The following is a 49101-nucleotide window of genomic DNA, read 5'->3' as shown; positions in this document are numbered from 1 at the left end:
CTTCTTGATGAACCTTCGATGGGTCTTGCTCCGCTTTTAGTCCGAGAAATTTTCTCGATTGTGAAAGATATTAATGCCAGTGGCACAACGGTCTTACTGGTTGAACAAAATGCTCATATGGCTTTGTCCATTGCTCATCGTGCTTATGTACTGGAAACAGGACGCATTACCTTAGCTGGTGATGCGAAGGAACTAGCAGCGAGTGAGGAAATTCGAAAAGCATATTTGGGTGGCTAATGGAATAAATAAGGCTTGGCAAAAACCGAGTCTTATTTAGGTATATAATGAAAATGGAGATGATAAACATGTTTGTAGAACAACGAATGACATCAAATCCTATCACAATTACCTCGACGGCGACCATAGCCGACGCTTCAGAACTCATGCGTTCCAATCAGTTCCGTCGTCTGCCAGTTGTGGATAATGGTAAACTAGTCGGCCTTATTACTGATCGTGATCTTCGAGCTGTATCACCATCTCCGGCAACAACTTTATCTATTTTTGAACTGAATTATCTATTAGCAAAGATGCAAATCAAAGATATTATGCAAAAAAAAGTGATTACGATTCATTCAGATGCGACTGTTGAAGAAGCGGCTCTTTTGCTGTATAACCATCGGATTGGCGGCCTAGTCGTTGTTGATACTCAAGGTGCAGTCGTAGGTGTCATTACAGAAACAGATATCTTTAAGTGTTTTGTTGATGTAATGGGACTCGTAGAGGGAAAAACACGTCTGACGATTGATGTCACGGATAAAATTGGCATACTCAATGAGATTACGGAAATCTTTTTTCAAATGAATATTAATATTAGCAGTATGGTTACCTATACCTTACCTGACGCTAAAAAAGAAATGGTCATTCGGGCTGATATCTCTGATACAAAAGAATTATCAGAACGCTTAGCTACGTTAGGGTATCCAATCAATCATATTGCACATATTAAATAAAATGATCACTATGAAATATTTACACACAAATGTCTCATATGCTAATATAATATAAATAGGAACAGGCAACCATTAAATGGTGCAGCCGGGCGACAAGCAACAGGTCAATGTAAACCTGTGGGACCTTATGGTACCTGCAGGTTTTTTTTATGGAATCAGGGAGCAGACACTTTCTTGATTCTAAGTAAGAAGGACTAAAGCTTCTGCTGACGTCTGAAGACTTGGCAAAAGCCAAGTCTTTTCTTATTTGAATAAACGATCAATAAGTAATTATTTTGGGAGGAATATTCTTGCAGCATGTGGACAGTAAATTAAAGGAAAGTACAGCAAGGTTATCTGTTATTTCTAATTCCTTACTCGTGGTATTGAAATTAGTAGTAGGATTTTACACTGGAGCAGTGAGTATTATTTCTGAAGCGGCTCATTCTGCAGTGGATTTACTTGCAGCATTGATTGCCTTCTATGCTGTGCGAAAGGCTGATCAACCACCTGATGTTAACCATGCTTATGGTCATGGAAAAGTTGAAAATTTATCAGGAGCCATTGAAGCCGTCCTTATTATCGTAGCGGCTATATGGATTGTTTATGAAGCTGTAGATAAGCTGCACAATACTCATATGCCGGAATTCCTGGAATATGGTATTTTTATTATGCTGATTTCCATTGTAGCTAATTATTGGGTTTCTCGTAGATTGTATAAAGTTGCGTTACAAACCGGATCTCATGCTTTAGAAGCAGATGCCTTACATTTGCAAGCTGATATTTGGACATCTGCTGGCGTTTTAATCGGCTTGATCATTATCAAGATTACAAACGTTCCTTGGTTAGATCCGATGATTGCTATTTTAGTAGCAGGTGTGGTTTTTAAAGCTGGCTATGGCATGACGAAAAAAAGCCTGTATGAATTGACGGATATTAGTCTTCCTCTTGACGAAGAACAGATTATTATTGATGTAATTAAGAGTCATACTGAAGTTATTTCCTTTCATCAACTCCGTACACGCCGTTCAGGCAGTCGACGCTTAATTGATATGCATCTTATTTTATACAAAGATATGCATTTAAATAAAGCTCATATCGTATGTGATCAAATTGAAGCAGAAATTAAAGATAAACTAGAGTATTGTGATGTGGTGATCCACCTTGAGCCCTGTGATCATCATAAAGAAGAGTGTGCTTGTCCGTTTGAAGAATAAAAGATAAGCAGGAAGAAAATTTCCTGCTTATCTTTTTTTTGATTTAGTGGGAGGAGCATCATAGCTATCTCGAAGGTGCTTGCGGCGTACACGACTTTCAATAGGTAATTCCTTATCTCTATTAGATGTTATTTGGGATTGTATATTCGTAAGTAATGCTGTTTCGACTTCCTGAATATCTGAATCGAATGGTTCTTTGGTTTTTTGGGGAGATGGTTTATTTTTGGGGCATACTACGACGGACTGCTTTGGTAGACATGCACATTGGCGATGGCATGTTTCGAAGAGGCGGCGAAGGGCCTCCATTTCGACTACTTGTTCAGCGGTCTGGTGTGGTATATCGGTTGCTGTGATCGGGTTTGCAAGTAAACGGAATAAATCGACGGGAGCGCAAGAAACTTTTAAAAAATCGCTGCTGAACTCGAGTTTATAACATAATAATTCTAAAAAGATGTCAATTACAGTTCCTGCATTATCAGCGCGCCGAACAGCACGTTCAAAAACATCAGGACAAATTTCAGGTGTGCGATGGATTTCTTCTGATGCACCGACGAGTAGGCGATACGATGCTACGAGGGAAGATAAATTTGGAATGACTGCATTGATATCTGCAAGTATGAGATCAATAATAGGTTGAGGATTTTGGGTGGTATCTGAAGTTATAGCCATAATGATCGCCTCACTTTAGCGTGTTGCATCATTATATGCGAGGAGTATATTCAGTGTTAAAAAACCTTAAAAAAGGATTTTGCCTGAAAAAGTATAATATATAACGCATTAAAGAATGTACATTATATTTCAATGTGGAAAGGAGGCAAGGAGTATGGCTGATGTGAATAAAATAAAATTAACGCAATTTACTAAAAGTGGCGGTTGAGCTGCTAAAATAGGGCCGGGGGCCTTGACACACGTGTTGTGTCAGCTTAAAAAATCAAATGATCCTTGTCTCTTAGTTGGGATTGAAACCGCTGATGATGCTGGTGTGTACAAAATTAATGAAACAACAGCTCTCATTCAAACCTTAGATTTTTTTACACCGATTGTTGATGACCCCTATCTGTTCGGACAAATTGCAGCAGCGAATAGTTTAAGTGATGTATATGCCATGGGGGGGAAACCTCTCACTGTCATGAATATTGTGGCATTTCCTATCGGATGTTTGCCAGCAGAAGTTCTGGGAGACATTTTGGCTGGAGGGCAAGATAAAATCATGGAAGCTGGTGCCGTTCTTGTAGGCGGACATACAATTGAAGACAAAGAACCCAAATATGGTCTGAGCGTAACTGGGACTGTCCATCCCGATCACATTTGGACCAATGCTGGTGCGAAACCAGGTGATCAACTCATATTAACAAAAGGTATTGGTACAGGAGTGCTAACCACCGCAGCTAGAGCTGAAATGTTTCCTAGTGGAGTAGAGGGGGCGATTCAAAGTATGGCAACTTTAAATCGCACTGCAGCTGAGATTGCTGCAAAATATACAGTGCATGCTTGTACTGATATTACAGGTTTTGGATTACTAGGGCATGCATACGAAATGGCTGCAGGTAGCGGTGTCGTTATGAAATTACAATCAACAGCGATTCCCTTATTGCCTGATGCAGCTGAAGCTGCCAATATGGGATTTGTGCCGAGCGGGGCTTATGCCAATCGAGACTATTTGAAAACAATTATAATAGCGTCCCATGTGCCAGTTCATATTCAGGATTTATGTTTTGATCCTCAGACATCAGGAGGATTGTTACTAAGTGTACCTTTTAATGTGGCTGATCTACTGTTAAGAGATTTACACAAGGCTGGTATTGTTGGGGCTGCGATTATTGGTGAAGTTACACAAGAGGGGAGAGGCGAAATATATGTCGATTAATATTGATGCTCGAGGGCTTGCTTGCCCGCAGCCCGTCATTGCGACTAAGAAAGCCCTAGAAGGCATCACTGATGGAGTCGTGACCATCCTAGTGGATAATATGGTTTCAAAAGAAAATGTTGTAAAATTTTCAACTGCTCATGGATGTGGTGTGAGCGTTATTAATCAAGATGGAAATTTTTTGGTAAAGATCAGCAAGGGAGCACCTATGCCTGAACAGGCAGTGATTTCTGAGCCTGTAGCCGGTGGTCATACTGTTTATGTCATGACTCAAGATACCTTAGGGAAAGGTAAGGATGAACTAGGGGCCGTTTTGATGAAAGGATTCATTTATACACTGCTTGAGATCAAACCACTGCCTAAGGCGATTTTATTTATGAATGGGGGAATTCTGTTGACGATTGCAGATTCACCTGTAATAGAAAATTTAAAAAAATTAGAACAGGCTGGGATAGAAATCTTATCTTGCGGTACGTGCCTTGATTATTTTGCAGTCAAGGATAAATTGGCAGTTGGCGGCATAACAAATATGTATACGATTGTCGAAATGATGTCGGCAGCAAGTAAAGTGATTACATTATAAGGCATATGATGATGTATATTACTTATGATCGTTTACTTTCGTTTGCCTCAGTACACCATGCCATCCGTGCTGAAAAAATATTATTGGAAATCGGTATTACCGTTATTGCCTTGCCGACACCTAGGGAAATCGATATTAGTTGCGGTCAATGTCTACTTTTTACAGCGATTGATCAAGAACGAGTTGTGGATATATTAAATGAAAAAGCGGCAAAATGGAGCCGGTTATTTAAAAGAGATATTCAAAATAGAGTCTATGAAGAGATTGAAAGTCGGTGATGTATGCCAATGTTGCTTACCCCAGAAACTTTACTATTCGTTGGTAATAGAATCATTCGTATTGTCGGTATTTTACTCGGGGCGATGCTCACTCTCAGGCTCTTTACTTTGATTGTAAATCAGGTATTTATCCCTAATGTTGTGGGCAAGGCTTTAAAATTTGATGAAAAACGTGCTCGCACCTTAAGTAGTTTAGTGCAGAGCATTGTGCGGTACATGATTTATTTTGTTGCCATTGTTATGGTATTGCAAGAATTTAAGATTGATACAACATCTATTGTAGCTGGAGCTGGAATCGTAGGTTTAGCCCTGGGGGTGGGGGCACAAAGTTTAATTAAAGACTTTATCACAGGCTTTTTCATTGTCCTTGAAAATCAGTTTGCTGTTGGTGATTACATTGTAAGTGGTGATATGGGGGGGACGGTGGAAGAGATTGGTCTTCGTGTGACCAAACTGCGGGATTTTAATGGAGTCTTACATATCATTCCTCACGGCGCTATTGTACGAGTGAGTAATCATACAAGGGGGCATATGCAGGCAACTGTGAATGTACCAGTAGCCTATGGGGCTGATATTGGTAAAGTACTCACATTACTTGAAGAAGCTTGCGAACATGTGAGTAAGAATTTGGCCGAGGTGATGATTGAAGGGCCTAAAGTAGTTGGGGTCGTTGATTGGCGATCTCAGGAACTGGTTATTCGGATGGTCGCTAAAACTGTCCCTTTAGAACAAGTAAAAGTTGAAACAGCTCTTCGTCATCAAATTAAACTATTATTTGATGAGGCTAATATTTCACCACCCAATATACAGATTATAAAATGAGTAAATGAGGGATAGTTAACATGATGGTGCGCTATGAAATTGGTGACATTGTAAAAATGAAAAAAACTCATCCTTGCGGTTCAGACCAATGGGAAATTACTCGAACAGGTATTGATTTCAAAATGAAGTGCATGGGATGCGGACATCACGTCATGATCCCAAGACCCAAATTTGAAAAAGCTGTCAAAGAAATTTTACAGCACAAAGAATCAGAATCATAGAAAACACAATAACTGTGAAACAGCTTATTCTTAGGTTGAAAATTCGTGGCGAATACTCTACAATAAGAAAAGCTATAAGTAGAATTTGCAAGTAAGGTGGAATAGATGAATGAGTACAAATTTAGAAGTGGGTATCGTTGGTTTACCAAATGTAGGTAAAAGTACATTGTTTAATGCCATTACCAAAGCTGGTGCAGAAGCGGCTAATTATCCTTTTTGCACAATTGAACCTAATGTGGGAGTTGTAGATGTACCGGATGAACGTTTACCTCACTTAGTAGAGATGTACAAAACAAAACGTTGTATACCAACAGCGATGCGTTTTGTCGATATTGCTGGTCTCGTTAAAGGTGCTTCCAAAGGCGAAGGCTTGGGCAATAAATTTTTGGCGCATATTCGCCAAGTTGATGCAGTGGCTCAAGTTGTACGTTGCTTTGTTGATGAGAATGTGACTCATGTTGAGGGAGGGCTAGATCCTCTACGAGATATTGAAATTATTAATACTGAATTATGTTTAGCAGATTTGGATACTCTTGAGAAACGTATGGAGAGAGTGCAAAAACTTGTAAAAACTGGTGATAAAAAAGCGCCAGCAGAAATGGCAGTACTTACTAGCATAAAAAAAATGTTAGAGCAAGCACTGCCAGCTCGTCGTGTGGAGATGACTGACGATGAGGCATTACTCATCAGTGATCTTAATTTAATGACCTTAAAACCAGTCCTTTTTATTGCTAATGTAAGTGAAGATGAAGTGGCTCAAGCTGATGATAATGAGTATGTTAAAATTGTACAGAAATACGCAGCAGAAGAGGGCGCTGAGGTTGTTACGATCTCTGCTAGAGTGGAAGCAGAGATTGCTGAACTGTCCAGTGAAGATGCTAAGGAATTTTTAGCGGAACTTGGTTTAGCTGAATCAGGCCTGGATAAACTGATTAAAGCATCCTATAAACTTTTGGGACTTATCACTTATTTAACAGCAGGTGTACAGGAAGTCCGTGCATGGACCATCAAAAAAGGTACTAAAGCTCCGCAAGCAGGGGGAAAGATTCACTCTGATATTGAAAGAGGCTTTATTCGTGCCGAGATTGTTTCTTATGATGATTTAGTCTCTACAGGCAGTGCTAATGCAGCAAGGGAAAAAGGATTAGTTCGCCTAGAAGGTAAAGACTATGTTATGCAGGATGGGGATGTAACTCATTTTAGATTTAACGTTTAAAAAATCACTAAAAAAGGATAAAATGCAATTAATTCTCTTGCATTTTACCCTACCTTAGTGATATAATACATCAGTCTAGGGAAGCCTAGCGAGGTTTGAAAGATAATTTCAAAACCTTCCCTGCTCCCATAAGGGAGCCATTAGTCCAAAGGAGGAGGTGTTTTAATGAGAAAGTACGAAATAATGTTTATTGTTAAGCCGTTAGATGAAGAGGGTACAAATGCAGTTATTACCAAGTTTGAAAACCTAATTAACAACAACGGTGGACAAGTTGAGAAGATTGATCGTTGGGGTAAAAAACGTTTAGCTTATTTAGTAAACGACTTCGCTGAAGGTTTTTACTGCTTAGTAAACTTCACTGCAGTTCCAGCTACAATTCTTGAGCTTGATCGCATAATGAAGATTACTGAAGATATCTTGAAATTCATGATTATTAGAATTGACGAATAGATAAATAAGCCAGGGAGGATAACGCCATGAATAAGGTTATATTAGTCGGTCGCTTAACGCGAGATCCAGAAGTTCGCTATACACAAACGGGTAAAGCAGTCGCTTCATTCAGTATAGCGGTCAATACTGGATTTGGTGATAATAAGCGTGCTGATTTTGTTCCAATTGTGGTATGGGATAAACTGGCGGAAATTTGCGGAAATAATCTTACCAAAGGTCGTAATGTACTCGTTGAAGGACGCTTACAAATTAGTGAGTATGAAAAAGATGGACAGAAACGACGTACAACTGAAGTAGTCGCCCAAAACGTCGAGTTTTTGGAGTCTAAGCAAGCTGTTAGTGGCAACACTAACGCTGCTAGTACTAGTACAAGTCCTGCCAAATCCGGATATGATGTCAGCTCCTTTGGGACAGAGGTCTTCCCTGAAGAAGAAATTCCATTTTAAAAGGAGGTTTTTTCGGTGAAACGTGAAAGAGGAAGAAAGCCTAAAAAGAAAATTTGTAGTTTCTGCGTTGATAAAGTAGAAACTATCGATTATAAAGAACTTACAAAAATTCGTCGTTACACGACTGAACGTGGCAAGATCTTGCCTCGTCGTATTTCTGGTAACTGCGCAAAACATCAGCGTAGAGTCACTTTGGCAATCAAACGTGCACGTATTGTTGCATTATTGCCATTTACAGCAGAATAAACAGAAAAAAGAGAGGTTATATAACCTCTCTTTTTATTTTTATCCTGCAGGAAACCGACCCTTGATTTGCGAATACTATGTAAGTAGTGCAATTTAAGGAGGTGCCTGTTGTGTTTTCTAATGAATCAGACATTTTGCGTAAAATGCGTTTAATAGAGTGGCTTAAAGCTGAACTCATTACTCAGGTTGGTTACTTATATCAGGCTATGGCAAAAAACAGCGAGCAGGCGATTCGTGAAGGTTTAGCAGGCCTTATTGTTGCATGTTATATTTTAGCAAGGCGTCTAGGTATTAGTTTTGATTCGTTAGATCAGGATGTATTGAAAAAAGTTGAACAAAATATAAAAAGTGAGCATGAAGTGGAGAAATGGTTTGGTGACTTTAGTGAATACCAGAATTATCTCCGCCCAAAGAGGTGAAGCGATGAGACAGACAAAAGTACGTTCCATGGTTGAAGGCGGCCTTTTAGCAGGGATTGCCATCATATTTGCCATTATTAGTGCTTATTTACCAGTGGTTGGACCGTTTGTGAATTTACTCTGGCCTGTACCGATTATTTTACTTGGTGTACGACATGGCTATAAATGGAGTATTATGGCAACTGTGGTAGCTGGGGTCATCATTGCCATGTTATTGCATCCTCTGCAAGCTGTTAGCGTAGTCGTTGGTTTTGGTTTAATTGGTATTGTCCTTGGCTATGCCTTTCGTATGGAATTTAGCCCAGGGAAAACCATGTTGTGGGGAACTCTTGCATCTCTTATCTCTAAAGCTGCATTGCTCGGTATTGGAGCGGCGATGACGGGAATTAATCCCTTTGCCATGCAAAGTGATGTTATGGCGCAAGCAATGGAGCAAGGTGTAGAAGTTTATCGGAACTTTGGTATTGCAGAGCAAGAATTAGCTAAAATGAAAGAAAGTATGGAGACAATGCTTGATCTTGTGAAAGTGATACTGCCAGCAGGATTTATTATGGCATCAGTCGTTGATACTTTTTTAAATTATGCAATTGCAAAAACTGTATTAAAAAAATTAGGACATACGATGCCAGATTTTCCGCCCTTCAAAAATTGGACTTTACCCGATTATATCGTTTACTTTTTTGCCCTTGCATTGGTTATGATTTATTGGGGGAAAAGCCGAGAAATTGATCTCCTTTATACAATTGGGATGAATATACAAGTATTGACGAGTACGCTCCTATTGGTACAGGGATTGTCTTTATTTTACTATGTTGTCGATAAATACAATTTGTCAAGAATGGTTAGGGGTATTATACTATTCTTGATATTAACAAATGGTTTGTTTTCGCAAATTTTGATTTTTGCTGGTGCGATTGACTCTATTATTGATTATCGACACTTACGTTCGCCACGCAAGAGTGGATAATACTTTGTTTTTTAAGAGCCTACAAGGAGGGGTAATTTATGCCGCATGGTCCATCCTTTTGGTTTGATACACGTATTTACCTTGCTGTAGCGGCAGCTTTATTAGTGATTATTGTCTTTTATAACCCTTATGTAGCCATATTAGGGGCTATTTTATTAGTCGCACTTTACTCATATGGACACGAACGTCACATCCAGCAACAGAGGGCTCTTAGTCGATATTTATATAGTATGACCCACAATATTGAACAAGGATCCTCTCATGCTCTAAAAAATTTACCACTCGTGATGATTATTGTTGATCGTAAAGGGCGTCTATATTGGTATAATGATGTACTGACAGAGTGGTTTGATGATGAAATAAAAGTAGGTCATTCGATATTTTTATTGTGTCCTTCTTTGCCTTTAGAAAAAAACTGGGGAAAATCTGGCCAAGAAATATTTAGTGAGAATGATAAATATTATGAAATCATCTATAAACCCGTAGAATATGCCGATGATGAAATGGAATTGATGATTTTTTATATTAGTGACATTACCACTTGTGAAAAAATAAAACTTCGATCTCTGGATGCTGTACCTGTTATGGTTTATATTCAAATTGATAATTATAATGATGTATTGCAGGGATTAAGCGAAAATCAACGAACATCAGTCTTAGGTGAAGTCAATAAACTTCTTGCTGCCTGGGTAACAGAAAATGAAGCTGTGCTTAAAAAATACGCTGACGATATGTATCTTGCCGTATTTAATCGTCAACAATTGAATAAGTGTTTGCAAGAAAAGTTTGATATTCTCGACAAAGTACGTGCCATTCATGCCGGAAATAAAATTCCTGTGACACTCAGTATGGGAGTGGCGGCCGATGAAACTTCAGTTGCTATGCTAGGAGAAAAAGCTCAAGCTGGTCTTGATTTGGCATTAGGACGTGGTGGTGATCAAGTTGCAGTGCACATCAATGGGAAAATGCAGTTTTATGGTGGCAAAGCCAAAGCTGTAGAAAAAAATACGCGTGTAAAAGCACGAATTGTTGCGCAAGCTCTGCGGGAAATCATTAGTGATGCCGATTTGGTATTAGTGATGGGGCATGGTAATGAGGATTTTGATAGTTTAGGAGCAGCCATTGGTGTGGCCATTATGGCGCGTCATTTAGGAAAACAGACTCGCATCGTTGTCAGCCATCCTAGTATCTCTTTGAGTAAATTGAAAGAAATATTTGGCGATAATGAAGAATATAAAGATTTGTTTATTTCACAAGCGAGTGCTATGGCAATGCTCAGTCAGCGAACCTTACTGTTTGTAGTCGATGTTCATCATCCAGATATTACTGCTGCTCCTGAGTTACTCAGCAAGATTGATCGTGTTGTGGTGATTGATCATCATCGCCGTTCAGAAACTTTTATTGCTAATCCACTACTGGTATATCTTGAACCATCGGCTTCATCTACATGTGAACTGGTCACAGAGTTATTAATGTATTTTGATGATTATTTAAACTTTAATAAACTCGATGCAACAGCATTGTATGCAGGGATTGTTGTTGATACCAAGCAATTTTCAGTACAAAGCGGAGTACGTACTTTTGATGCGGCAGCCTACTTGAGACGGGCTGGGGCTGATCCCAAATTAGTACGCCAAATGTTTCGTTTGGATTTTGAAACAATAAAAGCGCGAGCTGAAATTTTAAATCAGGCTGAAATGCTTCCAGGTGGCGCAGTCGTAGCTGATTGTCCACGTAATATTCGGAATGCACAAATTGTAGCCTCGCAAGTAGCGGATATGCTTCTTAATGTTGAAGGCGTCAATGTAAGTTTTGTATTATTTACCATGGAAGAAGGCGGCGTTGGCATTAGCGCTCGCTCCAATGGCGACGTGAATGTCCATGTCATCATGGAAGAACTTGGTGGCGGTGGACATCAAACTGTAGCTGGTGCTCAATTGAGAAAATCAAGCATAGAAGAAGTAAAGCGCCAAATTATTCAACTGAGCGCTAAATATATAGAGGAGAGTGGAGAAAATGAAAGTAATTCTACAACAAGAAGTTAAAAAACTTGGTAAAAAAGGTGATATTATAGAGGTCTCAGAGGGGTATGCGCGCAATTATCTGCTCTTACAGAAATTAGCCATTCCAGCGACTGCCTCAAATGTAAATAACGCCAGCCAACAAAAAGCATCAGAGGAACGTAAAGTACAGCGTGCAATTGATGAAGCTAATTTCTTGGCAGCTCAAATGTCAAAAGTAGAGGTAACAGTAAGTGTTAAAATCGGTGAAGGTGGCAAGCTATTTGGTTCAGTTACCTCCAAAGATATTGCTGATGCACTACTTAGTCAACATAAAATTGAGCTTGATAAACGTAAAATTGACTTAAAAGATGCCATTAAAGCTGTAGGTACATACCCTGTAGCAATTAAGTTGTATCCAGAAATCAGTGCAAAGATACAAGTACACATTATTGCTAAACAGTAAAGAGGTATGGTTTTCCCCACCCTTTTCCTCATGATAGAGGAAATTAGAAAGGATTAGTGCTATGAAAGACTTTTTTAAAAAATTTAGACCTAATCGATCACTGCCTTTGACTGTAGCAGCAGATGAGCAACTCAAGCGCCAAGTTACGGCTTTGTATGAACTCTATTCAGGGATTTTTGGGTCGGATAAAGTCGTATTAAAAGCTGGTAAACTCGATGCGTTAGCATTAATGAGTTCAGATAAATTACCAGAAAGAGTATTGGCTTTACAAAAGTTGGTATTTGAAGATCCAACAATTGAGCAACTCCCTCCCGTTCATAAGATACCAGAATTATTGGCTCAAATTGAAGAAGAAGTAGCAGACTTAATGGCTCGACAGACATTAGAAGACCGGTTAGAAAAGAAAATAAATGAAAAAATGGAAGAACGTCACCTGGAATATGTCCGGGAAATAAAAATGCAAGTACTCAAAGAACAAGAAAATAATGTTGAGAATCCTCAAACTCTGAAAAAGTATGCGATGTTAGAAGTATTAGAACAAAAAAAACTAACAACATCAGCGATGGAACTTACGCGTCCAGCACTGCTATCAGAGATTGTTGGGCAAGAAAGGGCTGTTGAAGCTCTCAGCGCAAAGCTTGCTTCACCTTATCCACAACATCTTATTTTATACGGCCCGCCAGGAGTTGGTAAAACAACAGCTGCCCGCCTTGTCCTTGAAGCTGCCAAAAAACTTAAATTTACTCCTTTTGCGGGTGATGCTCCTTTCGTTGAAGTGGATGGAACAACTCTGCGTTGGGATTCCAGAGGAATGACTAACCCTTTATTAGGGTCCGTTCATGATCCTATTTACCAAGGGGCTAGAAGAGATTTAGCAGAGACTGGTGTTCCTGAGCCTAAGACCGGTTTGGCAACAGATGCCCATGGTGGTATTTTGTTCATTGATGAAATTGGCGAAATGGATGCAATGCTACAAAATAAATTGCTTAAAGTCTTAGAAGATAAACGAGTCTCATTTGACTCAGCCTATTATGATCCTTCTGATCCTAATGTTCCCAAATATATTAAAAAGTTATTTGAAGATGGTGCTCCAGCAGATTTTATTTTGATTGGAGCAACCACGCGTGATGCTTCTGATATTAATCCGGCGATTCGATCGCGTTCCGCTGAAATTTATTTTGAACCATTAACGCCAAAACATATTGAAGAAATCGTATCGAATGCAGCTCTTAAGTTAAAGGTAACACTAGAGCCTGATGTGGCATCCCTTATTAGTGAGTATACGATTGAAGGACGTAAAGCCATTAATATTTTATCGGATGCATTTGGGTTAGCCTTGTATCGTGCTGGAGATATTGATCAAGTTGTTATCAACTGTGAAGATATTTATAAAGTAGTTCAGGTGAGTCGCTTGAGTCCTTATGTGAGTCGTAAAGGCACTGAAACTGGAGAAGTCGGCAAAGTATTTGGACTTGGGGTATCTGGGTATCTTGGTTCAGTACTAGAAATCGAAGCAGTTGCTTTCCCTGCTTCTGAGAAAGGCAAGGGACGAATACGTTTTAATGATACAGCAGGTAGTATGGCTAAAGACTCTGTCTTTAATGCTGCCGCTGTAGTGAGAAAAACCACTGGTGAAGATTTGGGAAATTATGATCTTCATATTAATATTATTGGTGGAGGTCGCATTGATGGACCGTCAGCAGGCACTGCGATTGTGATTGCTATTATCTCGGCAATTACTCAAAAGCCTATTTGGCAGGATATCGCAATCACAGGTGAAATTTCCATCCAAGGTAAGGTCAAAGCTGTCGGCGGTGTATTCGAAAAAGCCTATGGTGCCAAACAGGCTGGCATGACTCGAATGATTATTCCTAAAGAAAATGAGAAAGATATTCCACATGGACACTTAGGTTTAACGATTATTCCTGTTGAAAATGTCGAAGAAGCCATCGAAATTTTATTGAATGATACTAAACAGAAAAGCGCATAGGAATCGGGGTGAGATAAGCTTTTGTTAGATAGAATACCACCACAAAATATTGAAGCTGAACAAGCAGTACTTGGAGCGATGCTCATTGAGCGAGAAGCTATTTCTAAGGTTGCTGAATTTTTGCGACCTGAAGATTGTTATCGTGAGGCTCATAGGCTGATCTATAATGCCATGCTCGAACTATTCAATAAAAATGATGCAGTCGATATGGTTACCGTTATTGAGTTTTTGCGTAAAATCGACAAGTTAGAAACTGCAGGCGGTATTTCTTATATCACATCATTGACGAATAGTGTTCCAACTGCTGCCAATGTACTGTATCATGCGAAAATAGTAGAAGAAAAAGCACTACTCCGCCAACTTATTAATGCGGCTACTAATATTGCTAGTATGGGGTATGAAGGTAGCGAGGAAGTCGCTGGTATTTTAGATACTGCAGAAAAAACCATATTAGCCGTATCAAGTCGCAAATCAGGGAAAGATTTTACGCCGATAAAAAGTATTATCTTTGATGCATTCAATAAAATTGAGCAGTTGTATGCTTCGAAAGGGAGCATTACTGGACTCTCGACAGGATTTAAAGATTTAGATCGATTGACATCAGGTTTACAGCCATCTGACCTTATCCTGATTGCAGCGAGACCAAGTATGGGAAAGACAGCCTTTGTACTCAATATTGCTCAACATATTGGTATCAAGGAAAAGAAAGCCGTGGCTTTCTTTAGTCTGGAAATGTCAAAAGAGCAACTTGTTCAACGTATGTTGTGCGCAGAGTCGACTATTGATTCTCAGAGGCTGCGTATTGGTGAACTTGAAGCTAATGATTGGACAAAACTAGTTAGTGGAGCAGATAGACTATCTGCAGCGCCTATTTTTATTGATGATACATCAGGTATTACGGTTATGGAAATGCGCTCTAAAGCTAGAAGACTCAAAATTGAGTACGATTTGCAATTGATCATTATTGATTATTTGCAACTCATGCAGGGGAGCAGTAAAGGCAAGGGGAGCGAAAATCGTCAACAAGAAATTTCTGAAATATCTCGATCTCTAAAAGGACTCGCTCGGGAAATTGGCGTACCAGTCATTGCCTTGTCCCAGCTTAGCCGTAGTGTAGAATCGCGGCAGGTCAAAAAACCTATGCTTAGCGATCTTCGAGAATCAGGTTCTCTTGAGCAAGATGCTGATATTGTAGCGTTCTTATATCGGGATGATTATTATAATCCTGATAGTGAACAAAAAAATATTACAGAAGTCATCATTGCGAAACATCGTAATGGTCCCGTCGATACGGTTCAATTATTTTTCCATAAACAATTTACTAAGTTTAGTGATTTATCAAAGTTACCAGAATAGAGGCCAGTACTGACTAACGCCTCTTTTCTGGCGGAATCGGAAAGCATATCACTTTCTCGATTTCAAGTAAGAATGACTAAGGCTTATGCCTGCGTCTGAGGACTTGGCACAAGCCAAGTCTTTTCTTACGTAATCAGAAAGTATAACACTTTCTCGATATCAGAAGGGGCGAAGTATTTTTTGATTATCAGCTAACGAAGTGTACCGTTCATATAAAGTAGGTATACAGTGGATAAGATAAGATCTAATGAATAAAATCCGAACAATACATAAATATAGGACGAGAACATTCGAAATGAAATTGACACTATAAGAGTAAAATGCTATGATGTTAAGGGGAAATTGTAAAGTTATTAACATTTTTAAATATAAGAATGTTATTTGGATTTCTTTTTTTCATATTGGATAAAATATGTATAAATAAAATTTGCAAACAACTTATCAACAGAGTTATCCACAAAGTGTGCATAAGTTATTCTGATATGTTAATACCATTATGGATAAAATTAGGTTGTTAAAAGTAAGAATAAAATATAAAAGAGACTGAAGTCTTGTATTAGGTAATAATATAATGTTCGGTCTCCTATAAGAATGGGAAGGGTGAAGTTTATGTCAGCAATCGTAGTTATGGGTACACAATGGGGCGATGAAGGTAAAGGTAAGATTGTCGATTATTTAGCAGAACAGGCCGATGTTGTTGCTCGTTATCAAGGAGGCAATAATGCAGGGCACACTGTTGTTGTAGCTGGTAAAGAATTTAAACTCCATTTGTTACCGTCAGGGATTTTATATAAAGGAAAAACTTGCGTTGTTGGTAACGGTGTGGTAATTGATCCAGCTGTAATGATCAAAGAAATTAAAGGCATGCAAGAAAAAGGTTTTGAGACTGTAGGATTAAAAATTTCCAATCGTGCTCATGTGATTATGCCTTATCATCGTTTACTTGATGAAGTCGAAGAAGAATATCGTGGAGATCATAAAATCGGTACAACGAAACGTGGTATTGGTCCATGTTATATGGATAAAAACTCTCGGTGCGGTATTCGTATGGTTGACCTTATGGATGCTGAGGAGTTTGCAGAAAAACTCAAACGTAATCTAGATGCAAAAAATCATTTATTTAAGGCTGTTTATGGTGTTGAAGGCTTTGACTATGAAACAGTCAAAAATGAATATTTAGGTTATGCTGAAGAATTACGCTCTTATGTTGTTGATACATCAGCAACCTTAAATCAAGCCCTCAAACAAGGTAAAAAAGTCTTGTTTGAAGGAGCGCAAGCTACTATGCTTGATCTGGATCATGGTACTTATCCTTATGTTACTTCTTCTAATCCTATCGCTGGTGGTGTAGGTGTAGGAGCAGGTATTGGACCGACTAAGATCAATAATGTAGTTGGTGTAGTCAAAGCTTACACAACTCGTGTTGGTGAAGGACCTTTCCCAACAGAATTATTTGATGAAATGGGTGACCATATCAGAGAAGCTGGTCATGAGTATGGTACAACAACTGGTCGGCCGCGTCGTTGTGGATGGCTTGATGCTTGTGTAGTTCGCTATGCTGTTGATTTAAGTGGTATTGATTATATGGCAATTACGCGTTTAGATATTTTGGATGCTGTAAAAACATTGAAAATATGCGTTGCCTATAAATATAAAGGTGAAATCATTAATGAATTCCCTGCAAGTTTGAAAACTTTAGCAGCTGTTGAGCCTGTTTATGAAGAATTCACAGGTTGGGAAACTGATACGACTGGTGTACGTCTCTATGAAGATTTACCTCTGAATGCTCGTCTTTATTTAGAGCGATTAAGTGAAGTTGCAGGCACTAAACTTGGTATTGTATCAGTAGGACCTGGTCGTGACCAAACAATTATTTTAGCAGATATGTTTAAATAAGAATCATAATTGATAGAATAGATGTAGGTGAAAACAATGGCAAAATTATTATTAAAAGAGATTGTTGATTGTTTTGCTCTTGAAGTACTAAATGCGGATACTAACCTAGATAGTTTAGTAGGAGTATCTGATATTAACCGGCCAGGACTTGTCTTGGCCGGTTATCTCCAGTACTTTGATGGAGAGCGTATTCAGGTCATTGGCAGGACTGAAATATCTTTTCTAGAATCTCTTGAAAAAGAGTTAGCTAATGAACGGTGGCAGGCTCTAATCAATCTTACATTTCCATGTTTAATCATAACTCGTAATATGGAATTACCTGATGAGTGGATCAAAATTGCAACTGAACGGCAGTTGCCAATTTTGAGAACACATTTACCTACGACTCGCTTTATGGCACAACTGACCGATTATCTTGAACAAAAATTAGCACCGAGTGTGACGATCCATGCTGTACTTGTTGATGTCCATGGGATTGGTACACTGATTATTGGTGAGAGCGGTGTTGGTAAAAGTGAATCAGCTTTAGAACTCATAAGACGTGGTCATCGTTTAGTGGCTGATGATGCTGTTGACGTGATTCGGAGCGGGGAAGATATCCTTATTGGTAGTGCGCCTGAAGTCTTACGCCATGTGATGGAAGTTCGAGGGCTTGGCATCTTAAATATTAAAGCTTTATTTGGAATTGGAGCCATACGGCCACGACAAAAAATTCAGCTGGTTATTCGCCTAGAAGAGTGGAAACAAGATCGATATTATGATCGTTTGGGGATTGACGAAGAGCAACATGAAATTTTAGGTGTAGGGTTACCTTGTAAGACGATCCCTGTTCGGCCAGGTCGTAATCTTTCAAACATCATCGAAGTAGCTGCCATGAATTATAGGTTAAAGAATCTTGGTTATGATGCAGCAGAACAATTTATTGAAAAACAAAGAAAGTATTGTTTAACTGATCATCAAGATTAATAAAAAATGCAAAAAAACATGAAAAATAGCGAAAAAGATGTTGACAAGAAGGATGGATTACTATATAATCATATCTTGTGAGAACGTTGCGATCCACTAGCTCAGTTGGTAGAGCACCTGACTTTTAATCAGGGTGTCGATGGTTCGAGCCCATCGTGGGTCACCATTTCTGGCCCGTTGGTCAAGCGGTCAAGACACCGCCCTTTCACGGCGATAACGGGGGTTCGATTCCCCCACGGGTCACCAAATTACGGGGGATTAGCTCAGCTGGGAGAGCGCCTGCCTTACAAGCAGGATGTCGGCGGTTCGATCCCGTCATCCCCCACCATTTCTTAACGTATCTCCATTTTGCGGCCCAGTAGTTTAGCGGTTAGAATGCCGCCCTGTCACGGCGGAGGTCGTCGGTTCAAATCCGATCTGGGTCGCCATTATCATTATTATGCCTCGGTAGCTCAGTCGGTAGAGCAGAGGACTGAAAATCCTCGTGTCGGCAGTTCGATTCTGCCCTGAGGCACCATCTCCGGTTCACTAGCTCAGTTGGTAGAGCACCTGACTTTTAATCAGGGTGTCCCGCGTTCGAGCCGCGGGTGAGCCACCATTTTCTGGCCCGTTGGTCAAGCGGTCAAGACACCGCCCTTTCACGGCGATAACGGGGGTTCGATTCCCCCACGGGTCACCAAATTACGGGGGATTAGCTCAGCTGGGAGAGCGCCTGCCTTACAAGCAGGATGTCGGCGGTTCGATCCCGTCATCCCCCACCATTTCTTAACGTATCTCCATTTTGCGGCCCAGTAGTTTAGCGGTTAGAATGCCGCCCTGTCACGGCGGAGGTCGTCGGTTCAAATCCGATCTGGGTCGCCATTATCATTATTATGCCTCGGTAGCTCAGTCGGTAGAGCAGAGGACTGAAAATCCTCGTGTCGGCAGTTCGATTCTGCCCTGAGGCACCATCTCCGGTTCACTAGCTCAGTTGGTAGAGCACCTGACTTTTAATCAGGGTGTCCCGCGTTCGAGCCGCGGGTGAGCCACCATTTTCTGGCCCGTTGGTCAAGCGGTCAAGACACCGCCCTTTCACGGCGATAACGGGGGTTCGATTCCCCCACGGGTCACCAAATTACGGGGGATTAGCTCAGCTGGGAGAGCGCCTGCCTTACAAGCAGGATGTCGGCGGTTCGATCCCGTCATCCCCCACCATCGTAATAATTAACCTCATGCTTACATAAGCATGAGGTTTTTTGATATATTAAAAAATATGTCAGAATAAGCAGGAATTTGTCAAAATAAAACGAATTTACAATATAAGGATTCATAAGGAGGAGATCTTTTTTTTTGAGGAAAAATCAAAAAAGACGAAGGTATTTGTAGGATGATCTAGAATAATAGAGTATAAACATGAATTTTTAGACTTATCTAAAAATGGAGGGGAAATATGAATAAGAAACGCTTTTCTATTATTATGCAGCTTTCCAGTATATTCATTATAGTCATCGGTCTTTTATTATCAGTTTTAGGATATGTGATTTATCATTTTAAGAATAGTGGAGAGGCAACTGGAACGTTAGTCACGCACACTGCAGTACAATTGAATACTGTAAAAAGTGCTCGTTTACAGTTTACTGAAGCTCTTTTAGATATGCGAGGTTTTCTATTTTATCCTGATGGTGCCAATATATATGAACAAGGATATCATACAAAAATTAAAAAAAGCAGTGAATTGGCCCATAAATATAATGATAACTCAACCCTGGGGGATGCTAAAAATTCTGGAGCTAAATTAGCTAAATTGGTTGATGATTATATTGTTTTAGGTGATAAAGTCATTGCTGCCAAAAAGAATAATGACCCTAATTTGAACCAATTGACAACTGAAGGACGACAACTTGTTCAGGCCATTACAGCTCAGTTTGTTGAAGTTGATGACTTGCAGCAAAAGTACATGGATGATAGAGGAATATTTCTTTCTGATAATGCAAAGAGCGAGACCAATACAGCAATCATCGTTAGCAGCGTTATTTCAGTCGCAGTTATTTTATTAGTGATTTGGTATAGCAGAAGTATAACTCGGCGTTTAAAAAATATCAGTACAGAATTGGCAGTGGTGGGAAGCCTCACACTAAACGGTGAAGATTTACATCCTCTTATGAATGATGAAATTGGCGATATGGGTACAATTATTATTAACATGAAGAAAGCCCTTAATGATATTGTTTTGCAGATTGCAGATGGTAGTCAGACGCTGACATCAGCGAGTGAGGGTCTTAGTCATTCTGTTAGTGAACAATTAAAGGCTGTAGAAACTGTTGCAGAAAGTGTAACTGCCATCGCAGCAGGTTCATCCCAAAATGCAGATAATATTAGTCATATTTCTGCGACCATTCAAGAAATATCAGCAAGTTCTGAAGAAATCAATGCGAGTACTGCCGAAGTTAATATTAGTACTCAAAATGCCGTTGCGGAAGCCGCTAAAGGCATGGATATGTTAATTGAGTCTGTGGCACAAAATGAATCCATTAGTCGATCTATGAATGAGATTACTGCTGTTACAGGAAAATTAGACCAAGGATCGGAAAAAATCAAAGGCATTGTAGATTTAATTAATAGTATTGCTGGACAAACTAATCTTCTGGCACTAAATGCAGCGATTGAGGCAGCACGTGCAGGCGAAGCTGGTCGTGGTTTTGCGGTGGTGGCAGAAGAAGTTCGCAAATTAGCCGAGCAAAGCGCTAGTGCCACACGTGATATTACACTGATCATTAATGATATGAGTGCTGAGATCAATTTTGCTGTTAAGACAGTGCAGCAGGCGAATCGTGAAGTGGATAAAGGTAAAGAAGTAACCATTGCTACACAAAAAGGTTTTGATGTTATTATGGAAAAAATGAGTCGTGTAAAAAGTGGTATTGAACACATTGCAAATGCTGTGAGCGAAACGACTCAAGGTATTCAAACAATGGTTGATAGTGTCGAGAATATTAGCACTGTTGCCTATGCAACTTCGTCAAGTGCTGAAACTGTAGCTGCTTCAGCAGAAGAGCAGACAGCTGGTATGCATGAGATTGACACCAATGCTGCGAGCCTTAGTGGTTTAGCGGCTGGAATGATGGAAGTGGTTAAAAGGTTCAAAGTATAAAGATCATTAATACGATCTTTTAGAATGAAAACTGGGAGGGCAGCGCTGATTTAGCCAAGCCTTCTCAGTTTTCAATTAAAAAAATATGTTAATTTTTTACAAAAGTGCTAAAAGGACAAAAAATACCATTTTATTGGAAGGAAATTTTTGTTACATTAGCGAAAGGTAATAAATGTAAAACGATCAAAATTGTCTTGTTATATGGGGAAAGGGGTTGCTATGAACGTTGGGGTATCATGAATTTGGTAATGCCAAAGAATATAATGATATGGGTCAAGAACTAATTGGCTATAAATCAACAGACGCAATGCAAGAATCACGATCCATTTTACAAGGGACACTTGATGCAGTTGTTGATGGTATTATTATATTTGATTACAAAGGGGATATTTCTTACTATAATCGTAAGTTCATTGAAATGTGGGATGTTGGGGAAAAAATTTTACAAATAAAAAACCAAGGTAGTTTACTTATTTTGCTAGTGGAGAAAATTAAGAATCCTGAGATTTATCTCGAAAAGGAAAGTACACTTTATACTCAACCAGAACGAGAATGTCATGATATCTTTGAATTTGTGGATGGAAGATATTTTGAGGCTTATTCAAAACCGCAATGTATTGGTAACCGGATTGTCGGTAGAGTGTTGAGTTTTCGTGATATTACAGAAGGTAAAAGATTAGAAAAAGAAATGACTCATCTTGAAAGATTAAATTTAATTGGTAAAATGGCTGCTGGTATTGGTCATGAAGTGAGAAATCCCATGACAACTATTAGAGGTTTTTTACAAATGTTAATTAAGAAAAAAGATTGCCTTAAATATTGGGAATATTATGAATTAATGATTGCCGAATTAGATCGCGCCAATTCAATTATTTCAGATTTTTTGTCAGTCGCTAAAGAAAAATCAAGCTGTTGGAAGTTAGAGAGTATTAATAGGATCATTGAATCACTAATGCCACTCATTGAAGCCGATGCGATTGTAGGAAATAATTATATTAAAGTTGAGTTGGGAGAGATTTCTGAAATTATTTTAGATGATAGAGAAATCCGGCAACTGATTCTTAATTTAGTACGTAATGGTTTGGATTCGATGGCACCAGGAACCTATCTGACGATCAAGACTTATATGGAGAACCATCAGATTATCTTATCAATCAAGGATCAAGGTACTGGAATTGTACCTGAAGTTCTCAAAAGAATGGGGACTCCTTTCTTTACGACAAAGGAAAAGGGGACAGGACTTGGAATTGCCATATCTTATAGTATTGCCGCTCGCCATCAAGCTACGATTAATATAGAAACCAGTGATCAAGGGACTACTTTTTTTATTCGATTTAATTCTCTAAATTTGATTACACCTTGTGTGCCTCAAAATAATAAAGATATGCTTTAAATAGGATATTATCGATCGATATCCTCCTCAAAGTATGTTTCATATGATATAATGTAAAGAAATACCATCAGGGAGAATATATATGAAAACTAAGTATTTTTCAAACTCCGGTGAAGAAACATTAGAAGAATTAAAAGTGAATGTGAACAAATGGATAGCCACTCGTAAGAATATCCAGGTTATTGAAATGAAAGTAAGTGGCCCATCAAAGACGACTCCGCCTGAATTTTTTATTCGTCTCTCTTATGATGATAAAATGCCACCACGGGTAACAATTGCTGCTGCCCCACCAGTCGCTAAGCGTCGGTAATAATCTCATCCTTGATTTATGTATATTTTCATGATATAATAATAAACGTTGAGATAATGACAGTGATGTAAAAACTACTATCTCATTTATAGTGCGGGTGTAGCTCAGTGGTAGAGTACCGGCTTCCCAAGCCGTGGGTCGAGAGTTCGAATCTCTTCACCCGCTCCAGTAAATTCAACGGTTCTAGCGTAATGCTAGAGCCGTTTTTTGTCGTTCATAGATAAATTGAACCAATGTTGAACCAATAGTAATAATAAAGGTGTTGTGTAGGCACATTAAATTTCAATGATAATGCTGTAGTGGTTTTTGTTGTGAGTCTTGGTTAGCAATGAACTTGCCAGAAGGTCTGTAGAGGGAATAAAAACGCAGGCATAATGGTTTGCTTAAACAAAAGAATAAAACCTCACCACGGGGCTATTAGAGCGGTTAAAATTGATTTTAGGCTAAATGCATTTGTTGAACATAGTGAATCTATGTATTTAGTGGCAGTTGACAGTGAATTACCTAGAAAAATCCTTGCTATCAACGTGAGGGCTTAGTATAATACAAGTGAGAGGTGAGTTTATGAAAATCAACGACAGGATATTCTGGGCTAATACTAAGGCTTTACGCGAAGAAAGAGGATGGACACAACCAGAGATTAGTGAAAAGCTTGGGATTAATCATAGAAGTTATAATAATCTAGAGCGTGGGTTTGCAAGTAAAATGCCAAAAGACTTAGCAAAGAAAATTGCTGACTTATTTGAAACGTCTATTGAAGCATTATCGACAGGTGAAGAACCAGAGCCATTGGTTGACCCTGAAATAGTGAATTTCTGGAAGAACGCTAAAGCTCGTAGAGAATCACTGGAGTTGTCACAAGCAACTGTTGCAGAGCGTATGGGGATGAGTCCGCAGGGATACCAGACAAAAGAGATTGGGAAGGCTTCTAGATTACCTAATAGTCTGGCTTTGAAGGTAGCGGAAGCTTTGGAATGTTCCGTGGAGGAACTTTGGGGGAATAAGAGTAAGTCTGTTAATGTAGTGTCAAATGTAAATCAAGAATTGGTTGTTGATAGTATTACAGAACAACCTAAAGAGACCGTAATCTCTTCTGGTAACTCGTTGTATGATATGAGTCATTTGGATGAACCTATTCAAAAATTTATAAGCGATAAAGAAAATGCAGATATAATTACGAAGAATATAAAAGACTTGATAGTTCAACAATGGATGAACAAAGGTAAATAAAATCTACAACGAAATACAATGCAAGGTGATGCGAGTACAGTGATGTACTTGCATTTTTTTTATGGAACGACTAATAACGCTTAAAATTATAGATTAAAAAGATAAAAACAATGATTGACAGTGTATAATGAAGATGATAACATAGTGATAGAAACAATGAACAACAACGAAAACAAAGTAAACAGGTGAAAACAAGGAGGGCGAAACGATGGAATCAGCATTTTATTCAGTAAAGGAAGCGTCAGTCTATCTAGGTGTGCCAGTATCGCAGGTTTATAATTTGGTTAGAGGCAAGAATTTCCCCATGATCAAAATTGGTCGTCATTATCGAATATCGAAAACAGGCTTAACGGCATGGTCAACCAATTTCGCAGGATAATAATAAAACACAAAGGATGGATGAACATGGAAAATAAATTGAGTACAATCATTGATAAGGCATTTGATGACAGTGGAGTTCATGCCAATTCAGACGAACAGCAAAGGGCTATGCAACTGGCTATAGAATACAGTAACCTGCTGAAATCATACATAGCCCCTGAGCATCACCAGTTATTCATGAACTACACCGATGTTGTCAGCGACTATCATCATGTAGTGGCAAAGGATACCTATAGACAGGGCTTTTTGGATTCTATGGAAATGAGGATTAGCATTGACCTTCACAGGATATAGCACCTAATGGAACGTGAGACGGCAACCTATGCTATCACATTGACATTATACGAGAAATATCACAAGGGGAATCGTGAAGAAATGTCAGCGGAACAGCTAACGAAACATACAAAGGCTATGCTTGAAAGTATCCGAAGAAAAGCAAAATTAAGGCAATGGAAATATCAAGTCATCACTGTTATCTCTGATACTCATTTATCCAAGGGAGGAATCAAGGGAGGTCTGCATGTTCATATGGCATTATATGGCAACCCTTGTTTCACCATTGTATCTGAGATTAAAAAGTATTGGATTAAGAAGAAGTTAGCTAATGTTATCATCTTCAAAAAATGGTATTCAATGAACTGGCTTGATTATTGCAATGGGCAAATTCTAAGGAAATTCTATCAATCCGAAGGTATCGAGAAAATGACAGAGAAGCAACTTATGGAACACCTTTCCAGCACGGTTTTTAAAGAGGGTGTTACAGGTTAAGACCTTATAATCCGCCATTGTTTGCGATAGATCAAACCATAGCCCTATCACAGTACACTTGATAGGGCTACAATACCACTGTATACATAGTACCTTTGCTATATACAGTACACCAGTAGACACCAATGGCTTATACAAAGTTGTATACCTAGTAGGTACTCAATAGCCTACCTCAACAGAGGTAAATGAGATTTAGACTTGTTTACCCCTAGTATCAAAGCATTACCTTGAATTACAGGAGAACTATGGGACATTGCAAGCTAAGTACCTCCACTGATACTAGGGTATAGGTCACTGATTGCCGATGCTGATAACAAGGAGATATTACACAGATTCATAGTATGATAATAGTTTCACACACTACCCGTACCATCGTTGATTCCTTTACTACGCTAAAGCATCGTCAATCCCTTGTATCTGCTAGGTTTTAGAAATATTATACATATGTTATCATGTGTGATACTGGCAATCCACTGAATAACCCTAGACCCTAGATACTGTCTTTGTTGGAAATGATTTACAATGGCAATACATGGGAGTTATAGTTTCCTGTGATGTACTGTTACAATATTGAAGGAGAATGATATTATGTATATTCAAATTACTACTAGATGTAATTTCCACTGTCCGCACTGCTGGCAAGAAGCCAATGAAATAGGCGAAGATATGACAATGGCAACCTTTAGAAAAGCCATAGCACTATCTAAGGGGAATGTCGTACTAGGTGGAGGAGAGCCAACAATTCATCCTAGATTCATGGATATGCTGAGATATGCCAAGGATCACAAACAACGAATAACCGTTATCACCAATGGTAGCATGACAGAAATATCATTGAAACTAGCAAAGATCAAAGGTATCAAGGCTATCCTGAGTCAAGACCAATGGCATGACCCTATAGACCTTGCTGTTATTGATGCCTTTGGTGACAGGGTACAAACAGTAGTGACTTTGAATGATGCAGGTCGTGCCAAGGGATTACCCAACACTGAGATAATGTGTAAATGTGCTATGGTGTGGGTCAAGCCCAATGGTAATATCTATGCATGTGGATGTGAAACGGAATTGCTAGGCACTGTCACAGATAAGTCTATAATTTACCCTGATACAACTAATGGGCTTTATTGTTCCATCTTGGGAAGTTCCATAGAACGAGCCTATAAAGAAACAATGGCAGACCTAGAGGAGCAAAGAGGTAATATGACAGTCGTGGAATACGAAGATATGTCAGGTAGAATTCTATCAGCTAAATATAGTTTTCTTGATGAATGGGAGATTACAAAGAAAGTCCAATGGCTTGATTAATGTAAAGATAGGGCATAGTCTAACGCTACATTGATAATACACTGATAATGGAGATTCATAGCGTAAATCATAGTTGTGTTTTTAATATATTTACAATATGTAGTGGAAGTCTAAGATTCTATATTTACGTTCTGCTATGATTCTGATACAATGTAATTACAGTAGTTAATAATAAAGGGGCGATACATAATGGCAAATATTGCATATATCAGAGTTAGCACCATCGAGCAGAATGAGGGTAGACAAGTAGAGATGATGAAACCCCATAGCATTGACAAGACCTTCACCGAGAAGGCAAGTGGTAAGAACACCGAACGACCTGAGTTGCTTGCAATGATTGACTATGCTAGGCAAGGGGACACTGTATACATTGAGTCATTCAGTAGACTAGCAAGGAACACTGTAGACTTGCTGAATCTCATAGAGACGATGAATGGCAAGGGTATCAAGGTTATTAGCTTGAAGGAGGGCATGGACACCAGTACACCAGCAGGCAAGTTAATGCTAACGATGATAGGGGCAATAGCTACCTTTGAACGTGAGAACATGCTAGAGAGACAGAGGGAAGGCATAGCACTAGCAAAGGCAGAAGGCAAGTACAAGGGTAGACAATCAAAGTCATTACCGAGCAACTTTAGCACCATCTATGGGCAGTACAAGAATCGTGAGATAACAAAAGCTAAGATGGCTGAGTTATGCGATGTATCAAGACCTGTCATGGACAGGCTAATCAAGGAGTACGAGGGAGGTACTGCATCATGTTAACATTTATAATTTTTGCTGTTTTATGGTTTCTTTTGAGTGGTAAGAAGTAACAATATAGTATTGACAATGGTTACTATATTGTAAATACTAGGGGGATTGGTGACTTTGCGTGTACCAAACACCGATTTTCCTAGGAAGTACCCTGCCGTATTGTACCGAGCGACTATGACCACAGAAATTCACAGAAATATAATGCAGAAGAATCAGAAGTATAGCAATGACAACTACTTTAGAAACATAGACACCTAATCAAGCAAGGAGGTAACACATGGCACGAGGGGGAAAGCGTACAGGTGCAGGGAGAAAGTTCACTGGTAGGCAAAGACTGGTCATTTACACCACCGAAGAAGAAACACTGGCGGTAAAGCAACTCATTGAAAACCTTAGATTAGATGTAGAAGAATCAAAGACACCTGTAATGACAAGCACTTTAGAAAGTAAGACACCACTTTCGATAGCTGAGAAGTCAGCATTGTTACTTGAATTAACGAAGGAATTATCTGAGAAATGCCATAGTCGCATAGTAGCATTGAAAGCCGATGGCAAAACCAATAATATCATTGCCGAGATACTGACCACCGAAGGATTCTTGTCAGCCACTAATGAGCCTTGGAATGTAGCTAAGCTAAAGAAATATACTAGGAGTCACTTAGATGTAGCAATGACGGCTACTTTAGAAATGTAGACACCACTTTCAAAGGATGGTAATGATGGCAACAAAGAAGAAAAGCCGTTGTAATGGCGAAGGTTCGATAGATAAGGTAATTCATAAGAAAACCAATGTAAAAGGCGAAGAATATGAACTAGAATACTATGTAGCAAGAATAATGATTGATGGTCAAAGATTTTCCAAGACCCATAAATTACAAAGGGTTGTATCAGCGTGGTTACTGGAAAAACGCAATGAAGCAAACAATGGTTTACAGCTAGATAAAAGTAAGATGAAGTTTAGGGACTTTGCTAATATATGGTTAGCTGACAAAACCACAGAAGGTAAAGCACATACAACGCTAACCGCATGGAAGTTATATTTAGACAAGCACATATTACCGTCATTAGGCAATGTTATACTAAAAGACTTAACAACAACAATGATTAATAAGTTTTATGCTGAGAAATTAGGCACAAACTCACAAAAGAAACAAGCTGGAATCACTAGTGAAAGCACTTTAATAAGTCCTAACACAGTAATACATTTTCATAGAATAATTTGCAATATTCTGAATCACGCAGTAAAGCAAAGGCTCATAGGTTATAATCCTTCACTGGCATGTAGTAAACCTAAAGCAGTAAAACCAGATATAGAAATTTTGACAGTTGATGAAGTATTGAAAGTCTTAGAGATAGCAAGCAAACACAACATAAAAAAGGATGGCACTGTTAACCACAATATAAATCCAAGCTATTACCCTGCTTTACTTGTTGATGTATACACAGGATTACGAAGGTCTGAACTGATGGGGTTAAAGTGGAAGTATGTTAATTTAGATGATGGCATATTGACCATTGCTGAAACTCTGTTACAAAGTACCGACAATAAAATTTATCAGAATCAAGGCACAAAGTCCGATGCAGGCAAAAGAACTATAGATATACCTTTGCATGTCGCAGAAGTCCTCCGTAAACACAAGGAGTATATCGGTGATACGGAGTATGTCTTTTGCAACAGGGCGGGGCAAAGACCAGACCCTCATAACTTCTATAGATTTTTCAAAAGACTACTAGAGAAAGCAGGGATAACGAAGAATATTCGGTTACATGATATTCGTCATGGCAATGTTAGCATGTTGGCAATGATGGGCATGAACGTAAATGATATATCTAGTAGAATTGGTCATTCAAACACTTCATTCACTATGGATACTTATGCTCATGTTTTTGCAACAACTGACCGACAGGCATCAAACAAACTATCTGAATTGCTACATAAACCAATAGAAAATGTTGTGCCAATGTTAAACCAATGAAACCAGTATTAACGAAGAATACTATGAATTATAGGCATTAACCGCTAATACCATAAATTCCCTGTAGTGCTAAGAATGTAGATATATCAGGGATTGGCAACGTATATCAAGGGTATAAGTTAATGGTAAAATGTGGGTAAATTTATGACCATACACATTCCCAAGCCGTGGGTCGAGAGTTCGAATCTCTTCACCCGCTCCAGTGAATTCAGGCCTTTCGATTAAGTTCGGAAGGCTTTTTTGACGTTTGTGGAGGATAATGATTAAAAATCAGAATATATTGTGACTATAAAAATTGCTAAGAATAGAAACTTTATCTTCCCAATTCGTGGGTCGAGAGTTCGAATCTTTTCACCCGCTCCAGTAAATTAAAGCCTTCGCAGGGTATGCGAAGGCTTTTTTAGTATTTTATATGTTATGATGCTTATTCGCCTTTAAAATTTGCTGGGCGTTTTTCTAAAAATGCAGTAATCGCTTCTTCATAATCATGGCTATCATAAACCTTTCTTCGCATCCCCTGGACTCGTTCAAAAGCGGATGGAGTGATGGAATATGCTTTTGACAAAACACGGAACTGTTCTTTAATTACTTCAATCGATAAAATCGAGCGCGTGCTAATTGTAGCAGCTAAATTTAATGTAAAAGGGAGAAGTTCTTCTTCTGCTACTAAATGGTTGATAATACCTACATTTAAAGCCCGCTCCGCAGGTACTAATTCAGCAGTAAAAAACATCTCTTTAGCAATATTAATCGGTAAACGATTCATAAAGTGTAAAATGCCTGTAGAGTTATATGGAACTCCAAGTTTAGCAGGAGTCATGGCAAACTCAGCCGTATTATCGGCGATTACCATATCACAAGTCATTATTAAATCGCAGGCACCACCCCAGACACTGCCGTGTACCATTGCAATAACCGGACCTGGGTATTCTTCTACAGCCCGTAAAAGTACCTCAAGTGAATCGTAATAACTTAAAGGATCTCTCATGGTTAACGGTAATTCTTTAACATCATGACCTGCGGACCATACCTTAGATCCATCGGGAGCACGCAAAATAACGATATGTATCTTCTGTTTTTGAAAATTATTAAGTGCTTCAATAATATCATCGACGAGCTTTGCACTTAATGCGTTTAGTTTATGGGTATTATCTAGAGTAATAATACCTATTTTTCCTGAGATTTCTACCTTGACTAATGACATAATCAATCCTCCTAAATTAGTATAACTTATAAAACTATTGTATTACTTAGTTACGATAGGGCCTTAGAAAACTCTCTACTTATCGATCTGCCAATAAGGCACCACAGTGGGTTATATCTTATCCTGTGAGAATGTTATAAATACAGTATAATGAATACATATACTTTTATCTTTATTATATTCCTGTTTTGAAAATAATTGAAATATTGAATAATCATGATATGATAACCATAGGTTATGATTATAATGATATCTGTATGATGAGATTATGGGGAAGTGATTATCTTGAAACAATCAGAGATAGTAGTTTGGGCATTAATTGCCTAGGCAAAAGAACGGCGAAATGAAGAAAAACGCTGGAAGGCTTTTTAGATTTAGGAAGGAAATATCTAAGTATTTGAAAGTAATTACTGGTGAAGACGCTGATGTTAAAGCATTATAAGATATAGCATTATAAACATGATAATAGGTACTTACAATCATCTGATGACTGATATATAATATATAAGATATGGAATTTAAATCTTATTGTATAATTAAATGGAAATAGAGTAATACATTTCAAGGATATTATTTCTTTTTAGCGAATATAATTATTCAAGAAATTCAAGGATTTTTTATAGAATGAGTCGAAGAGACGTAGTTACTCGGCTTCTCATAGTTTTAATAATGCGGTATGAAATAGCCTATATAGGGATGGTCAAAAAATATGAGATTTACAGAATTTCATGTAACAATAGAAGGGGGTTCTTGAAAATTTATGAAATTAAAGTCATTGGAAACATTATCAATAAGGGCTAAGGTGTTATTCGTTACACTATCTTTACTAATCGTGACTACCGTTTTAGTTAGTGGGATACAAATGTATATTGTGTATAATGATGTAAATAATAACGCGCAGGAGAACTTGAAAAATGAGGCCGGACAAGTGGCCAATCATTTAAATCTCTGGATATCGTCGCTACAGAATCTAGGACAGGCTGTTACTAAACAACAGGGAATAAAATATGGTACATTTGAACAACGCCAGACATTACTGGAAAATTTCTTTTCGAGTATGCCGGGATGCGATGCGTTTATGCTTCTGGATAAAGATGGTATTGTTCTTAACAGGTATCCTTATGATGCCAAGCGAATTGGTGCTAGCAATGCTAGTAATGATTACTATAAAAAAGTCATAGCAACAGGACAACCTCAGTTTGGTGATATTTCAATAAGTAAAGTTTCTGGCAAACCGATTGCTATTGCATCTTATCCAGTAAAAGATGATAATGGTCAAATCGTAGCAGTTCTAATACAATCATTAAATTTTGATTATATCCAAGGAATTTTGAAAAATATCAATATTGGTACCGACGGTATTATCACGATTATTGATTCTAGCAATAAAATGATATACCACTCCGACGATGCTTCTGTCGGGCAACCGGCTCCTGATGCGATTTTAAGTCTACTTAGCAACTCTGCCGCTGCTATTGTTGAATACAAAAGTTCAAACGGTTTGAAATTCTATGGCACGGTTGGAAAAATTTCCGGTACGACATGGAATGTTGGCATTGCCCTTCCATACAATGAAGTAATGAAACCATTTCTATCTAGTCTAAAAGCTGGTTTCTTCATGTTACCGGTTATATTGATATTCGTATCTTTTTTAATTTGGTGGATACTAACAAAAATGCTGCGCCCTATTCCCATCATATCTAATCAACTTGTTGAGATCGCAAAGGGACGATTAAATATGGATACCATTCATGTTGACAGCAAAGATGAACTTGGCCAATTAAGCGTAGCCACTAATCAGATGGTTGATAGTTTACGCACTCTTATTAAGCAGGTCGTTCAAACTGTAGAACAGGTAGCTGCATCCTCCGAAGAACTGACTGCTAGCGCTGAACAGTCAGCACAAGCGGCTAATCAGGTGGCTAACTCCGTTACTGGCACATCTAAAGGTGCGGAACAACAATCAGTTGATGTAGAAAAAGCATTAGTATTAGTGGAGAAAATTTCAAAGGGGTTACAACAAGGGAGTAATAATGCCCAAAATACAGTTGATAATGCAAATCGGGGTGTAAGTGCCATCAATGAAGGAAATAAGGCGATTGGTCTCGCGATGGATCAGATGAATCATATTCAGCAAACTGTAGAAAATTCCACGCAGGCAGTTGCGGAGCTTGGCGAGCATTCTAAAGAAATTGGACAAATTGTGGACACTATTTCTGGCATTGCTGGACAAACAAATCTATTGGCGCTGAACGCGGCTATTGAAGCAGCAAGGGCTGGTGAACAAGGCAGGGGGTTTGCAGTAGTCGCTGAGGAAGTACGAAAACTCGCCGAACAATCGGCAGAGGCCACGAAGAAAATTGCATTGATTATCAGCGAAATACAAGGAAAAACTGATGTGGCGGTCACAGCGATGGCAAAAGGAACTGATGAAGTAAGACGAGGGACGGAAGTTGTTAGTCAAGCTGGCAAAGTATTTCAGACAATTGACAAGCATATAAGAGCTGTTTCGGTTACTGGGCAGGAAAGTGCAGATGGATTAAACGAACTCGTTCTCTCTGCAAAGGAAGTACTTAAGGCGATACGTGATGTTGCTGAAATTAGCCGACATATATCTAGTCAAACACAGACAATATCGGCTGTGACGGAAGAACAATCAGCCTCGATGGAGGAAATCTCATATTCTAGCCAGCATTTGGCTAAAATTGCGGACAAGTTGCAAGATATGATTAATAAATTTGAAATATAAGAATTCAAGCCTTCCGGCATTTGTCGGAAGGCTTTTTTAGTATTTTATATGCTGCTTGTATGTCATGAGACTTGAATATTAAATCAAAAAATGTAAGGTGAAGAACTAGAATTGAGATTTCAGTATTTGATCTTTATGACCTTAAAATTGATAGAGATAAGCGCTCTAGAACATTTTTATAAGAAAATGAATATTATATCTAAGGTAAAAGGCAAATAAATTTATGAAGGAGAATAAATATGGGTTTCAAAAGAAATGATTTTTCTGAATGTGTAGGATCAGTAAATGTAATATTGGATGACCGAATTGTACTGCAAGGTCAGATTGTAAAAGAAGAGCGCCATCATGACGATCCAATCAATGTTAATGTGGAATTGGAAAATCAAAATGAATTTATTACATTAATATTGAATTGTGAAGCTTTGATTATAAGGGACAATGCTGAATTGAAAATTATCTCTCCCACTCTTTTTGATGAGGGCGATAGGATAAGAATCAATGTTTCTCAAATTGTTGCAATTGGTCCTAGTCATGGATGTCCCGATGATGACGCAACAGCATAACGTAATTAATGCCTTAGTCTGAACCCTATGGTAATTTAAATAAAAGGGGCGCCACACTATTTCGTGTGACAGCCTCTTTTTTGCGTGTGCTGAATAGCGTGATTTAGACCATTGTGAGCACTCTCAGATTGTTCCTTGTATTTGGTTTGTTAATCAATAAAAGGATCTCAGGGTGATTTCTACAATGGTCTTTTATTATGGTGAGAACAGATAGAAAAAAATGGAAATTATTTTATGGTGTTGTCCTATTTCAGGATCACTCAACATATAAATAGGGTAGTACTAAACTCTGCACTTTGTAGTGCGCTATAAAATGATCAGTTTCTATTATAGGACGTTCTAAAAAACACGAGCACTACGATTTTATTTTATCAAGGTGGTGAATTTTCAAATGCAAAAAATGCTTATCGTATTGGTTGCAATGCTAACTGTGATCGGTATACTTACAGGAACTTTCTTCGGTGATGAATCACAGGGAAACGTGGCATATGCATCCAACAAGCTTATAAATGCAGGTGAGCTTGATCATAATTCTACTGAAATGACAAACGGAAATAATGAAAAAAATAAAGCCGAATTTGCGTATGAGATGGCAAAATTTACAGCAAAAATAGTATCTGCTCCACCCACTACTGTTGAAAATTTTAAAGTTGAATTTGTGTATTCAACGGTGCAATTGACAGCAAAAGTAATACCGATGATACCCAGCGACCAAAGAGATGGATTTACATATGAAATAGCACAGATTACAACCCAAATAGTCAGTGATAACAACCTAGATATTGAAAAAGCCAAAGCTGAAATTGCATATAAAATTGCTCAATTCACAACACAAATTATTACTAATGCAGATCACATCATCCCCAATAATAAGATAATTCCTAAAGTATACAATAATCATATTGAGGAAAAATCAAGGATTGTAGTGGATAAATTGAGTACTGATCCAAGCGCAGAGCTTCTCAGAACTAATAGGAATATTGAGGCAAAACCAGTGATTAAAGTGAACAATATCAGTACTGACTCAAGAGCAAAGTTGCCTACAAAAAATACCAACATTGAGGCTCGATCAGCGATCAAAGTCAATAATATCAATACGATTCCCAAAACAATTGTTGATAAAAGTGATATTACTCCGGAAGTATATACAGAACTTATCGACGAGTTGGTGCATGTGGGTGATCGTCGCAATGAGCTAGATCGTAAAGTAAATATTAATGGTGAGATCCGTTATCATTACGCACTAAATAGTGGTTCTAGTCAATGGAATAGGGATTCATCTGGAATTCGTACCTATCTTGGTGCTGACACCACGATTAATAAAGATTGGCGGGCCTATGGTATGTTGGAAGGTCAAAAGAGTTTAGTAAATTATAACAATACATTCAAACTTTCACATCTATATATGGAAGGCCGAGTCGGTACATCAATGGTGAAAGTAGGTTCTTTTGGTTACCTGATGGGGGAAGGAAATATTTATGATAGCAATTTCTCTGGCTTTAGAGTTGATTTTGGAGAACCGTTGAAATACACGCTGAGTTATGGGAAAACGGATTATACGAAAAAAACATATGTAGCAACTGTGCGATATAAGGATTTTGATTACAATCTGGAAACAGGTGTTTATCACTATCAGAGGGATGACAGTGCTCAGAGTCAAAATACAATCTGGAACTTTGGTGGGAACTATAACTTTAGTAATTTTGGTGTGGGGGCTATGGTTTTGGGCTCTAAACTGAAAGATCGTAAAGGAGGCAGTAATGGCTATGTACTTAGTCTTAACTATGGTGAATTAAAAACATATAGACGAGGTACATATGATCTGTATGCAAAATATTACAATCAATCCGTAGGTACTTATATTGCCCATGGAATGAATGGTATAGGTACCTTAATGGAAGGGTTTAAAGGCTGCGGAGTGGGGATGCATTATACGTTTACAAAAAACGTTGTAGGAGGTATAGAATATTACAACCTAACAGACAAAATATCTGGGAAGAAAGGTAAAACTTGGTGGAGCCAATTAACTTGGTACTTTTAAACAAATGGGTAGGTGAAAAGGAATACAAATGGAAAAGTTTGAGGGAATACAAACCGATAAAGGTTTTTTAGCAGTTGTAGGCCTTGGATATGTAGGTTTACCTATTGCTGTTGCTTTTGCTGAGAAAGTCAAAACCCTAGGATTTGATATTAGTCAAGAAAAAATCAATGTGTACAAAAGAGGAATTGATTCTACCAATGAAATTGGCGATGAAAAAATCCAAAGTACAACATTAGAATTTACCACAGATCCAACAAGACTCAAAGAAGCTAACGTTATTATTGTTGCCGTTCCAACACCGATCAATGGAGATAAAACACCGGATTTGGCACATGTTATTAATGCCAGCAAAATGATAGGACAAAACTTATCCAAAGGTAGTATTGTGGTGTTTGAATCTACTGTATATCCAGGTGTTACGGAAGATATTTGTGTACCTATTTTAGAAAAAGAATCAAGTCTGGTATGTGGAAAAGATTTTAAAATCGGTTATTCGCCAGAACGAATTAATCCTGGAGATAAAGTGAATAAGCTTGAAAACATTCGGAAAATCGTTGCGGGTATGGACGAAGAGACGGTGGAAAAAATTGCGGTTATCTACGAACAAATTATTCACGCAGGTGTCTATAAAGCGCCTAGTATTAAAGTAGCTGAAGCGGCGAAATTAGTTGAAAATGCGCAAAGAGATATTAATATTGCTTTTATGAATGAATTAGCAATGGTTTTTGATCGAATGGGAATTAATACAAAAGATGTTGTAGATGCCATGAATACCAAATGGAATGCTTTGGGATTTTATCCAGGATTGGTAGGTGGGCATTGTATTGGTGTTGATCCATATTACTTTATTTATCAAGCCCAGGTACTCGGATATCATTCACAGATTATTGCCGCTGGTAGAAAAATCAATGATGAGGTGGCAATCTTTGTTGCTAACACTGTGATAAAAAAAATGATTCAAGCTGATAAAAATCTAAAGGAATCGAGCATTTATATTATGGGAATTGCCTTCAAAGAAAATTGTCCGGATATGCGCAATTCAAAAGCCGTCGATATTTGTAAACATCTTGCGATCTATGGAATCAAAGTAAAGATTGTAGACCCAGTTGTAGATAAGGCAGAATTCAAAAGCGAATTCGATACGGAGCTTGTCAATATAGAAGATGTCCAAAATGCTGATTGTCTGGTGTTTTTAGTAGCACATCGACAGTTTAAAGAGTTACAACTAGAGGCGTTGGACAGTATGTTCAAACCGCAAAAACAACAAACAAAACATGTCATTATTGATATTAGGAATATATTTGAGCAAAAAGCCATTGAAGAAAAGGGTTATTCCTACTGGAGTCTTTAATCATAAGGGGTGATAGACATGAAAAACAAAAAAATTGGATTATCACTGGCTCTGGTTATATGTGGTTGTCTGATGGGGGTGTTTTTCTTTAAAGATTTCTTTACGCCAAAAATAAATAGCTCACATCCTGCTAGTACCAATGTGTTAAGTTCCTATAATGCGGATGAAGATATTGTGCAAGCTTTAGAGAAAATGAAAAAAAATCAGGAGAAGGCAGGAGTCATTACCCGTAGTAATAGTGGACAGCGCCATATTGCCTTAACTTTTGATGGGCTGGCAGACCCTACTATCGTGCAACAGATTTTGGATCTATTAAAAAAATATAATGCGAAGGCGACATTTTTTGTTGATGGTATGCAGACTGCTGAGGAACCAAAAATAGTTGTAAAAATTAGGGATGAAGGACAAAGAATAGAAAATTATACACTGTTAGGCATGGGTAAAATGGAAAATTTGCCTGTAGAAAGATTGGTCACAGATTTTTGCCGTGCTCAAAAAATTATCAAAATGACCACTGATGAAGATCCAAATCTTTTAAAATGCAATGATACAAAATATACGGATGAATTGCTTCGAGCGGCGAAAGCCTGTGGCTTTAATAAAGTTGTAAAAAACGATGTTTTTTTTAATGTGAAGCAAATAAATGCTCTTACTACAGCGGATGATTTTGTTCGCACGATTAGACCAGGAAGTATTATCTCCGTTAAGCTTAAAAGCAATGTGGAACCAATTGTAAACGAACAGGGAAAAACAGATTTAAGACCGGCAATTGATAAACAGCCTGGTTTAAAAGAACTTTCTAAACAGGTGGAACTGAGCGAAAAAGAGGTCGTTGATGCCGTAGAAAAACTTTTAGTCGGGCTTAAAAAGGCAAATTATACTACCGTCTATGTGGAAGAATTTTCGAAAAATAATATAATTCCAAAGTCACCTAAGACTGCCTTGCTGCAAAATAGCATAAAAAATACGAAAGAAGTTAACGACTCTTCTTTTTTAGTAAAAATAGCAGCTCTTATGCAAAAACAGGTTGTTGATTTGTTTACCTGTCGTACAGCCTATGCGTCAGAGATGATGGATCACAAGGCAAAAGAAATCAAAATGATTTCAACAACAGAACCAGCACTCGCCTATACATTTGGAGGATTATCTAATCAAGTAGTAGTAAAGGATGTACTCGAAAGATTGAATCATCTCGGTATTAAAGGCACGTTCTTTGTAATGGAAACAGAAATCAAAAAGTATCCTCAAACACTGAGAAAAATCATTGAAAATGGGCACGAGATCGGTGTTGGGATAAGACCGAAAGATGGAGAAACCTTTGATGAAACTCAGAGTAATATTATGAACTGCCAAAAGATGCTACAAGAGCAGTTCGGTATAACAACAGACTTAGTAAAACAACCATGGGGCGCCATATCAGATACAACAAAAGAAGTCGTTTTAGCTTTGGGATGTAAGTTGATTGGTCAATCAATCAATGTTGTACAAAGCAAACATAAGGATTATACTTCAGCGGATCAGGTCATTTCAGAAATTTTTGGGAATTTTAGACCTTCTTTATCTCGTGGGCAGATTATACATTTTAGAATGGATTATTATACTCACGACCAATTGATTGGCGATTTACTGGAAACAATCAAACAAAACAAAGTAGATAATATCGCCTATGCAACATCGTATGATAATCCTGCAAAAAATCTAAAAAATGACTCTCAGTATAGACTTAAGCCAGTAGGTGAAATTCTTAATAATACTAAATTTACTTATCAATATCCAATAGATGCGAAAAAGATTCCAGAATCCTTGAGAAATGATAAGTATGGAGTAACTATTGACAAAGCAAATTTCCTAGCCGAAGCTGCTAAGCGTTATATTGGAAACGAGGAAGTTACTTATGAAGATCGCATGCTCGGCTTCTCAAAAATGGAGATTCGCCATCTCGATAAGAGTGGAGTCGTACACACAGATGACAATGTTATTTTCCTTACTTTTGACGATTGGGGAACCGATGCCGCAATCAATAAAATACTATATGTCTTGCGCAAACATAATGTCCGAGGGACATTCTTTATTCTTACGAATCATGTAGTCGATAACCCGAATCTGCTCCGAACAATTGGCATGGAAGGTCATGACATTGGAAGTCATTCTGATAAACATAAGCCAATGGTAGTTCGTGATTTGAAATCAGGTAAGCAAATCAATACTCAAAGTAAAGAAGAATATAGCAAGGACTTTGCCGCCGCATATCAAAAATTGCAAAATATCACAGGAGATGTCATTGTCAATGACAAACTAGCTCTAACCAGATTCTTCCGCCCACCAACGTTGGCAATTAGCAAGATGGGTTTTGAATCCTTGTTTGAAACTGGTTACGAATATATCATTTGCGGTTCGGGAATCACGTATGATTATAAAGCCCAAGACGTTCCTCAACTTGTAAGAACAATGAAAGATGGGGTCTATACAAAAAATGGTGAAGTAAAAAAAGGTACTATTTTAGTTATGCATATGGGAGATAGTTGTATATATACTCCAGTGGCTTTAGATATATTGTTGACTGCAAATGAACTTAAAGAGGATTCTGATCCTTCTAAGTTTAAAGTTGGCAGGTTATCTGATTATTTAATAGATGGATATTCTCAAAGCCATCGCAAACAATCAATGAAATTAAGTAACCATGATAAATTTCCAAAGTAGAGGAAACATCAATAAGTTATAACGAGAGGGATTTATTCTATGCTACTGCTAGCAAGCAGCGTAGAAATGTCAGGAGAGTGGAATGTGAATAAGTTATTTCAACAAGAAATCAAAAAAGAAGATATTTTACTTGTTGCCAAACCTGACCGCAGGCTACTTTCTAAAGTACCTGACAAAGAAGAATTGCGTGGAAATGTGGATAGACGTGGACTAAGGGGTAATGGGGATCCAAAAGATATTTCAAAGCTTATAGAAAATGAAGCAATGGGCAGGCGTTATTTGGTTGATTATGATGTTGTCATCCAATATAGTTGCGTTGGGAAACATGTTAAATGTTCTGGAAGAGTAATTGATATATCAGCTCTTGGTATGTTGCTTCAAGTTTCACCGGAAGTTGCCCACGATTTAAGTCAAGCATCCAAGATTAAACTGAAATTTATCATAGCACCTGGCACTATGCCGGAGGGATATGAGATGAAAGTTAATATTACAGCTAAATATAAGCGTTTTAATAAAAATGAAGGCGGAAAAGTAGTATGCGGTGTAGAGTTTTCAGAATCATTGGTACAGTATGCAAGAAAGAGGAAACATCGCTATATGCTGTTAGTAGGTGCATTTTTCTTATTTATTATTCCTATTTTCATTATTCTAATGAGGGCAGAGAGTGTACTGTATTTTAAATTTAATAAAGTGCTATATATGTATAGTATTATTGCGACGACCTTTTTACTCACCAGATATTTGTTCGCAATTTTTTATCGATCTATTTCAATCGATATAGACTTTACACCAGGCACCACGATTATTATTCCTTGTTTCAATGAAGAACAGTGGATAAAAAAAACGATTTTAGGCTGTATTAATCAACATTATCCGATCGATAAATTGGAAGTGATTGTCGTTGATGATTGCTCTGATGATCAATCTTTTGAAAAAGTTAAAGAAATAATAGAAGAACTTAAAAATAAAGAGAAACGTTATGATCTTGAAAATAGGCTTCATTATGTTCGTCAGGAAAAAAATGCAGGTAAGCGACATGCTTTGGCCAAAGGAGCTTTAATGGCGCGACATGAATTGATTGTGTTTGTTGATTCAGACAGCTTTTTAGATCCCTTTGCCATTCGTAATATCGTCCAGCCCTTCAAGGATACAAAAATGGGTGGCGTTTCGGGTAGAACCGACGTCGCCAACACTTATACTAATGCACTTACGAAAATACAGGCTGTAAGGTATTTTATCGCCTTTCGCATCATGAAAGCGGCAGAAAGCTATTTTGATGCAGTCACATGCTTATCGGGTCCTCTTTCTTGTTACAGAAAAGATTTGGTTATTAACTATATGGATGCGTGGTTAAACCAAAGGTTCTGGGGGGAAAAGGCCACATTTGGTGATGATCGAAGCATGACTAATTTCATATTAAGGGAATATCGTACTGGTTATCAAGATACTGCCATCTGTAATACGATTGTACCCAATACACATCACATCTTTTTAAAACAGCAAATGCGTTGGAAGCGTTCATGGCTTAGAGAATCTCTGATTGCCGCTCGGTTTATGTGGAAAAAAGAACCCTTTATGGCTTTATCTTTTTATATGGGTGTTCTCGTACCCGTCTTAGCACCGTTTATCGTTCTTTATAATATGCTTTATGTTCCAATTGCGCAAAGAGTGTTTCCATTGACATTTATCATCGGTATCTCCTTAATGGCATTGCTGATGAGTATGGCTCAATTGTTTCTTAGAAAAAGTTCAACATGGATTTTTGGGCTATGGTTTTGTCTATATTATGAAGCCGTACTTTTGTGGCAAATGCCGATTGCCTGGTTTACTTTTTGGAAAACTACATGGGGAACACGTATGACTCCGGCAGACCTTGCGGAGCTGTTGAAAAAGAATCGCGGAAAGCATAAGAGGGCATAAGATGATGATATCAAATCAAAAATTTACTGACCGGAAAAATAGAAAAAAATTGATACGTGTAGTGATACAAATAATGATCATCCTTGCAATAATTTTTATCGGAATAGCCGCATTATTCACCCTAAAAAACTATGAGCCATATACAGAGAAAGATGCAAAATTTTCAGGGGATAAAGGATTTGTTTCTCTTGCTTATTTTGGTGTAGAAAGAATAGGCAATCAAAATCTAATCGGAGAAAAACGTTTGCGTGAACATTTGCAGGCACTCAAGGAGATTGGGTATGTAACCATCACACAACAAGATGTTTTAAACTACTATCAATCAGGAAAAAAACTGCCAGAAAAATCATTATTTCTAATTTTTGAAGATGGTAGGAGAGATACAGCTGTTTTTTCGCAAAAAATTTTGGAAGACTTAAATTTTAAAGCAACAATGCTGACATATCCGGAAAAATTTGAAAAAAAAGACCCTAAATTTTTAATGCCTAAAGAACTAATAGAACTTGAAAAAACGACTTTTTGGGAAATGGGTACCAATGGGTATCGACTGGCATTTATTAATGTGTTTGATCGATACAACAATTATTTAGGTGAATTAAGTCCACTGGAACACGCTAGAATTGCCCCTTATTTGGGACGTAAATATAATCATTATGTAATGGATTATATACGTGATGAATATGGTATTCCCAAAGAAAGCAATGCTAAGATGAAAAAACGCATAAGTTATGATTATGAAGTGCTACAAGATATTTATACAAAGTCTATTGGTTATGTCCCTAACATGTATATATTAATGCACTCCAATACAGGAAGCTTCGGTAATAATGATAAAGTAAGTGCTATGAATGAATATTGGATTAAAACACTGTTTAAAATGAATTTCAACAGAGAAGGTTTTTCCTTCAATCAGAGAAACAGCAGTATTTATGATTTAACAAGAATGCAACCACAAGCGTATTGGTACACCAATCATTTGCTGATGCGTATAAAATATGATATCAATCAAGATTTGGAATTTGTCAAAGGCGATTTGGACAAACAAAAAACATGGGAAACTTTGAAAGGCGCAACGGAGATTCAAGGGGAAACCATGATTTTAACCTCTTTGCCTAAAGATAAAGGATTAGTGCGTTTAAAAAATAGCAGTGATTTTGAAGACTTAAAAGCTTCCGTAATCATAAAGGGTAATAAACTTGGTTTACAAAAAATATATTTTAGAGCAGATGAAACTTTAAACAGATTTTTATCCATCTCTATTTTCAACAACATTCTCTATGTTACGGAAAAAACTGACGGTCTTGAAAAAGAATTGTTTAAATTAAACTTAGATAAACATGATGGCAAAGAAAGTCTATCAATCCCCGAAGATAAAAAAGCCGCTGAAATACGAGAACTAGAAACTTTCGTAAAATATGCGGATTCTGCTGAAAAAGCAAAGATTTACGTAGAAAAATTGAAAGATAAAAATCTGGAAAACGCCGTTACAGTGGCAGAAGGCGCGGAGGAATATATACCTGATCTTAGTGTTCATGAGAAAGGTGAACGGATGCTATCAATGTTTCTTAAGGGAGATCAGATTAGTATTATGGTAGATGGCAAAGAGGCTATCAAGGATTTACAAGTATCTGATAGAAAAGCAGGTGCTGTTTATCTTGAAACGGCATGGGGAGGTTACGGCTGGAGTCAAAGGAATTTGGCAGATGATGTATATGATGGTGTATTTGAAAAGTTAGTGATTACTGAAAATACGGGGGCAGAAAAAGAACAAATTTTATTTGATAGTAGAAGGCAAGGCATTGATGCCATCCTATTTAAAGTGAAGCAACTATGGGAAGCTCTAATAAACTGGTTTATTGTAAATTTGTAATTAGCAGGAGGAAGTAAGTGGGTGAGGACTATCTTGTGTAGGATTTTAAAAGGGGTTATATATGCATCTGTCTTTGTTATTTTGCTAGGATGTACTTACCATAGTCGGTCTGCTGCCAATGCCGTAAGCAAAGAACCAACAAAAAGATCGGCATGGGTAGCTTATTGGGATTTAGATGCAGGTGAAAAGGATTTGGATAGAATAGGGGAGAGACTGGATCAAGTTTCTTATTTTGCTGCATATTTTGACAACAATGACCGAGTTTTCATACCAAAAGAATTGAGCGATAAAAAAAATGAACTAAAAAAGAAGAAAGGAAAATATGAAACCTATCTTACTTTTGTCAATGATAAGCAAACCATTGACGGAGTGGTTGTGATGAAAGATATAGAAGTTCTGCGCAGGCTATTTTCCGATGAGATATCTATGGAGAAACATATTGACGATATTATTGTACTGACTTTGCAGGGCGGATATGATGGTATTGAAATTGATTATGAAAGAATATGGAAAGATGGAAAAATCGGACAGTCTTTTTTAACATTTGCTGAAAAACTTTATAAAAAATCCTTAGAAAATAATTTGGATCTAAGGATTGTACTGGAACCGAGTACACCTTTCACCAGTATTGATTTCGTTAGAGGACCCCAATATGTAGTCATGTTTTACAATCTTTACGGATTGCATAGCGAGCCGGGAGCTAAGGCTAATAAGGAATTTATCGAGAAGATATCAACTCGCATGAAAGTCTTACCTGGTGAAAGATCAGTTGCGTTCTCCACAGGAGGTTGCGTGTGGGGTGACAACGGTGAAAAAAGATTTTTGACAGAAGTGGACGCAAAAATCCTTGCAGTGACATATGGCGTTGAAACCAAAAGAGATGAAGAAAGCCAATGCGTAGTTTTTAATTATAAGGACATGGGTGTGACCTATGAAGTTTGGTATGCTGATGTGAAAACTTTAAATTACTGGATAGCGATTGCTAAAAAGCAAGGCGAAAATAACATCAGTCTGTGGCGTCTTGGTGGAAATGTGGATATCAACAAAATAAAATGAATAATAAGAAAACCAGCACTCTCACGAGTTGCTGGTTTTTTTATTCATCGATCATCCCTAAGGTATCAATACGTGGATGTAGTTCTAGCCGTGTGGTAGGTGTATTTTAAAGCATTTGCTTGGCGCTTGTTACTGTTACTTCCAATACTGTACGAATCCATGAGAATTTTTCTTTCATACGATCAAAATCTTCGCCAGATGTTATAAAGCGGGTAGTACCTTTCACGATAAAACCTGTTCCTTTTCCTCTGTAGCCGTCGATTTCTCTGCTGGCAATCGAAAGAAGAACATTGTTATGAGTGCTAAGGTTTTTTTCTGTTTTATTAAAGCCTGCAGCTGGAATTAATAATTTGTCCTCAGGTGTAACCTCTATATAGCTATTCCAAGTATTCACTAAATGAGGGCCATCATCACCACTGGTCACAATGGAGATACATCCATCTGCGGGATGAGAGAGTACGTCCAATAATTTTTCGTTAAGCATAAAAATACATCCTTTCTGTTTTAAATAAAAGCTAATTAATGATTTACTCAGTCGTGGCTTGATACAATTAGTATATCCCATGACTATATTGCAATGTATACTTAATTGCTGAATACCAATGACAATCGCCAATCATGAAGTATATATGAGATATTGATATTATAAAATAAACATATCTCATATTATAGGGGCAATTTTAAAATAAAATAGGGGGTCAGTTTTTAGTGACAATGGATGTGATTTAACCTTGTAACGTAAACAGGCTTACCTCAGCAGGGCAGCCAATTCGGAGAGGGAACCAATGTCCAGTTCCGCTGCTCACATAACCATAGACCCCATTTTCCTGATAGAGACCACGCATATAGGCATAGTTTGACAGCAGTGATTTGCCACCAATTACGACTTGACCACCATGAGTATGACCGGTAATCGTTAAGGGTATTTGTGCAGCGAAACCGTCAATGAGGGCATCAGGATGATGGGCAATTAACACTTTAAATGCATTCGATGGAACATTCTGGTTTGCTGCTGCAAAATTTTGTTGCCTTCTACTCACACTCACATTTATACCACTTTGTGCATTATTACTTGCCCATGGATATTCAACTCCCAGCAGATAAAATGGGCGTTCGCCAGGTACTAATAGGATACTTTCATTTTCAAGATTTTTGATTCTACTTTTATTTAATTCAGCGCGCACCATGGTAATGTCTCGAAAATAATCATGATTCCCCAAACAAAAATAAATACCATGAGGAATGGATGGTTCAAGTTTATTGAATCGATCAATCGCAGGCTTTAATAGATTGAGGTCATCAGCAAAATCACCTGTAATGACCACAATGTCAGGTTTCTCTTGAGCAAGCAATTTAATTGCAGTATCCAGTTTGCTTAAATCAAAATAAGGTCCTAAATGGGTATCACTTATTTGTCCGATTTTAAATCCATTAAGATTGGAGGGGAGATCAGGCATTGAAAGTGAATAGCGTTGTAGTATCATATTGGTCTGCGCTTCATAAATTCCGTTTGTACTAATTCCGATGGCAACGACTGGCGCAACTGCTAAGGTATTATGTAAGAAGTCACGACGTGTCATTCCCGTTGTCGAAGAGTTACTATTTTTCACAGCGGCCTGAGTTTTTCCTCTAATGAATCTGTGGGCGACATAGATCAATGGTTGGAAACTAAAGAGAATCAATTGGCCAAATAGCCAATCTAATGCACCATAAGCCCAATAGTGATCAACTTGATTTTCAATAGTGGAAAATGGTGGACGTTTTGCAAAGCCATATCCTACGACGAAAATTGTGATGAGCGTCATAAGGGAGTAACCATACTTTATAATTTTTGCCCGGTAAAAAGGGAATAATCGGGATAGCAGTCGATGGTTTAGCCAACTTATGAAAGTCGTTAATAGTACGATGACGGTAACAGTATAAATAAATCGCATAGATACCTCCGAAAAATAATTTAATTCCCTCTATCTTGACTATTATGAGATCGATCTTGTTGGTGAATTTCTCCCACTATGCTGTAATCGACTCCACCTTTATTTATCTTTTTAGTGTATCATAAATTCCGTTGACAATCGAGTTAACCAAAGAATCTCTAGTTAGTAAAAAGATAAATGCTGATCTATAAAAATGAATTGTTTTTATAGATCAGTCTTTATTTTGCTTTAAACAGAAAAATAAAGAAATCATTTTGAATTACAAAAGACGAGAAGCAAAAATAGAGGCAAAAATTTATGAACAAAAAGAATAAAAAGAACAAAAACTTCTCCCAGTCCTTGTTACGTGATACTATTGTGAAGGATTTTTCAGATAATAGTAATAAAAAGGGAGTGTTCTTATGAGTAAAAAGCTTGCAGCATTACTCACAGTAGGGGTCGTGTTAGCGATCTGGTTTAGTCCAGTTCCAGCAGGTCTTAAGCCACAAGCTTGGCATTTGTTTGCCATTTTTATGGGTACAGTTCTTGGTTTTATTTTACAACCGATTGAAGCAGGCTCTGTCGCTTTGATCGCGCTGGTTTTAACAGCTTTGACTAATACTATAAAATTTAATGAAGTATTAACAGCGTTTAGTGGGAGTACTGTATGGCTGATTGTTTCAGCATTTATTTTAGCGCGAGCATTTATTATTACAGGGCTTGGTAAGCGTATTGCGTACTTAGTGATGCGATCTTTTGGTAATAGCAGCCTTAAGTTAGTGTATTCTCTGGTGATCAGTGATATCATCATCGGACCCGCTATTCCTTCCAATTCGGCAAGAGCAGGGGGACTTGTTTTTCCTATCGTTGCTAGTTTGGCTCAAGCCTTTGATTCTCATCCAGGAGCCTCATCGAGAAAGATTGGCGCTTTTTTGATGACATCTATTTTTCATATTGATTTCGTTGTTTCGGCCATGTTCATGACAGCTATGGTAGGAAATCCTATTGCTGCTGAGATGGCAAAAAAAATCTTAAATGTTGATATAACTTGGATGAGCTGGTTTATTGCAGCCGTTGTTCCTGGTGTTGTAGCACTTATTACTATTCCATATGTTTTATATAAAATTTATCCGCCTGAAATCAAGAAAACTCCAGAAGCTAGAGAAATGGCGAACAAGGTATTAACAGAAATGGGGCCGATTTCAAGAGGCGAAAAAATTATGATGGCCGTATTTATCGGGCTCTTGGCATTGTGGGCAACAGCTGAAATCACTAAACTCAATGGTACATTAATTGCCTTTATGGGGCTTTGTGTCTTACTTGTTACTAAAGTTCTTACATGGGATCATGTAATTAAAGAAACAAAAGCATGGGATACTCTAGTTTGGGTAGGTAGCGTTATTTTAATGTCCGATTATTTAAATAAAACTGGTTTTATTCCGTGGTTTGCCAAAATACTAGAGAACCAGATGGTGGGAGTTAGTATGGTTGCGGCCGTTTTACTATCTTTCGTGATTTACTTATATAGCCATTATTTCTTTGCAAGTATGTCAGCTCACATCACCTCGATGTATGGTGCTTTGATTACATTGGGTGTTGCTTCAGGTGCACCGCCATTCATTTCGGCTTTCGTCGTAGCGATGGCTTCAAATATCTGTGGGTGTTTAACACACTTTGGCTCAGGTCCATCTCCTGTTTATTTTGGGGCGGGCTATGTTGACCAAAAGACTTGGTGGAAGCTTGGATTTATTGTCTCTCTCATGCATATTGTGATATGGGTGGGAGTTGGTGGCTTATGGTGGAAGGTTCTAGGTTATTGGTAGAATCATAAATTAATAGTGTAGTATGAGGCGTCTTGCTAAGGAATGTCATTCCTTAGCAAGACGCTTTTTGTAGTGAACAGTTATATGCGAGATTATCATTTGACTTTATAAAAAATATCATGATGATCAAAGATAATATGACATATAGTTGTCATATTACTTTATGTATAATTGAAATAAAACTTGAAGTGAATAAAATAAGTAGGAGAGGATATTATGTTTATAGAATTACCAAAGCTAATTTCAGATTTTGTCCAAGCAAAAAATAATCACGATAGTGATGCAGTAACGGCCTATTTTGCAGACAATGCTGTTGTCTACGATGAA

Annotated in this window: 44 protein-coding genes, 14 tRNA genes, 1 pseudogene and 1 riboswitch (1 of these 60 only partly in view); of the genes and pseudogenes, 55 read left to right on the top strand and 4 right to left on the bottom strand. The window is 37.9% G+C overall.

Annotated features, from left to right (window positions below; genetic code table 11):
- The 3 genes and pseudogenes from ACAN52_RS15630 to ACAN52_RS15620 all read left to right on the top strand — a co-directional run.
- A pseudogene (locus tag ACAN52_RS15630) lies at positions 1-237 on the top strand (ABC transporter ATP-binding protein); the annotation flags it as partial.
- A 68-nt stretch (positions 238-305) separates the two neighbouring features.
- The gene (locus tag ACAN52_RS15625; RefSeq protein WP_378955841.1) at positions 306-950 is read left to right on the top strand and encodes a CBS domain-containing protein; all 645 of its coding nucleotides are present in this window, start codon (positions 306-308) and stop codon (positions 948-950) included.
- Between the two features lie 46 nt (positions 951-996).
- Positions 997-1078: riboswitch (NiCo riboswitch) on the top strand.
- A 162-nt stretch (positions 1079-1240) separates the two neighbouring features.
- Entirely contained in the window at positions 1241-2146 is a 906-nt protein-coding gene (locus ACAN52_RS15620) for a cation diffusion facilitator family transporter (protein ID WP_378955840.1), read from the top strand.
- 27 nt (positions 2147-2173) lie between these two features.
- Here the strand turns inward: ACAN52_RS15620 and ACAN52_RS15615 are convergent, their stop codons facing one another.
- Positions 2174-2815 carry a hypothetical protein gene (locus ACAN52_RS15615; protein ID WP_378955839.1) on the bottom strand — a complete coding sequence of 214 codons (642 nt, stop codon included), beginning with the start codon at positions 2813-2815 and terminating at the stop codon, positions 2174-2176.
- A 154-nt stretch (positions 2816-2969) separates the two neighbouring features.
- On the opposite strand from ACAN52_RS15615, the gene selD reads away from it, so the two are divergent.
- The 42 genes from selD (at position 2970) to ACAN52_RS15405 (ending at position 29584) form a co-directional block, all read left to right on the top strand.
- The gene (gene selD, locus ACAN52_RS15610) at positions 2970-4013 is read left to right on the top strand and encodes a selenide, water dikinase SelD (RefSeq protein WP_378955838.1); all 1044 of its coding nucleotides are present in this window, start codon (positions 2970-2972) and stop codon (positions 4011-4013) included.
- Entirely contained in the window at positions 4003-4596 is a 594-nt protein-coding gene (gene yedF, locus ACAN52_RS15605; protein WP_378955837.1) for a sulfurtransferase-like selenium metabolism protein YedF, read from the top strand. The genes selD and yedF overlap by 11 nt, the downstream gene beginning before the upstream one ends.
- 5 nt (positions 4597-4601) lie before the next feature.
- Positions 4602-4874: a DUF3343 domain-containing protein gene (locus ACAN52_RS15600; RefSeq protein ID WP_378955836.1), complete on the top strand. Its 273-nt coding sequence runs from the start codon at positions 4602-4604 to the stop codon at positions 4872-4874.
- A gap of 9 nt (positions 4875-4883) precedes the next feature.
- The gene (locus ACAN52_RS15595) at positions 4884-5696 is read left to right on the top strand and encodes a mechanosensitive ion channel family protein (protein ID WP_378955835.1); all 813 of its coding nucleotides are present in this window, start codon (positions 4884-4886) and stop codon (positions 5694-5696) included.
- A 20-nt stretch (positions 5697-5716) separates the two neighbouring features.
- Positions 5717-5917, top strand: a complete 201-nt coding sequence (locus ACAN52_RS15590) for a DUF951 domain-containing protein (protein ID WP_378955834.1) — start codon at positions 5717-5719, stop codon at positions 5915-5917.
- 109 nt (positions 5918-6026) lie between these two features.
- Positions 6027-7133 carry a redox-regulated ATPase YchF gene (gene ychF, locus ACAN52_RS15585; RefSeq protein ID WP_378955833.1) on the top strand — a complete coding sequence of 369 codons (1107 nt, stop codon included), beginning with the start codon at positions 6027-6029 and terminating at the stop codon, positions 7131-7133.
- Positions 7134-7298: 165 nt separating this feature from the next.
- Positions 7299-7583 carry a 30S ribosomal protein S6 gene (gene rpsF, locus ACAN52_RS15580; protein WP_378955832.1) on the top strand — a complete coding sequence of 95 codons (285 nt, stop codon included), beginning with the start codon at positions 7299-7301 and terminating at the stop codon, positions 7581-7583.
- Positions 7584-7609: 26 nt separating this feature from the next.
- Positions 7610-8029 (top strand): single-stranded DNA-binding protein, encoded by a 420-nt coding sequence (locus tag ACAN52_RS15575; RefSeq protein WP_378955831.1) that lies wholly within the window; start codon positions 7610-7612, stop codon positions 8027-8029.
- A 15-nt stretch (positions 8030-8044) separates the two neighbouring features.
- Positions 8045-8275 (top strand): 30S ribosomal protein S18, encoded by a 231-nt coding sequence (gene rpsR, locus ACAN52_RS15570; protein WP_106800038.1) that lies wholly within the window; start codon positions 8045-8047, stop codon positions 8273-8275.
- Between the two features lie 110 nt (positions 8276-8385).
- The gene (locus ACAN52_RS15565) at positions 8386-8694 is read left to right on the top strand and encodes a MazG-like family protein (RefSeq protein WP_378955829.1); all 309 of its coding nucleotides are present in this window, start codon (positions 8386-8388) and stop codon (positions 8692-8694) included.
- Between the two features lie 4 nt (positions 8695-8698).
- Positions 8699-9661 (top strand): YybS family protein, encoded by a 963-nt coding sequence (locus ACAN52_RS15560; RefSeq protein ID WP_378955828.1) that lies wholly within the window; start codon positions 8699-8701, stop codon positions 9659-9661.
- Positions 9662-9699: 38 nt separating this feature from the next.
- Positions 9700-11706, top strand: a complete 2007-nt coding sequence (locus tag ACAN52_RS15555; protein WP_378955827.1) for a DHH family phosphoesterase — start codon at positions 9700-9702, stop codon at positions 11704-11706.
- Entirely contained in the window at positions 11678-12127 is a 450-nt protein-coding gene (gene rplI, locus ACAN52_RS15550; RefSeq protein ID WP_378955826.1) for a 50S ribosomal protein L9, read from the top strand. The genes ACAN52_RS15555 and rplI overlap by 29 nt, the downstream gene beginning before the upstream one ends.
- 61 nt (positions 12128-12188) lie before the next feature.
- Complete coding sequence (gene lonC / locus ACAN52_RS15545) at positions 12189-14117, top strand: Lon family ATP-dependent protease (protein ID WP_378955825.1); 1929 nt, start codon at positions 12189-12191, stop codon at positions 14115-14117.
- Positions 14118-14138: 21 nt separating this feature from the next.
- Positions 14139-15473, top strand: coding sequence for a replicative DNA helicase (gene dnaB, locus ACAN52_RS15540; RefSeq protein WP_378955824.1), 1335 nt, complete (start codon positions 14139-14141; stop codon positions 15471-15473).
- 609 nt (positions 15474-16082) lie between these two features.
- Entirely contained in the window at positions 16083-17369 is a 1287-nt protein-coding gene (locus ACAN52_RS15535; protein ID WP_378955823.1) for an adenylosuccinate synthase, read from the top strand.
- 36 nt (positions 17370-17405) lie between these two features.
- Positions 17406-18335 (top strand): HPr(Ser) kinase/phosphatase, encoded by a 930-nt coding sequence (gene hprK, locus ACAN52_RS15530; protein ID WP_378955822.1) that lies wholly within the window; start codon positions 17406-17408, stop codon positions 18333-18335.
- 90 nt (positions 18336-18425) lie between these two features.
- Positions 18426-18501 (top strand) — tRNA-Lys (locus ACAN52_RS15525).
- A 5-nt stretch (positions 18502-18506) separates the two neighbouring features.
- A tRNA-Glu gene (locus tag ACAN52_RS15520) sits at positions 18507-18581 on the top strand.
- Positions 18582-18587: 6 nt separating this feature from the next.
- Positions 18588-18663: transfer RNA gene (locus ACAN52_RS15515), tRNA-Val, on the top strand.
- A gap of 24 nt (positions 18664-18687) precedes the next feature.
- A tRNA-Asp gene (locus tag ACAN52_RS15510) sits at positions 18688-18763 on the top strand.
- A 13-nt stretch (positions 18764-18776) separates the two neighbouring features.
- A tRNA-Phe gene (locus tag ACAN52_RS15505) sits at positions 18777-18852 on the top strand.
- A gap of 5 nt (positions 18853-18857) precedes the next feature.
- Positions 18858-18933: transfer RNA gene (locus ACAN52_RS15500), tRNA-Lys, on the top strand.
- A 6-nt stretch (positions 18934-18939) separates the two neighbouring features.
- A tRNA-Glu gene (locus tag ACAN52_RS15495) sits at positions 18940-19014 on the top strand.
- Positions 19015-19020: 6 nt separating this feature from the next.
- Positions 19021-19096 (top strand) — tRNA-Val (locus ACAN52_RS15490).
- Positions 19097-19120: 24 nt separating this feature from the next.
- Positions 19121-19196: transfer RNA gene (locus tag ACAN52_RS15485), tRNA-Asp, on the top strand.
- 13 nt (positions 19197-19209) lie between these two features.
- A tRNA-Phe gene (locus tag ACAN52_RS15480) sits at positions 19210-19285 on the top strand.
- A gap of 5 nt (positions 19286-19290) precedes the next feature.
- Positions 19291-19366 (top strand) — tRNA-Lys (locus ACAN52_RS15475).
- 6 nt (positions 19367-19372) lie between these two features.
- Positions 19373-19447 (top strand) — tRNA-Glu (locus tag ACAN52_RS15470).
- Between the two features lie 6 nt (positions 19448-19453).
- Positions 19454-19529 (top strand) — tRNA-Val (locus ACAN52_RS15465).
- 235 nt (positions 19530-19764) lie between these two features.
- Positions 19765-21465, top strand: a complete 1701-nt coding sequence (locus ACAN52_RS15460; RefSeq protein WP_378955821.1) for a methyl-accepting chemotaxis protein — start codon at positions 19765-19767, stop codon at positions 21463-21465.
- A gap of 226 nt (positions 21466-21691) precedes the next feature.
- Complete coding sequence (locus tag ACAN52_RS15455) at positions 21692-22858, top strand: ATP-binding protein (protein ID WP_378955820.1); 1167 nt, start codon at positions 21692-21694, stop codon at positions 22856-22858.
- An 82-nt stretch (positions 22859-22940) separates the two neighbouring features.
- On the top strand, positions 22941-23168 hold the full coding sequence (locus ACAN52_RS15450) for a hypothetical protein (protein ID WP_378955819.1): 228 nt from the start codon (positions 22941-22943) through the stop codon (positions 23166-23168).
- A 93-nt stretch (positions 23169-23261) separates the two neighbouring features.
- Positions 23262-23336: transfer RNA gene (locus ACAN52_RS15445), tRNA-Gly, on the top strand.
- A gap of 396 nt (positions 23337-23732) precedes the next feature.
- Positions 23733-24398 (top strand): helix-turn-helix transcriptional regulator, encoded by a 666-nt coding sequence (locus tag ACAN52_RS15440; RefSeq protein WP_378955818.1) that lies wholly within the window; start codon positions 23733-23735, stop codon positions 24396-24398.
- A gap of 208 nt (positions 24399-24606) precedes the next feature.
- The gene (locus ACAN52_RS15435) at positions 24607-24777 is read left to right on the top strand and encodes a helix-turn-helix domain-containing protein (RefSeq protein ID WP_378955817.1); all 171 of its coding nucleotides are present in this window, start codon (positions 24607-24609) and stop codon (positions 24775-24777) included.
- Positions 24778-24803: 26 nt separating this feature from the next.
- Positions 24804-25073 (top strand): hypothetical protein, encoded by a 270-nt coding sequence (locus tag ACAN52_RS15430; protein ID WP_378955816.1) that lies wholly within the window; start codon positions 24804-24806, stop codon positions 25071-25073.
- Between the two features lie 6 nt (positions 25074-25079).
- Complete coding sequence (locus ACAN52_RS15425; protein WP_378955815.1) at positions 25080-25547, top strand: hypothetical protein; 468 nt, start codon at positions 25080-25082, stop codon at positions 25545-25547.
- Positions 25548-26135: 588 nt separating this feature from the next.
- Positions 26136-26852, top strand: coding sequence for a radical SAM protein (locus tag ACAN52_RS15420; RefSeq protein WP_378955814.1), 717 nt, complete (start codon positions 26136-26138; stop codon positions 26850-26852).
- A 189-nt stretch (positions 26853-27041) separates the two neighbouring features.
- The gene (locus ACAN52_RS15415; RefSeq protein ID WP_378955813.1) at positions 27042-27617 is read left to right on the top strand and encodes a recombinase family protein; all 576 of its coding nucleotides are present in this window, start codon (positions 27042-27044) and stop codon (positions 27615-27617) included.
- Between the two features lie 268 nt (positions 27618-27885).
- Positions 27886-28302, top strand: coding sequence for a hypothetical protein (locus ACAN52_RS15410; RefSeq protein ID WP_378955812.1), 417 nt, complete (start codon positions 27886-27888; stop codon positions 28300-28302).
- Between the two features lie 25 nt (positions 28303-28327).
- Positions 28328-29584: a tyrosine-type recombinase/integrase gene (locus tag ACAN52_RS15405; RefSeq protein ID WP_378955811.1), complete on the top strand. Its 1257-nt coding sequence runs from the start codon at positions 28328-28330 to the stop codon at positions 29582-29584.
- 424 nt (positions 29585-30008) lie between these two features.
- Here the strand turns inward: ACAN52_RS15405 and scpB are convergent, their stop codons facing one another.
- Entirely contained in the window at positions 30009-30788 is a 780-nt protein-coding gene (gene scpB / locus ACAN52_RS15400) for a methylmalonyl-CoA decarboxylase (protein ID WP_378955810.1), read from the bottom strand.
- 760 nt (positions 30789-31548) lie between these two features.
- On the opposite strand from scpB, the gene ACAN52_RS15395 reads away from it, so the two are divergent.
- The 8 genes from ACAN52_RS15395 (at position 31549) to ACAN52_RS15360 (ending at position 45038) form a co-directional block, all read left to right on the top strand.
- On the top strand, positions 31549-33537 hold the full coding sequence (locus ACAN52_RS15395) for a methyl-accepting chemotaxis protein (RefSeq protein WP_378955809.1): 1989 nt from the start codon (positions 31549-31551) through the stop codon (positions 33535-33537).
- 239 nt (positions 33538-33776) lie between these two features.
- On the top strand, positions 33777-34100 hold the full coding sequence (locus tag ACAN52_RS15390) for a hypothetical protein (protein ID WP_378955807.1): 324 nt from the start codon (positions 33777-33779) through the stop codon (positions 34098-34100).
- 391 nt (positions 34101-34491) lie between these two features.
- Entirely contained in the window at positions 34492-36141 is a 1650-nt protein-coding gene (locus tag ACAN52_RS15385; protein ID WP_378955806.1) for a hypothetical protein, read from the top strand.
- A gap of 28 nt (positions 36142-36169) precedes the next feature.
- Entirely contained in the window at positions 36170-37492 is a 1323-nt protein-coding gene (locus tag ACAN52_RS15380; protein ID WP_378955805.1) for a nucleotide sugar dehydrogenase, read from the top strand.
- Positions 37493-37510: 18 nt separating this feature from the next.
- Positions 37511-40192, top strand: coding sequence for a polysaccharide deacetylase family protein (locus ACAN52_RS15375; protein ID WP_378955804.1), 2682 nt, complete (start codon positions 37511-37513; stop codon positions 40190-40192).
- A 264-nt stretch (positions 40193-40456) separates the two neighbouring features.
- Positions 40457-42112: a glycosyltransferase gene (locus tag ACAN52_RS15370; RefSeq protein WP_378955849.1), complete on the top strand. Its 1656-nt coding sequence runs from the start codon at positions 40457-40459 to the stop codon at positions 42110-42112.
- 1 nt (position 42113) lies between these two features.
- A complete protein-coding gene (locus ACAN52_RS15365; protein WP_378955803.1) occupies positions 42114-43982 on the top strand; it encodes a glycoside hydrolase in 1869 nt (622 codons plus the stop codon).
- Between the two features lie 21 nt (positions 43983-44003).
- Positions 44004-45038: a hypothetical protein gene (locus ACAN52_RS15360; RefSeq protein ID WP_378955802.1), complete on the top strand. Its 1035-nt coding sequence runs from the start codon at positions 44004-44006 to the stop codon at positions 45036-45038.
- Between the two features lie 106 nt (positions 45039-45144).
- Here ACAN52_RS15360 and ACAN52_RS15355 read toward each other — a convergent pair whose 3' ends face one another.
- Together ACAN52_RS15355 and ACAN52_RS15350 are read right to left on the bottom strand one after the other, a co-directional pair.
- Positions 45145-45522 (bottom strand): pyridoxamine 5'-phosphate oxidase family protein, encoded by a 378-nt coding sequence (locus ACAN52_RS15355; protein ID WP_378955801.1) that lies wholly within the window; start codon positions 45520-45522, stop codon positions 45145-45147.
- 241 nt (positions 45523-45763) lie between these two features.
- Positions 45764-46972 carry a metallophosphoesterase gene (locus ACAN52_RS15350; protein WP_378955799.1) on the bottom strand — a complete coding sequence of 403 codons (1209 nt, stop codon included), beginning with the start codon at positions 46970-46972 and terminating at the stop codon, positions 45764-45766.
- A gap of 401 nt (positions 46973-47373) precedes the next feature.
- Here ACAN52_RS15350 and ACAN52_RS15345 point away from each other — a divergent pair, with 401 nt between their 5' ends.
- Both ACAN52_RS15345 and ACAN52_RS15340 read left to right on the top strand, forming a co-directional pair.
- The gene (locus tag ACAN52_RS15345; RefSeq protein WP_378955798.1) at positions 47374-48774 is read left to right on the top strand and encodes an anion permease; all 1401 of its coding nucleotides are present in this window, start codon (positions 47374-47376) and stop codon (positions 48772-48774) included.
- Between the two features lie 216 nt (positions 48775-48990).
- Positions 48991-49101 carry the beginning of a nuclear transport factor 2 family protein gene (locus ACAN52_RS15340; protein ID WP_378955797.1) on the top strand. It continues 228 nt past the right edge of the window, so only the first 111 of its 339 coding nucleotides appear in the window; it begins with the start codon at positions 48991-48993; its stop codon lies beyond the right edge, outside the window.

The organism is Pelosinus sp. sgz500959 (genome assembly GCF_042610375.1).
Lineage (GTDB): Bacteria > Bacillota > Negativicutes > DSM-13327 > DSM-13327 > CTSoil-075.
Note: the sequence above shows the minus strand (reverse complement) of the source record. Positions and strands in the feature narration are given on the sequence as shown.

What these genes read in the sequence shown, in the direction of transcription:
- ACAN52_RS15625 (WP_378955841.1), top strand. Translation starts at nt 306, where the DNA reads ATGTTTGTAGAACAACGAATGACATCAAATCCTATCACAATTACCTCG.
- ACAN52_RS15615 (WP_378955839.1), bottom strand. Translation starts at nt 2,815, where the DNA reads ATGGCTATAACTTCAGATACCACCCAAAATCCTCAACCTATTATTGAT.
- yedF (WP_378955837.1), top strand. Translation starts at nt 4,003, where the DNA reads ATGTCGATTAATATTGATGCTCGAGGGCTTGCTTGCCCGCAGCCCGTC.
- ACAN52_RS15600 (WP_378955836.1), top strand. Translation starts at nt 4,602, where the DNA reads ATGATGATGTATATTACTTATGATCGTTTACTTTCGTTTGCCTCAGTA.
- ACAN52_RS15595 (WP_378955835.1), top strand. Translation starts at nt 4,884, where the DNA reads ATGTTGCTTACCCCAGAAACTTTACTATTCGTTGGTAATAGAATCATT.
- ACAN52_RS15590 (WP_378955834.1), top strand. Translation starts at nt 5,717, where the DNA reads ATGATGGTGCGCTATGAAATTGGTGACATTGTAAAAATGAAAAAAACT.
- ychF (WP_378955833.1), top strand. Translation starts at nt 6,027, where the DNA reads ATGAGTACAAATTTAGAAGTGGGTATCGTTGGTTTACCAAATGTAGGT.
- rpsF (WP_378955832.1), top strand. Translation starts at nt 7,299, where the DNA reads ATGAGAAAGTACGAAATAATGTTTATTGTTAAGCCGTTAGATGAAGAG.
- ACAN52_RS15575 (WP_378955831.1), top strand. Translation starts at nt 7,610, where the DNA reads ATGAATAAGGTTATATTAGTCGGTCGCTTAACGCGAGATCCAGAAGTT.
- ACAN52_RS15560 (WP_378955828.1), top strand. Translation starts at nt 8,699, where the DNA reads ATGAGACAGACAAAAGTACGTTCCATGGTTGAAGGCGGCCTTTTAGCA.
- ACAN52_RS15555 (WP_378955827.1), top strand. Translation starts at nt 9,700, where the DNA reads ATGCCGCATGGTCCATCCTTTTGGTTTGATACACGTATTTACCTTGCT.
- rplI (WP_378955826.1), top strand. Translation starts at nt 11,678, where the DNA reads ATGAAAGTAATTCTACAACAAGAAGTTAAAAAACTTGGTAAAAAAGGT.
- lonC (WP_378955825.1), top strand. Translation starts at nt 12,189, where the DNA reads ATGAAAGACTTTTTTAAAAAATTTAGACCTAATCGATCACTGCCTTTG.
- ACAN52_RS15535 (WP_378955823.1), top strand. Translation starts at nt 16,083, where the DNA reads ATGTCAGCAATCGTAGTTATGGGTACACAATGGGGCGATGAAGGTAAA.
- hprK (WP_378955822.1), top strand. Translation starts at nt 17,406, where the DNA reads ATGGCAAAATTATTATTAAAAGAGATTGTTGATTGTTTTGCTCTTGAA.
- ACAN52_RS15460 (WP_378955821.1), top strand. Translation starts at nt 19,765, where the DNA reads ATGAATAAGAAACGCTTTTCTATTATTATGCAGCTTTCCAGTATATTC.
- ACAN52_RS15450 (WP_378955819.1), top strand. Translation starts at nt 22,941, where the DNA reads ATGAAAACTAAGTATTTTTCAAACTCCGGTGAAGAAACATTAGAAGAA.
- ACAN52_RS15440 (WP_378955818.1), top strand. Translation starts at nt 23,733, where the DNA reads ATGAAAATCAACGACAGGATATTCTGGGCTAATACTAAGGCTTTACGC.
- ACAN52_RS15435 (WP_378955817.1), top strand. Translation starts at nt 24,607, where the DNA reads ATGGAATCAGCATTTTATTCAGTAAAGGAAGCGTCAGTCTATCTAGGT.
- ACAN52_RS15430 (WP_378955816.1), top strand. Translation starts at nt 24,804, where the DNA reads ATGGAAAATAAATTGAGTACAATCATTGATAAGGCATTTGATGACAGT.
- ACAN52_RS15425 (WP_378955815.1), top strand. Translation starts at nt 25,080, where the DNA reads ATGGAACGTGAGACGGCAACCTATGCTATCACATTGACATTATACGAG.
- ACAN52_RS15420 (WP_378955814.1), top strand. Translation starts at nt 26,136, where the DNA reads ATGTATATTCAAATTACTACTAGATGTAATTTCCACTGTCCGCACTGC.
- ACAN52_RS15415 (WP_378955813.1), top strand. Translation starts at nt 27,042, where the DNA reads ATGGCAAATATTGCATATATCAGAGTTAGCACCATCGAGCAGAATGAG.
- ACAN52_RS15410 (WP_378955812.1), top strand. Translation starts at nt 27,886, where the DNA reads ATGGCACGAGGGGGAAAGCGTACAGGTGCAGGGAGAAAGTTCACTGGT.
- ACAN52_RS15405 (WP_378955811.1), top strand. Translation starts at nt 28,328, where the DNA reads ATGGCAACAAAGAAGAAAAGCCGTTGTAATGGCGAAGGTTCGATAGAT.
- scpB (WP_378955810.1), bottom strand. Translation starts at nt 30,788, where the DNA reads ATGTCATTAGTCAAGGTAGAAATCTCAGGAAAAATAGGTATTATTACT.
- ACAN52_RS15395 (WP_378955809.1), top strand. Translation starts at nt 31,549, where the DNA reads ATGAAATTAAAGTCATTGGAAACATTATCAATAAGGGCTAAGGTGTTA.
- ACAN52_RS15390 (WP_378955807.1), top strand. Translation starts at nt 33,777, where the DNA reads ATGGGTTTCAAAAGAAATGATTTTTCTGAATGTGTAGGATCAGTAAAT.
- ACAN52_RS15385 (WP_378955806.1), top strand. Translation starts at nt 34,492, where the DNA reads ATGCAAAAAATGCTTATCGTATTGGTTGCAATGCTAACTGTGATCGGT.
- ACAN52_RS15380 (WP_378955805.1), top strand. Translation starts at nt 36,170, where the DNA reads ATGGAAAAGTTTGAGGGAATACAAACCGATAAAGGTTTTTTAGCAGTT.
- ACAN52_RS15375 (WP_378955804.1), top strand. Translation starts at nt 37,511, where the DNA reads ATGAAAAACAAAAAAATTGGATTATCACTGGCTCTGGTTATATGTGGT.
- ACAN52_RS15370 (WP_378955849.1), top strand. Translation starts at nt 40,457, where the DNA reads ATGGGCAGGCGTTATTTGGTTGATTATGATGTTGTCATCCAATATAGT.
- ACAN52_RS15365 (WP_378955803.1), top strand. Translation starts at nt 42,114, where the DNA reads ATGATGATATCAAATCAAAAATTTACTGACCGGAAAAATAGAAAAAAA.
- ACAN52_RS15355 (WP_378955801.1), bottom strand. Translation starts at nt 45,522, where the DNA reads ATGCTTAACGAAAAATTATTGGACGTACTCTCTCATCCCGCAGATGGA.
- ACAN52_RS15350 (WP_378955799.1), bottom strand. Translation starts at nt 46,972, where the DNA reads ATGCGATTTATTTATACTGTTACCGTCATCGTACTATTAACGACTTTC.
- ACAN52_RS15345 (WP_378955798.1), top strand. Translation starts at nt 47,374, where the DNA reads ATGAGTAAAAAGCTTGCAGCATTACTCACAGTAGGGGTCGTGTTAGCG.